Origin of the sequence: Brevibacillus sp. SIMBA_040 (genome assembly GCF_046535075.1) — a bacterium.
Taxonomy (GTDB): Bacteria; Bacillota; Bacilli; order Brevibacillales; family Brevibacillaceae; genus Brevibacillus.
Genome location: NZ_JAWRXI010000030.1, coordinates 1 through 51,117, shown reverse-complemented (window position 1 = coordinate 51,117; position 51,117 = coordinate 1). Strand labels below are relative to the sequence as shown.

Sequence of the window (51,117 nt, the reverse complement as noted above, 5' to 3'; positions counted from 1 at the left end):
TCTTTCCGAAGCGCATAACAACCTACCTCTAAAACGCGGTCGCTCTTCGGCGTCTTTACATCGATCAAGGTTGTTTTAAGATTTTGTCCAAGGCAGCGAAGTATTCCTTTGTCAGCTTTTCTCTTTCTTCCGCACTCAGGTTTTCGGAATCAGCCCATTGCTGCTTGAATTGTTCCAGCTGTTCTAGCATAGCCAGCTCGGCCGCAGCTTCTTCCTCTAGATCATAATTTTCGGAAGGGTCAAATGGAATCAGCCGATTATCGTTGCCGCTGCGCAAATAAGAGGTACGCCAATTTTCCGGGAAGCGATAGGCCTGCTCCCCAAACATATATCCGAGAACATCATCGGAGTCGATCGGCAAAAAATGATCGTAATCGTCTCTGCGGCCACCCTCCGATAAATTTATGTGAGAGAGGAAGTAACGGAGGTAGTGCTCGCCTGTTTCCGGATTTTTGACAATGGAATATGTTTCAAACTCGGATTTCTCCAGCTCCTTGAGTGTCTCCAAACAGGAGATAAATTCGTCTTTATCGCGAGAGAGTAATGAGTCCATAATCGTATCGTCCTTTCGATTTGCAATCAGCCCCATGATATCAAAAGCGGTTGGCTCTGACAATGAACGCTGTGCTGCCAGGTGTAATCATGGTTTAAAGCACCATAGGCAGAATTAGAAAAAAATGGGGAAGTGTTGTCACAAAAACGTTTTTGCTGGATCAAATGTATGTCGTTGTACGCAAGGAGGTGAAAAGTACGTGAATGCAAATGTAAATACCAGTACAAAAAAAGCGGATTGGACGCTGCAACCGACAAAGGATGCAATGCTTTCGGCACTAATGAGTGATTACGGCGATAACATCGTGCAGCTGGCGTATTTGATCGTCAAGGATAAAGGTATCGCGGAAGACATCACGCAAGAAGTGTTTCTAAAGGCTTATCGTGGACTGGACCAATTTCGCCAGGAAAGCAGTGTGAAAACATGGCTCTATCGGATCGCCATCAACGAATCGCGAAAATATTTGCGTTCGTGGTCATTTCGCCAAATCTTTTCCACTTATCTTTCGAAAAAAGAACTGGGTCCAGAAAAGGTGGCTGACACCAATGTTGAAGCAGCGGTCATGCAGCGGCTAAGTAAGGTGCAAATTGCTGAACGGGTTATGATGCTGTCTCCTTTGTATCGAAAAGTCATGATCCTACATTACTTTGAGGATTTGTCGATAAAAGAAATCGCACATGTGCTGAATATTTCCGAGGACGCGGTACGTACCCAGCTACATCGTGCGCGTAAAAATTTTAGGGCATTGTGTGAAAAGGAGGGATTGGAATGGATGTAGATAAAGAATTGCGTGAAGCGGTTCATGCCACAAGCAGGGAGGTGGCAGAACAGGTATCATTTTCGGCAGCATTGGAAGAGAGGATTCGAAAAGAAATGAAAAGACAAACGAAATCAAGACGAAAGACAATAGTGATGGGCGGTACGTTGGCGGCATGCTTGGCAGCTGGGGTATGGCTCGGACAACAGCAAGGCATGTTCACGATGGAAGGCACTCGTGCATCGCAGACACCTTCATCCGAACAAATCAACAGGCAAAAAGTCAACGTGTCAGCAAAAGAAGCATTTGCCCCCCTCCTATCGACAATGCCGGAGCTTGCTGGCTTTCGGTTGGAGGAACGAGGGAGTGTCAGTGATATCAAGCAGGTTGCCCTATTAAAAGGAGACCGCTATGAAGGAGAATTTGCCTACAATACGACGACTGGACAGATACAGTGGTATCGCTATGAGAAAGAGGAAGCGCGGGAAGGGGAGCTTCCGGACCTGGAGTCGGCAGAGCAAAAGGCGATAGCTTTTCTTGCGTCCGTACTTGGAGAAGAAAGCAAGCAGTATGCTCATATATCTTCGCATAAATTGACAGATGAAGGAATGCGCAACGGTACGTGGATGAACGTAACGTTCCAAAAAGAGCAGGAAGGTGCTCGAATTCCGTTTGACATCATATCTGTTCAAATTGACAGCGAGGGCCAGGTGGCATTTTTCGGTCGTACAAACAAAGAGGAACAGGAGCTGTTGGGGAAATTGACGAAGTCTCTTCCAGAGCTGAATCCATCGCCAGCACTGGATAACAAATCGATGTATTACGACGGTTTCGAAATAATGCTTGGAAATGCAGATGATGATGATTGGAATCAGGCGTTAATCAGCGTGTCTGGTAAAGCTGAGGATTTGCGGACCTATCGTCTAATTCAGGAAGTGGGGATTTGGAAGGAAGCCCCGGAAGCTCTGGCAAAGAAAACGGCAAACCATTTCCTGCAGGACATGCTTGGAGCGGACAGTAAAAATTACCGATACTCGTACAAAAACGACTCGATTGAATACCAGCGATATTACAATGAGCTGCCGGTCATGAATGATACGATCCGGATATCTGTTAATCAAGCGGGACGGATTGTCTATTATTCCAAAGAAGCGATGAAAAAGCATGAGCTTGCATCTTTTCCGGATGGAAAATCTGCCGTTTCTGTAGAGAAGGCAAAAAAGGAAATGGAGGCCAACATCAAATTAAACTACTTGCAGCACTTTCCCGTTAATCGAGATCGAGCATCAGGGAAGGTAACACAAACAAAGCCCCTGCTGGAATATACGATGTCTGTATCCACCTCCCAGCTCGGTCAACCTTCTTCACTGGGCTGGTACATTGAAGGAACGAGTGGAAAGATTGCCTATAGCACCGGAAACAATGGCCTTGACTACGATCGACGGAAGGAAGAACAAGCATTTGCGTTTCAACCCCCCGAAAGCTATAGCATCGTCACGTCAAAAGAAGAAGCGAAGAAATTGCTGCACAAAGAATTCGGTGTGAGTGTGGAGAGCTTCAAATATGCCGAATACGAAAACCGTGATCCACAATCGAAACATGCTCGAAAAAATTATGTATGGACTGACAACAGCGAAAAGCGTTATGTAGTAGAAACCGATGAACAATCAGGACGAGTCATGGCACTCGGAATACCTCGTCAGGGCAGCCAAGTGACGATCCAGCGCGCGGAGGCGGAAAAAGCGGCGTTGGAGATGCTTGAGAAATACATCGACCCGGCGGTAAAGGAAGTGCAGCTGGCAGAGGTTGTCGAGCCTGGCGCTGCAACACCTGTGGCATCAGGCAACTGGGGATTTGAATTCTTCATGAGCAAAGACGGTATTCCTGTTCTCGATAAGCAGCCAAATGAAGCGTATATCGTAACTGTCGATCCTTCCACTGGGAAGGCAAACGGGTTTGAAAACAGAAGAGAGACAGATGCGCATGTGGAGCTCCCGGACGCAGCCTCCGTCATTTCAAAGGAACAGGCTGTAGAACAGTATCTGCGCGCAATGCCATTGCAGCTTGTGTATCTTTTGAAGAATGAGGACAATGAATGGCTCGATCGTCCGATACTGGCCTATATCCCTTGGAGTCATGACGAGAATGCAGGCAAGCTTTTGCATATTGATGCACGAACCGGCGAAATCGTGAAGGAGCCTTACTAACAGAAAACAAAAAAGGGCTATGCCCAAGCCACGCAAATGGCTTTAGGCGATAGCCCCTTTTCTACAGGTTAACTAGCAGCCGCCGTCACACGAACACGCAACAATGACCAGCAGGATAAACAGTACGAGCACCAATGCGAAGCTGTCGCCAAAGAATCCGTTTCCGCAGTAAGATGTACTCATTTTTGTTTCCCCTCCTTTCCGTTATGCTCTAGTCTATACACGAACGCACAGGTTGGCGTGGGCGAATGACTAGTCATGATAAAAATGGGCGCAGGGGGAGCATACAGGAGTAAATAATAGACAAATTCTCAATTGACGAAGAGACAGGGGGGTGTTAAGATACTGTCAAACGTCAATCACTTTTGACAAAAAACGAATAACTCCATAAAATGTACGACTCTTATCCAGAGAGGCAGAGGGACTGGCCTGATGAAGCCTCGGCAACCGGTAAAAATCCGGTGCCAATTCCAGCAAAGCTACGCGCTTTGAAAGATAAGAGGATGGTTCAGGCGTTGCTGTATCCGCGGACAAATCCTCTTCTTTCTAAAGAAGAGGATTTTTTTCGTGCCATTAGGAATTTACAAAATTCCAAAGGCCAGTATCAGGGCAACCGCGACATTCGCCAGCTGGTATGGCGTAGTCAGGTTTTCTCATCTTCGATTAAAGAAATAAGCCATTGCAGTGGAGAGAAGGAGCAAGTTGATGAAACCTACTTTTCGTGAACAACTTTCCCGAAAAATTCTGATTTTGGATGGTGCGATGGGCACAATGCTGCAGCAGGCGAACCTTACTGCTGACGATTTCGGTGGCGATGAATACGACGGCTGTAACGAGCTGCTGAATTTGACCCGACCTGATGTCATCCGGTCTATTCATGAGAAATATTTGGAAGCTGGAGCAGATATTGTAGAAACCAATTCTTTTGGTGGGGCTTCTATCGTATTGGCTGAGTACGATGTGGCTGACAAGGACATGGAGATTAATATTGCAGCAGCACGCTTGGCGAAGGAAGCTGTCGACGCATACTCCACAAAGGAGTGGCCACGCTTTGTAGCGGGTGCCATGGGGCCAACCACCAAAACCCTCTCACTTACAGGTGGCGTTACGTTTGAAGAACTTGTCGAAGCTTACTACCGTCAGGCAAAAGGCTTGATCATTGGTGGCTCTGACGTGCTTCTCTTGGAGACATCTCAGGATACGCTCAACGTTAAAGCGGGCGGTATCGGTATCCGCAAAGCATTTGACGAGCTGGGAAAAGAAATTCCCGTGATGCTTTCAGGAACCATCGAGCCGATGGGAACGACATTGGCAGGTCAAAACATCGAAGCTTTTTATATCTCCCTGGAGCACTTAAAACCGGTAACGATTGGTTTGAACTGTGCGACAGGTCCAGAGTTTATGCGTGATCATCTCCGTACCTTGTCCGGACTTGCACAATGCGGAGTAAGCTGCTATCCCAATGCGGGTTTGCCCGATGAAAATGGTCACTACCATGAAACCCCTCAAGGCCTCGCTTCCAAAATGCTCGCGTTTGCTGAGCAAGGCTGGTTGAACGTCGCTGGTGGATGCTGTGGTACCACACCGGATCATATCCGGGCAATGGCTGAGGCGTTGAAGGACTGTAAGCCACGAAGCGGTGCTGCCGATTCCGTAAGTGCAGTCTCCGGGATTGAGGTTGTGTATGTGGAAGACGACAGTCGTCCTCTGCTTGTAGGGGAGCGTACAAACGTTATCGGTTCTAAAAAATTCCGCGATCTGATCGCAGCCGGTCAGTATGAGGAAGCATCCGATATTGCCCGTGCACAGGTAAAACGTGGAGCACACGTAATCGACATTTGTTTGGCTGACCCAGACCGTGAAGAATACGAAGATATGGAAAAATTCCTGCAATTCATCGCGAAAAAGGTAAAAGCCCCTCTCATGATCGATTCGACCGATGCCAAGGTGATGGAGCTGGGATTGCGTTATTCCCAAGGGAAAGCGATTCTGAACTCGATTAACCTGGAGGATGGATTGGAACGGTTTGAAGAGGTTGCTCCGCTGATCCACAAATATGGCGCAGCGGTTGTTGTTGGCACGATAGAAGAAGCAGGGATGGCGGTTACGCGCGAAAAGAAGCTGGAAGTAGCGCAGCGCTCCTACGATATCCTCGTCAAGCAATACGGCATGAATCCGCAAGATATTATCTTCGATCCACTAGTCTTCCCTGTGGGGACAGGTGATGAACAATATATTGGTTCTGCAAAAGAAACAGTCGAAGGCATTCGCTTAATCAAGCAAGCGATGCCAGAGTGCAAGACCATCTTAGGTGTAAGTAACGTTTCCTTTGGATTGCCGGCCGCAGGACGCGAGGTGCTGAATGCAGTGTTCCTGTACCACACGACACTAGCTGGGCTAGATTACGCAATCGTGAATACAGAGAAGCTGGAGCGTTACGCGTCGATTCCTGAGAGCGAAAGAAAGCTGGCCGAAGCGTTGTTGTTTGAGACCAATGATGAGACTCTCGCTGCCTTTACCGAATTTTATCGCCAAAAGAAAAGGGAAGTGAGTGTCGAGGTATCCTCATTGACTTTGGAAGAGCGTCTTGCTCGCTATGTCGTTGAAGGCTCCAAAGATGGATTGACTGAAGATCTGAAGCTGGCTCTGGAAAAATACGTGCCGCTTGAAATTATCAATGGTCCATTGATGACTGGTATGGAAGAGGTCGGCCGACTGTTTAACGGAAACCAGCTGATTGTAGCAGAGGTTTTGCAAAGTGCGGAAGTCATGAAAGCATCCGTATCCTACTTGGAGCCGTTTATGGAAAAATCCGACGCTGCCGCCAAAGGAAAGATTCTATTGGCAACGGTCAAAGGTGACGTTCACGACATCGGTAAAAACCTGGTCGAAATCATATTGGCTAACAATGGCTATGATGTCGTTAACTTGGGGATCAAGGTACCGCCTGAGCAGTTGATTGCAGCGTGCAGAGAACAAAAGCCGGATGCTATCGGTTTGTCAGGTCTGTTGGTGAAATCCGCACAGCAGATGGTAATCACCGCGCAGGATTTGCGTGAAGCAGGAATTGATGTTCCGATGATGGTGGGGGGCGCAGCGCTCACTCGCAAATTCACGTCGAATCGGATTGCACCGGAGTATAAAGGAATCGTTCTGTATGCAAAAGACGCAATGGACGGACTAGACCTCGTAAATCGTTTGCAAAATCCGCAAGAGCGAGAGCGACTCGTCGAAGAACAGAAAAATCTGATCGAGGCTGCGGCTACGGCACAACCAGTAGTCGAGGTGAAAAAGTCGACACTGCCAGCTCGTTCTGTGATCAGTCGCACGGTGCCGATTCATTTGCCACCAGATTGTGAGAGACATGTCCTGCGTTCGTATCCGATCAGCCATCTGCAGCCTTATCTGAATCTACGGATGCTTCTGGGAAAACACCTAGGTGTTCGTGGGAATGTCGACAAGCTGCTTGAAGCGGGCGACGAAAAAGTGGTGCAATTGTATGAACTGGTAGAGGAACTCTTGGCTGATGCCAAGCAAAACGGAACGATCACTGCACATGGTGTGTACCAGTTCTTCCCGGCGCAAGCAGACGGAAACGATGTTTTGGTCTTCGATCCAAAGGATCACACAAAGCTCTTAGAGCGCTTTTCGTTCCCTCGCCAGCCGGAAGAGCCGCATTTGTGCTTATCAGACTTCCTGCGTCCTGTAGAGAGTGGCGAAATGGATTATGTCGGGTTCTTGACCGTAACTGCTGGCGGTGGCATTCGCGAACAGTCTACCGAGCTCAAGGAGCGTGGCGACTATCTTCGCTCACACGTACTTCAGGCGCTTGCACTGGAGCTTGCAGAAGCATTTGCAGAACGTGTCCACCACATTATGCGTGATGGATGGGGGATTCCTGATCCGCCAGAAATGACGATGCTGGAGCGTTTCGGTGCTCGTTACCAAGGCATTCGCGTATCGTTTGGTTATCCTGCATGCCCGAGCCTGGAGGATCAAGCGCAGCTGTTCCGACTGCTGCAGCCTGAAAACATCGGTATCCACCTAACGGAAGGCTTCATGATGGAACCGGAGGCATCGGTATCTGCGATGGTTTTCGCTCACCCAGAAGCGCGTTACTTTAATGCTGGACCTTCCGTGTTTGAAGCATAGATGAAAATTGATAAACGAGAGAAGTGATTTCATTGACAACGAGTAAGGCAGGTTTGCGAGAGTTTTTGAATGACAACCTGCTGGTTGGAGATGGAGCTATGGCGACCCAACTGCACAGACTGGGCGTTCCGGTTGGTGTTAGCTTTGAAGAGCTATGCCTTTCCAACCCGCGATTGGTTCATGATGTGCATGCGTCCTACTACCAGGCTGGTGCACGGTTTTTAGAAACAAATACTTTCGCAGCGAATCGGGATGCTTTGGCAAGGTACGGCCTGGAGCATAAAGTGGCGCGGATCAATCGCTTGGCTGTAGCGATCGCTCGCGAAGCAGCCCAGGAGGATGCGTATGTAGCTGGTAGCATTGGGTCTATCCTAGCAGGCCGTGTACGCAAAAAAGTGCTGGATGAATATCGGGACCAATACGAGGAGCAGGCAATTGCTTTATTGCACGCCGGGGTTGACGGGATTATTTTAGAGACCTTTCTAGACCTGGAAGAGCTCTTGCTAGCACTGGAGGTCATTCGCCCGCTGACAGAAGCTCCGGTGATTGCTCAGCTGGCAACGCTTGAGGTAGGACGTACACGTGACGGTTATTCCCTTACGGAAGCCTTTTCACAGCTAAAAGCTGCGGGAGCCGATGTCATTGGCTTGAATTGCCGGTTAGGTCCAGCCGAAATTTTGCGATCCTTTGAACAAGTACAAATACCAACTGATGCGATTTTATCTGCATTTCCAAACGCGGGACGCTTGGGGATGACGGACGGAGAGTACGCATTTAAATCAACGCCAGACTATTTTGCCGAAAGCGCACTTCGTTTGCGAGAGCAAGGCGTTCGTTTGCTTGGCGGATGTTGTGGAACGACACCTGAGCATGTGCAGGCAATGGCAACTGCTCTGCAATCACTCGCTCCACATGAACGTGTTAATCCGACCAGCATACCAGGAGATGCACCATCGATTACGGTACAGAGTGCACGACTTCAAGATAAACCGAGCATCGTAGAACGGGTGAAAACGGGGACAACGATCATCGTCGAGTTTGATCCGCCGAGGGACCTGGATGCCGATCAGTTCCTTCAAGGGTGCTGCGAGCTGCACAAGGCGGGAGCAGATGCGATTACCTTGGCAGACAACTCGCTTGCAACTGTGAGAATGAGCAACATGGCTCTCGGGGCTTTGATGAAGAGCAGACATGGGATCGATCCACTGCTGCACCTCGCGTGTCGTGACCGCAATCTGATCGGTCAGCAGTCGCATCTGATGGGGCTGCATGCACTTGGTATCGACCAAATTCTGGTTATTACCGGAGATCCCGCGCGATTCGGTGACTTGCCAGGGTCTAGCTCAGTATTTGACGTCACTTCTTTTGACTTGATTCGCATGGTCAAGCAATTGAATGAGGGCGTTTCCTTCTCAGGACGACCTTTGAAGCAAAAGGCTCAGTTTATCGTTGGGGCTGCCTTCAATCCAAATGTGAGGCAGATCGATGCTGCAATCGCCAGACTCGAAAAGAAAGTAGAGGCAGGAGCCGACTATATCATGACGCAGCCTGTTTACGATGCAGAGTCGATCAAGCTGGTATATGAGTCGACCAAGCACATCGGTATTCCTGTTTTTATCGGAATCATGCCGCTGACGAGCCAAAGAAATGCGGAGTTCCTCCACAACGAAGTACCTGGAATCAAGCTGTCCGCAGAGGCGTTGGAGCGGATGAAGAAGGTGCAGGGAGCCGAAGCGCGCAAAGAAGGGATAGCGATCGCCAAGGAACTGCTTGACACGGCCATACGCTACTTCAATGGAATTTACTTGATTACGCCGTTCAATTATCATGAAATGGCGGCAGAATTAATCCAATACGTGCGGCAGCAAAGCGCATTGGTTAAGGCGGTTGCACAGCCTTAGACTCAGGTGATCGATTGAAATAGGCCCAAGCATGGAGAGCTTATGAAACAGTAGCTCCCTGTGCAAGGGCCTTTCTTTTGGTTGGAGAGTTTTGCTAAATGGATGGAACAGATACCGTCATTATACGAACCAAGGAACGAATGTGACACTACTTTTTACAATTCTGTCTCGGACAGCGGATGCCATCCCTTTTCGCGTAAAAAAGCGCTCAGCTCCCCAAATTTGGCGATTCGCTCTTCACGGGTAAACGAGGCGTTGGCACCACTGGTTGAAGGAATGACGAACAAGTAACTTCCGGACCAATCATCCGTACCAAAGGCTCGCTCAGGCTGGAGCCCTAGAGTGATAGCGGCTTTTTTTTGTCCAGTCGCATGGCGAAAGGCTGTAATGCCGTTAAAACAAATGACTCGTGGGCGATAGGTTTGAATCATCTGGATGAATTGCTGCGCCCCTGTTGCATAATCGTCATCGCGTAAATCAGTTGACGAGCGAGTAGGTCGGGACACGAGATCTGTGATGCCGTAGTCATAATCGAGTAACGAGGACGTTTCTTCAGGCAGCAGCCTTCGTGGTGTCAAACCGCCCTCGAATAATCCGCGCCAAAAGAGGTTGGCTGGATTGGCGTAATGGTAACCGGCAGTCGCAGAGATTCGTCCGGGGTTAATCCCGCAAAATAAAACCGCCAATTCACGGCGGATATATGTAGGCAGCCATTTTTCCGTAAAATCAACCATTCGTAAGCTCCTCCCTTTCAGCACATTGTAGCACATCAGTGAGCGCTTTCATGAAAACGCAAAAAAAGCTGCCGATTAGGGCAGCTCATAGCTCTTACAGCTGAGGATATGGCACGATTTGTTCAGGCTGATTCACCATGAACTGATCCATTTCATTTCGAACATACTTCTTTTCCTCAAACGACATGACTTCATGCTTTTCGTTGCCCCACAACCAGCGTGACAATGATTGCATCATTTGGAATCCCTCACTTAGTGGTAATGTTTTACATGCTCATCATACTCCTGTTTTGTGTGTTTGTGGTTGGTAAGGTGTGAAAAGAACGTGAAGAAACAGTGGATAGAACGTGAACAAAAAGGAAGCGATTTCAGGGGGGATGAATTTGTTTGTTGTTAAAAAAAGCGCCCCCTTCAAAAAAAGGAGCGCTCTTGCACGAATGATCAATTATAGTTTGTAAATCGCGGAGTATTTTTTCTCCAGGTAATTCATCAGGTACGTAGCGTTTGTACCTTCGCCTGTGATCGCAGAAACGAGTTCACGTGGGCTTTTCATTTTGCCATACTGATGAATCCTGTCTTTTAGCCATGCACGAATGGGAGCGAAATCTCCGTTTGCTATCAATTCCTCATAGCCGCTGATTTCTTGCTCCATAACGTGGGTAAACTGAGCAGCATACACGTTACCCAGCGAATACGTAGGGAAATATCCAAAGCTTCCGCCAGACCAGTGAACGTCCTGCAGAACTCCCAGCGTATCAGTAGGAGGCTCAACGCCGAGGTATTCTTTCATTTTTTCATTCCAAATGTTTGGCAGATCAGCAACCTCAATGGTGCGGTTGATCAGACCCTTTTCAATCTCGTAGCGAATCATGACATGCAGGTTGTAGGTCAATTCATCTGCTTCTGTACGAATGAAAGAAGGAGTTACCTCGTTAATCGCATGGTAGAAGTCTTCTACGCTAACGCCTTCGAACTGGGCTGGGAAAGCTTTTTGCAAGTCAGCAAAGAAGTGGTTCCAGAACGGCAGGCTGCGTCCGACCATATTTTCCCAATAGCGGGATTGCGATTCGTGGATTCCCATCGATGTGCCATCACACAACGTCGTAAAGAGCAGCTCTGGATTGATGTTTTGCTCGTACATGGCGTGTCCTGCTTCATGAATACAGCTGAACAGCGCTGAGTTGAAATCATTTTCATCAAAACGGGTTGTGATCCGTACATCGCCCGGGTTGAAGGTTGTGCAGAATGGATGTACGCTGCGATCCATGCGCCCTGCTGTGAAATCGTAACCGATGCGCTCAAGAATGAAGCGGCTGAATGCGTCTTGCTCAGAAATCGGGAAATTTTTGGTCAAGAAGGATGTGTCCGGCTTATTCGGAGAATCTGCGATGGCTGCTACTAGCTTGACGGTTTTTTCGCGCAGAGTAGCGAAGATCGGGTCCAGCTGATCGACGGTCATGCCTGGTTCATACAGGTCCAGCAATGTATTGTACTTGTTCTTATCGTCGTGACCCCAGTACTCAATAAATTCGAGCTGGAAGTTAACGATTTTCTCCAAATAAGGCTGGAACAGCGCGAAGTCGTTTTTCTCACGAGCTTCTTCCCAAACGGTCTCTGCTTTGGAGGTCAATAGGACGAATTCTTGATAGCGATCTGCCGGGATGCGCTTGTTTCGGTCAAATTCCTTTTTACATTCGAGTACAGTGTGTCGCGTAATTTCGTCGAGGGCTTCGAGCGCGGACGATTCACTTAGCTCTTCCAAAAATTGTTCCATTTCTTTGGAGGTTGCTAGTCTAAACTGTTCTCCCGCGAGTGTCCCAATGATTTCAGAACGTGCTTCCATCCCTTTGCGAGGCGCTTGCGTCGCTTTGTCCCAATGGAGAACGGCCAGTGCTTGATTGTAGCTAGTCATTTTTTTCACAAAGTCGCGGAAAGCGGCTGCACGTGTTTCGAGGCTTGTCGTCATGAGGTCCCTCCTATTTCTTTTGGTAATATGTAGGTAAAAAATCAGTCAAAAAATTTTTACTACTAATATTATAACTGTTTGAAGAAAAATTACTAGGTGGATGCAGCACGCATTTGTCTTGTATAATCGTAAAAGTAAAGAATGTGGCTACTTATTCGAATGACAGGAGAATGAAGATGAGTCAAACCAATCCCCAATGGGAAAATGAGATAGCAAAACGCCGTACCTTTGCGATCATCTCCCACCCGGACGCAGGTAAAACAACCATGACAGAAAAGCTGCTTTACTACGGCGGAGCGATCCGTGAAGCAGGGGTGGTCAAGGGCCGCAAAAATTCCAAGCATGCTACTTCCGACTGGATGGAGATTGAAAAAAAGCGCGGAATCTCCGTAACGTCCAGTGCGATGGATTTTGAATACGAAGGACATCATATCAACATTTTGGATACGCCTGGTCACCAAGACTTCAGTGAGGATACGTACCGGACACTGACTGCCGCAGACGCTGCCGTAATGATCATCGATGTGGCAAAAGGGGTAGAGGCGCAAACAATCAAGCTGTTCAAGGTTTGTCGGATGCGCGGTATTCCGATCTTTACGTTTGTAAACAAGCTGGATCGCCACGGAAAAGATCCGTTTGAGCTTTTGGAAGAGATTGAACGCGTACTGGGAATTCGCTCCTATCCGATGAACTGGCCAATCGGCATGGGCAGTTACTTCAGCGGTGTATACGATCGGATGAAATCGCGAGTCGAGCTTTACCAAACAGGTACACAGCATGAAGATATCTCCTTCTTCCCTGTAGAGGGCGCAGAAGATCCATTGATTGGAGACCGTGTCGGCCAGGAGCTCTGGCAACAGCTTCAGGATGAGGTGTCTTTGCTCGATGTGGCAGGAGACGAGTATGATCCAGAGCTGATTAACAAAGGTCAGCTGACCCCGGTGTTCTTCGGTAGTGCCATTAACAACTTTGGGGTCCAGACCTTCTTGGACAACTTTTTGCAGATGGCTCCGGCTCCTTCTGCCAAGAAGAGCAGCGCTGGCATGATTGATCCATATTCGAATGCATTTTCCGGTTTTATTTTCAAAATCCAGGCAAACATGAATCCGGCCCACCGCGACCGTATTGCGTTCCTGCGCATTTGTTCCGGTAAATTTGAGCGGGGCATGGCAGTGAAGCACGTTCGTTTGGGGAAAGACATCAAGCTGGCTCAGCCCGTGCAGTTTATGGCGCAAGACAGGGAGATTATTGAGGAGTCATTTGCTGGCGATGTGATCGGCTTATTCGACCCGGGCATTTTCCAAATTGGAGATACTCTCTGTGTCGGGCAATCGTTCGAGTACGAAGAGATGCCGCACTTTTCACCGGAGTTTTTCTCCAAAGTGATGGTAAAAGACGCAATGAAGCACAAGCAGTTCCAAAAAGGAATCATGCAATTGACAGAGGAAGGTACTGTGCAGCTATTCCGTACACATCCGATGGAAGAGTTAATCCTCGGTGTAGTAGGGGTACTCCAGTTTGAAGTATTGGAATACCGCTTGAAAGCAGAGTATGGCGTAGATATCATGCTGACTCGGATGCCATATCAAATCGCTCGCTGGCTCGAAGGGGATAAGGCAGAGCTGGATGTTCTCAAAAACAAGACCGTAACAGACCGCTATGGTCGTCCTGTGATGCTGTTTGAAAGTGAATATCAGCTGCGTGTGGCGATGGATAAATACTCCAACGTCAAGTTCCACGAAAGCTCTCTCGGGCTGAAAGCTATTCAGTCGTAATGATGGGTGAAAAGGGTCTCACATATCGTGAGGCTCTTTTTTTACTAAATCAGAAAGTATAAACGTTTCGTATCTGCACCCTGATTTAGCAAAAAATACCCTTCCGCTAAAACGCGGTCGCTCCTCCTTGAGGAGGCCTCGATACAGATTTTCTTATAACGTATCTAAAATTCCCAAGATTGAAACAATTTTGCTGTCCCTGAATGTTTTCTGAAATGGGCTATATGGTATAATTTGGATGTGATTCCTTTGGACAAAGAGGAGGGAAAGCATGGGGCAGATCAGAAATGCCAATGAGCAGGATTATGCGAAAATTATCACTGTCATAAACGACTGGTGGGGCGGCCGGCAAATGTCGGATATGCTTCCAAAGCTGTTTTTTGTTCATTTTCAGCCGACTAGCTTTGTAGTGGAAGCAGAAGGGGAAATCATCGCTTTTCTCATCGGGTTTCTATCTCAAACGAATCCTGAAGAGGCGTATATTCATTTCGTTGGTGTTCATCCCGACAGGCGAGGGGATGGAGTTGGCAATGAACTGTATCAGATGTTCTTCCAGGAGGTAAAGAAGCGCGGCTGCCATACCGTCCGATGTATTACATCACCTGTGAATAAAGGCTCAATCCATTTCCATGGCAAAATGGGCTTTGAGGTAGAGATGGGAGATAAAGTCGTTGACGGAGTTTGGGTCACGACCAATTACGACGGTCGTGGAAACGACCGGGTACAGTTCGTAAAAAGGATCTAAGAAGAGGAACGCGGAAAGGAAGCGATACTGAGGTGAAAGTGATATATTTGGTGCTTGCCATTGCTGGAGCAGTACTGCCATATAGTCATTTCATTCCGTTTTTACAAGCAAACGGATTAGATCTCAAGCTGTTATCGTCCCAGCTGTTCGTGAACGATATTTCCTCGTTTTTTGCCACTGATTTTCTGATCTGTTGTGTTGTCTTTTTCTGTTTTCTTTTTCAAGAGGCGAAAAAGGGTCATATCAAGCATGCGTGGATATATGTTGTCGCGACGCTCACGATCGGACTGTCATTTTCACTGCCACTGTTTCTGTTCTTCAGACAAAAGGAAATTGAGAGAGTACAGGCTGTTTAAGATTCATGAATGAAAAATACCCGAGGCCTATAACCTCGGGCTTTTGCATCAATGGATCTCCTATGAACAGTGATGCAGATTAAAAGTTGATGGCGAAAAGCTTCAGCTCCTCTGGATTATTCCCCAGTTGAATGGTTCCTTCTTCATGCAAGCCGATTTTTTCAAGGAGTCGTCCAGAAGCATGGTTGTCCTGATCAGTGATCGCTACGATGCGTTTTAAGCCGACAACATCTCTTGCATAATCGAGTACTGCTGAAGCAGCCTCATATGCATATCCCTTGCCACGATAATCGGGAAGAAAGGCAAAGCCGATATCGACATCCTCGAGTGTGTCCCGCTTAATCATGCCACAAATGCCGATTGGCACATTTCCTTCTTTCAACTCTGTCAAATAAAAACCAAATCCGTCTCGCAGGTAATAAGCTATGGCGCTATTTTCGATGTAACGGCGTGCGTCTTCTTCTGTATGAACGCCGCGATCGCCGATAAATTGCAGCCAGGAGGGGTCGTTGACAAGAGTGAGGATGAATGGTGCGTCCTCAAGCGTTTGCCAGCGAAGTACGAGTCGATCTGTTTCAATTACCTTCACAGTGATGACACCACCCTTTCGCAATGTGCGATTGTGACAAGTTTTAATAATATAAAAAATAGTACGTCAAGATAAGGTTGAAAGCCAGCTTTTTTACCTGCTTTTCCCAAATCTTTTCCTATCCTACTTGGACGACTCCCCTCATATACTGGGACAAAGACTGGCAGGTTTTCAGAGAGGAAGGGAATGCAGTGAGGGTTCTCCTGTTCGTTGTCTTGTTTTTGGTGGCGTTTGATATGCATGCTCAAACACCTTTACTTGCTCCGTACTTGAATATTTTGGGTGTGTCCGCAGCTATGATCGGATTTGTTTTAGGCGGGTATGCGATTAGTAATTTGACAGGAAATCTGATTGCAGGCCCTTTTTTAGATCGCTATCCGAAAAAATGGTTTATTGCTGGAGGACTGATCCTCGCTGGATTCATGTTGATTGGGCAAGGCGTGGTGCAGAATATCGCAGGGTTTTTTGCTTTTCGCCTCAGTCTTGGCTTCTTGATGGCTTTTGTTTCGCCCGCCTGTGCCGCGATGCTGGGAGAGACGGGAAGAACAGCAGTCGAACAAGGCGAAATCATGGGTAAAAAAGGGCTTGTCCTCACGACAGCAGGAATTGTGTCACCTGCTGTGGGGAGCTTTTTGGCTGTCCAATTCGGATATGGTCAGTCCTTTATCATCCTCGGCTATATGATGATTGCAGCAGGTGTTTTTGCTTGGATGATGCTCCCGCTTCGGGTAGAGGGGGGGAGTTCATCTACTTTCCATGCAAAGCTCTCTGCCAAGAACAGTCTCGTGCACGTATTGGAAAATCGCTTGCTTTATCCGGCTTTTTTAGGCGGATTTGCGATTATTTACGCACAGGGGACCATTATTTATGAAGTCCCACTGCTCATTCAAAAGCAAGGGTTATCACCAGCCGTAACAGGAGTGCTGTTTAGCTTAAAAGGCTTGGGGGCACTAGCGATTCTCAGCCAGTTTTGGCTTTATCGGGTTCCAGTTGAAACGCGATCTTTTGCAGGTCTCGGGGTACTAAGCCTGCTTTTATATGTACTGGCAATTGGCTGGCATGTTCCGATTCAAGTCATGATGTTTTTATTGGGCGCTTGTTTTGGGATGTTGTTCCCTGCCTTCGCGACCATATTGACTGTCCATTCACCTCGTGAGCAGTACGGAAGCGTGTTTAGCATTTATTCTGCGATCCTATCTGTGGGGGCTGTGCTTAGTCCGATTGTGGCAGGCTTACTGGAAAACTGGCATCATTCCTACTTTATCGCTTTTTTCGTGACGGCAGGAGTGTGCTTGATTGGCGGTTTGCATCGCTTTCTATTAAGTGGAGTCACGAGGTAGATGGACAAAGCTTACAAGCAGGAGTAAGACCTTCGTACAACGTGCTAGAAGGTCTTTTTGCTGTGGAAGTGTGAAAAGCCAAGATAGTCATTGCCCGTCTGTTCTTTTTCACCTATAATACATAAATGATTATGATAATTATTATCAATCGATCCTGGAGGTAACTTACGCATGAAAAAAAGGTCAACCCTGCAAATAGCTTCTTTACTGCTGGTATGTGCCGCACTTCTCGTTAGCGCCTGCTCTGGCAATGCAGGTACAACAGAGCCCGAAAAGGCTGCTCCAGAGCAAGCTGCGGCTACGCAACGCGTTGTAACAGATGCAATGGGAAATAAAGTAACACTACCAGTCCATGCCCAGAAGGTGATTGCTACGTATTTAGAAGACCATCTCGTAGCATTGGGAGTAAAGCCAGTTGCCCAATGGTCTGTAGGAGAAGGCTCTGTCCAAGGCTATTTACAAAAGGAGCTGGCAGGAATTCCAGCGATCCCGTACGATTTGCCGCCAGAGGTCGTCATGAGCTATAGCCCAGATTTGATTATTTTGGAAAGCGCCGACCTGGCTGCCGGTGATAAGTACAATCAATATTCCAAAATCGCACCTACCTATACAGTTGGAATTGAAAAAAATACGGACTGGCGAAAAGAGCTGCTAGCGGTAGGAGAGGTTCTGAATAAAAGTGATCAAGCCAAAGTCGTCCTGGCAGCCTATGAAAAGAAAGCACAGGAAGCCAAGGAAAAGCTGCAGCAAGGGATAGGGACTAAATCTGCCGCCGCGCTATGGGTTCTACCGAAAAGCACTTTTGTTGTAAAAGAGACCATGTCTAGCGGCGATGTTCTCTACAAGGATTTAGGATTTACGGTTCCAGAAATCGTGAAGGAAGTGACCCAAGCCAGCGATGCAAACTGGAGCGAAATTTCATTGGAAAAATTGGCAGTTCTAAATACTGACTACTTGTTCATCGTGAACAGCAAAGGTGTGCCTTTGAAAGAGCTGGTAAGCGATCCGGTGTACGCTAATATACCAGCGGTGAAAAATGGACACGTCTACGAGTTTTCAAAAGCCTCGAGCTGGCTCTATTCCGGAACGATTGCAAATGGGCAGATCATCGATGATGTGATGAAAAGCGTTTTGAAGTAGGCAGGAGCAGGGAACCATAGCTTCGCACGGTATAACCATGCAGCGATCTTTTCTCGGTAGGAACTCGGGAAGGGGTCGCTATTTTTATAGAGCTGCTGAAAAGAGAGGACCAACGCTCGAAGGGGAGAGGAGTGTGGGAGAAAGATGAATGTAGGAGATTATATCTTACTATGGAATCACGCAACGATTCGTGTGGTAGATATCCGTCATATGGTTATGGAGGCAGACGATCAACTGGATTCATATCGATTGCCTGCAAATGCATTTTTATTTACGGTACGTGGACATGCTCAAATCTGGATGGATGGCACTGTGAGCGTTGTACAGGGGTATACATTGTTGCACGGAGGCAAAGGCTCGTGCCTGAAAGTTACTGCGGGCGATCTTTTGGAGTACTATCTCCTATTTTATAAAGCAACATTACCCAAACTGGTGGGCGCGGATACACGGCTTCTTTTGACTCAGGAACAAATGCTGTCGCAGCCATACTGCTTTATCCCTTTATATCCGGTGAATCTCTTGGACAAGATGAGAGCGATGTACGAAGAATGGAGACGAGAAGACGCACTGGAGAAGCTGCATGTCAAATCACTGTTTTATCAATTTGTTTATGAGCTGATGTGGCAGCTGGAGAAACAAGGCGTTGAGCCGAACAGTCCGAATCTGTCCGAGCAGGTTATCCGTTATATGAATGCGCATTTTCATGAGCCGATCATGTTAGAAACGATGGCTAAGCTGCTGAATTACAGTCCACAGTACCTATCTAGAAAATTCAAGGAGCAGATGGGCAAGAGTCCAATCGACTACTTGATTCGTCTGCGAATGGAAAAAGCACAGGAGCTGCTGTTAACAACTGATGCGGGTATGCTAGAGATCGCCACCAAGGTCGGCTATCCGGATTTGTTTTATTTCAACCGTATTTTTAAAAAGGTTGTGGGTGTTGCGCCTGGTTCTTTTAAAGGGAGTAAGGCGGGAGGCAAGCATATACCGCATCGTGCAAAAATGGCGATAAAATCGTCCATTGTAGACAAGCATGTACAGCGTTATAGTGATGATGAAAATCATTATCACTATAAAAAGGGGGAAACTTCACGATGTACAGAAGGTCTAGTCTATCGATAGCAGCTAGTTTGTTGCTTTGCTTTATGCTGCTGCTCAGTGCCTGCACGTCAGGCGGCACCCATACCAATTCATCCAATGGAAATACAGCTCAATCACTGAATGTACAAGGCACTAAGGAAAATGTAGCGAGAACTGTAGACCATCAAAAAGAAAGCACACAACCAAGCAAGGGAACGAAGACAGTATCCACGATATTCGGAGATGTAGAAATACCGGTACAGGCGAAACGAATCGTGGCAATCGATTATTTGGGGAGTATGATTGCCCTCGGAGTGAAGCCAGTAGGATCATCGGAATGGCTGATGCAAAATCCTTATCTAAAAAACAAGATTACAGGTGTTGAAGATATTGGGGAATCGATCGAAAAGTTGATGGATTTGGAGCCAGACCTGATTCTTACGTTAACAAATAAAGCGGACCAATATGAAAAGTACAGCCGCGTAGCACCGACAGTCAGTATTCCTTCCGATAGGTTCAGCAGTATCCATGAGGAAATAACCTTTTTCGGACAGCTGCTTGGCAGAGAGGACGAGGCAACAGCATGGCTGGAGGAGTACGATGCGAAAATCGCAGCAGCAAAAGAAAAAGTGAACAAAGCTCTACCCAAAGAAACAACTATTAGTGTATTGGAGGATCAGGAAAAAAACATCTATGCGTTTGGACGGATTTCTGGAAGGGGAGGAAGAGCACTGTATGAGGCGCTTGGTCTCCCTGCTCCGGAAAAAGTAGCCAAGGAGCTTACCCGCACCAAATTCTATCCAATCTCCAAGGAAGTATTGGGCGACTACACAGGAGATTACATCGTGCTGACCACAAGCTTCAAGAAGCTGGAGGACTATCAGACTGATCCAGTATGGGGCAAGCTTGAAGTCGTCAAAACAGGACGAGTTTATATATGGGGGGAGGAAACCTCCTGGTTCCAGGACCCGATTGCCGTGCTCTCGCAGGCAGAGATGTTCGCAGAATGGCTAGTTGAACAGTCCAAGCTGTAAGGATAGACAAAAAAGGCAACGAAAGTTCGTTGCCTTTTTGCTATGCGGAAACGAGCCGACATTTTTTGTTACGGGACTTGCTTACTGTCAATTGCCCCTGTTCTTCTGGCTTTCACATGCTTCAGCTCAGCGACAATGATGAAGCTGACGATTACAAGCAAAAACCACGAGCTGATTTTACTGAGGTGAACGAGCTCCCAGCCCGACCGTTGATTCGGGTAATACCAGGCACCCAGGAAGGTAGCAATATTTTCTGCAATCCAGATGAAAAAGCCAATCAAAAAGTAGGCGAGAGGAAGCGGCATGAAAAACCGCTCATGCGTGACACGAAAATAAACGCGCGTTTTCCAGAACACGATAAAGATTTCTGCCATCAATACCCACCGTATATCCCAAAGGAAGTGATGGGTAAAAAAGTTGAGATAAATGGCCGCACCGAGTGTAATGGCAAAGAGCGGGTTTGGCCAGCCTGTGATGCTTACGTCTAGTCTGCGCCACGCTTGACATAGGTAGCTCGCAACACTTGCGTACATAAATCCACTGTAAAGCGGTACTCCAAAAACCTTGCTGAGCGCTTCCTCTGGATATCCCCATGAGCCCATGTGTACCTTGAATAGCTCAAGCGCCAGACCGACTAGGTGAAAAACGGAGATGACCTTCAACTCATCCACGCTTTCCAGTCCACTTTTTACCATATAAATTTGAAAGAGCAGACAAAGCACAAGCAGCAAATCGTAGCGAGCCAGACCAGGGACGGTAACGAATTTGGACAAAGCGAGCGAAGCAAAAATAAAGACTGGAAAGATGCAGGACATTGCCTCCTGATAACCAAAATGAAGCAGGAGGCGTATAAACCGGATCACTCTTCGATCACTTCAGCTGGAGTTGGACCTTTGGCTACAGGCAAATCATAGGAGCTCCAATCGCTCCAGCTACCCGCATACAGTTTTACATCTGTCCGTCCCGCTGCATGAAAGGCAAGCAGGTTCGTGCAAGCAGTCACGCCAGAGCCGCAGTAGACGATAATGTCCTGCTTCGCAAAATCAGCAATACGCTCTTGCAATTTTTCTACCGGGAGCATCGTCATGTCTGCTGCGAGATTCTCTTTATAAAAGAAGCTAAGCGCACCAGGAATGTGGCCTGCTTTAGGGTCCAGTGGTTCTACTTCCCCGCGATACCGTTCTGCTGCACGGGAGTCCAACAGTACCGTTTGCTCGCTGCGCTCACGCACTCCCTGAATATCTACCAGCATATCCGGGCGCACGTGAGGGGTGAAGGTACGGGGCTTTGGTGTTGGCACGTCTGCTGTTGTCGCGTACCCAGCCTGCTTCCAGGCAGCATAGCCGCCGTCCAGCACAGCTACCTTGTCATGACCGAGGTAGCGCAAAAGCCACCACAGACGTCCAGCCATCGCCATCTCCTGATCGTCATAAGCGATGACGGTGACATTTTCATCTATGCCAGCCTGTGAAAATAGGGATGCGAGTTTAGCGGGATCAGGCAACGGATGACGTCCGCCATGTTCACTTTTGGGTCCAGAGAGATCGCGGTTCAAATCAAAGTAATGGGCACCAGGAATATGATTAATCCGATAATCTTCGGCACCGGCTTCCGCAGCGCTCAGCGCAAATCGGCAATCGGCGATGACCACGTTTTCATCATACAGATGATCCTTGAGCCATTGAGGGGTGACGAGTGGTTGCATGTATCTCCCTACTTTCCCTTTTTTCCTCCATCATAGCAGATGCCCTGGGAATCAGGTACAATATTTCTGGTAGAGGAATGTGACCACCGTTTTTGTATAGGCTTTGGTAAGAGGGGGAAGGAGAAGAATAATGAAGCGCATCGTACGTTATTTTCTGGAGGGCTTGCTTTATGTGATCCCGCTTGCGGTCACCATTTACATCCTGTATTACATTTTCACGACGGTAGACAGCTGGTTGAATCTCCAGATACCCGGAGTAGGGTTTCTCCTGACGATTCTGGGCATCACAATCATTGGCTTTCTGGCATCGAATGTGCTGACACGTGGGGTTTTATCGCTAGTGTCCAAAGTATTTGAAAAAGTACCCTTTATCAAATTGATTTATTCGTCCCTCAAGGATTTGATTGGAGCATTCGTAGGGGACAAAAAGAGCTTCGACAAGCCTGTACTGGTAACGCTGTTTAAAGACGGAAACGCAAAGGTCATTGGCTTTATTACAAAGGAAAGCCTGGAAGCATACGGACTTACTGACCATGTAGCCGTTTACGTTCCGCAATCGTATAACTTCGCTGGAAACCTACTGCTGTTTCCAAGTGAGCAGGTGCAGCCATTAGAAGTGGAAAGCGCCGAAGCAATGGCTTTTCTCGTATCCGGTGGAGTCTCAGGAAAAAAATCAGATAAGAGTGAGGAGAAACAGTAAGAGAAGGCTGCCATGAGCAGCTTTTTTTGTTTCTAAGCGGTCAAATGTAGTGAAGCAAGGTACCTTGCAATGTATAGTACCATGTGATAGGATATTACTGGAAGGTTCATCAAAAGCAGATACAAAGAGGAGAGGAACAAGTATGAGTCCAATGGTGAAAGCATACCTGGACACATTGTACGAGCAATTGAGAATCCTGCCAGAACAGGATCGCTTGGAGTCCGTTCGCGAAATCGAGAGTCATATAATAGATGGGATCAGGAACGGTAAAAAAGAAGCTGATATAGTAGAGAAGCTGGGAGATCCCAAGCTGCTCGCAAAAGCGTATCGCAGTGAGCACATCATGCAGAGGGGTGGAACGCGTTCTATCCGTGATGTCCTGACGATGATTGGATTTTATTGTATCACAGGTTTACTCAGTGTCATCATTGTCCCGGTTTTAGCAACAATTGCTTATGGCTTCGGTTTTAGTGCCGTTCTCGTTTTTGTAGCAGGGATCGTTCGCAGCTTCGGAGTAACATGGATTCAGATGGATCTCGGGCCAAAATACACCGTTCCGATAGAATGGAGCATGGCATACGCGATCATGGTTGGCGGCATTATTGGGTGGATTGCTTATATCAGTAATAAATATTTGAAAAAGTACATAATGTTCGTGCAGAAGCACTATCGCACCTTACTACCTAAAATGAACGTGAATAACCTACGTTAAAAAGTAGAAGAAAATAAAAACGAGCTGCCAAAAACGGGCAGCTTGTTTGATTCTGCAAGAGTTGTATTAACTACTGAAAAACCCGCTACGACTGGAATGTCTGCGTCGATAGTGGCGGTGACCGTATGTTTTATGACCCTGCTTCCAAAATGGGTTGTGGTGTCTGTAATCGCTACTGCTGTACCTTCGATAACCGTGTCTGCCGCTTTTCCAGAGAAAGCTGGCACCTTTTTTCAATAGGGCTACCACAATAATAATAGCGATAATGAACAGGACCAAACCGATGCCCAAGATGGTAAGTATAACTGACATCCACATCGCTCCTCAATAAAAGGTCTACCAATGTTTACGGATATCCCTTCTAGAAGTTTCGAGAAAGATGTCACCCTCGCAATTAGCCCTCGGCATTCAAATATTTCTCGTATGGCGTATAATCGATTTGCTTCGTTTTCAAATGGGCAATGAGCCACTTATGATCACGCTTGGGAGTAGCTACGATATAACCCTTGACGATCAGGTCCGTCGTGATCGTAGTCGCTTTTTCTTCAAGCGCAATTTGACCGATTCTCGCTGCGATTGAGCGTCTGGCCACGTCGCGGAACAGCTGGGGAACAGGGTCTACAAGCTCGTTCAGAAGGGTGAGTCCCTCATCCGTCCAGAGAGAACGGGTCTGGTCGATGTAATGATCCTGCCAGTCAAGATCGGATTTACCGTCCTTTTTCGGCATGGATTTTAAAAACTTGCGAAACATAAAATACCCACCAATGCCCATTAGGCCGACCAGTATAAAAGTCCAGGAAACGATGAAAAGGGAAAACCCCGTGGACATTTCAGCCATCTGCGTACACCTCTTTTACCGTAACGTTTTCATGAAAAAAGGAATAGATAGTAAAAGTGTACCGTATTTTGGTTCTGGCAACAAACTTTTTGTGCTTTTGGCTATCCTTGGGGTTTACTCTTCCCAAGAACACATACAATTTAGTATGATTAGAATTAATCTTTATAGGGAGTTGACGCTCATGTTCAAGCTTGGACAACGCGTCGTCATCGTTGCCGACTCCTTTGAGCAAGGTTTGCCACTCGGTGAGTACGGTTATTTAATCGCTCGTGACCGTAATCCGGACAGCGCGTTTGCTTGGGTAATCCGCATCCCCAAAATAGATAAGCAGTTTCCTATTGTAGAAGATGATATTGATCTAGAGGAACGTCTGCTGGAGGAGGAAGCAGCGCGTGTATCAAATGAAGCTTTGCTCGACTTTGCTTTGGCCACGCGCAACGAGGCTCTGTTCCGACAACTGATGGGTATGCAGGAGGTCGAGGAGACGAATGACGAACCCGCGAAGGAATCAATGGAGGATTTTATTCGTAAAGTAAACATGAAAGCCTGGATTTGAGGCACGAACTAGTCCGGTACCTTGAAACTATTGCGAAGGAAATGAAAGTGAGGCTGTTTCATGTCTGATTTTGTGACGTTTACCAATGAATTTGGTCATTCCATCGAAATGTCCCGAGAGGATTATCAGAAGAAGGTGATCCCACACAACCTGGATATGTATTGGGATGAGAAGGAAAAGCTTCGCGATTTCGCGATGGAGTTGGTGAAGGATCAATTTCATGAGCAAGCTGCCGTTGCGGCGGACAGGCTTCTCGAATTATATGGTCCGATTGAGTCTGCCCTGATTTTCCGTGCAGTCGTACATATGCAAGCAAAAGAATTCGACCGTGCCAAATCGATCTTGACGGATTGCCTGGAACGATTCCCGTCGTCTGGTACTGCCTGCACAAATCTCGCCAAGATTTATGCGTACGAAGGGGACGAGGCAAAAGCGTTTGAGACGCTGAATACGGGATTACATAAAGACCCGAACCAAGAAAATGGACTAAACATGTATGTAGAAAGCTTTCTGCACAATGGGAAAAAGGAAGAACTGCGTGCACAGCTGGAGGCGCTTTCAGGCAAAGAAGGGGCATGGCGCCCACAACTGCACCTGGCACGCCTCGCGTTGACGGAGGAAAATCTGCTCAAAGCCATGCATTGGTATATGCTTGCGATTGAAGGGTCAAAAGACCGCTTCGAGGTTGTCATGACGGTAACCGGTGAATTGGGACAAGCAGGCTATGTATACCAGCTCATCCAGATTTGTGAAAAGTTCTGGACCCCTGAATTCCCTCTTCCGTATGCCGGTTTTAACTATGCCAATGCGCTGCTCGCAACCGATCAAAAGGAAAAAGCAATCGCGATTTTGCGAAACATGCAGGAGCATTTGCCAGACAACTACAAGCCCATGATCGATCACTTCCTCGCACGTGTACCAGGTGCACAGGAAGCAGAGGCTGCTGCACAGCAAAAAGTCGCAGATAGTCAATCCGCTGACCCAGCAAGCAAAAAGAGCTGGTGGAAGTTCTGGAAGCAATGATAGGAAGCAAAAGTACGCCCGGCCAATTGCGTCGGGCGTTTTTACTTTGGCGAGAATGTAGCGCCCTGAGTCGTCTGCTGCGAAATCACGGTCGCATCGGAGCCTCGGACATAAGCAAACGGTACTAGCCACCCCGGGTAGCGTTCCAGTACCGTTTGGTCAAACCATCTATTTAAACTGGCTGGTGAGCCGCCTTTCTAAGAAAGCGACGCCTTGGTACATCAGGGTCGCGACGACTGCGATGATAGCGAGGCTCATCATGACCATGGTAAAATTAAAGACCTGGAATCCGTAAATAATCAGGTAGCCAAGACCTTGCTGGGATACGAGGAACTCTCCTACGATGACGCCTACCCAGGAAAGGCCGACATTTACTTTCAATGTGGCAAGAATGGTGGGGATGGTAGCGGGCAGAATCACCAAGGAAAAGATTTGCCGCTTGTTGCCACCGAGTGTTTGCACGACTTTGATGTAGTTTTGATTGACTTCTTTAAAGCTGGTGTAGATGTTGATCGTGGTGATGATGACCGAGATGGCACAGCCCATGGCGATGACGGAAAACAAACCGGGTCCAAAGCTGACGATAAACACCGGACCAAGCGCCACCTTGGGCATGCTGTTGGCGATGACTAAATAGGGCTCAAGTACACGGGAAAGAAAAGGGGACCACCAGATGATGGCTGCGAGCACGGTCCCAAGAATCGTTCCGAGTAAAAAACCTATGATTGTCTCCCAAACGGTCATTCCAATATGGGGGAGAAGACTACCATCTAGTAACTGCGTCCAGAATTGAGCCCAAACTTTTGAGGGGTAACTGAAAATTAGCGTGTTGATCGTATTCGTACGGGCTAAAAGCTCCCAAAGTCCGAGAAACAAGAGGAACAAAATGACCTGGGTCGTAAACACCCATGTACGTGTTTTGCGTACATCTTTCAAATAGCGTCGATGGACGGATTCAAGTTCCTTTGGCTGCATCAGATACTACCTCCATCTCTTTCCACACGCGATGGAACAGGTCTTGAAAACCTTCTTGATTCCGTGCGTCAAATGGAAGGGTATCTCGAATCGTGGGGGGAACAATGATTTCGCGATTGATCCGACCAGGATTGCGAGAAAGGATGTAGATACGATCACCCATCGCTATCGATTCAGAGAGGTCATGAGTGACCAGAATGGCGGTTTTCTTATGACGGCGTAAAGCTGAGAATATCAAGTCCTCCAGCTTTAGCTTGGTTTGATAATCCAAAGCGGAGAATGGTTCATCCAAGAGGAGTACATCAGGCTGGCAGGCAAGGGTTCGAACGAGGGCAACTCGCTGCCTCATACCGCCTGAGAGCTGCATCGGAGAGGATTTGCGAACATCCGCCAGCTCCATTTCATCAAGCAGGTGTAGAGCGTACTCTTCTGTTTCCTTGCTCCTGATGCCTTGTATATCTAAACCGAGGAAGACATTGTCCTCGATCGTACGCCAGTTGAACAAATAGTCTTGCTGCAGCATGTAACCGACTTGACGAGATGTACCAGAGACGACATGACCATCAATCATGACTTTGCCAGCTGTTGGCTTCTCAAGGCCGGCTATCAGGGAGAGCAACGTCGTCTTTCCGCAACCACTGGGACCGACCAAACAGATGAACTCGCCTTCCTCCACACGCAGGTTAATGTCTTTGACCGCCATGAATGCCCTGGTCGTGGATAAGTAGAGATGGGTCACGTGGCCGAGCTCGATCTTGGCCGGCGCAGAAGGAATCTGGTTCATAGTCTATTTCCCTTCCTTGGCTGTTTTGGCAAAGGTGGTATTGACCAGTTTGGCATAATCCGCGCGCTGTTTGAGCTCTCCGGCGGCGTCCATGATCTCCTGCAGCTGGTTCCATTCTGCTTCGTCCAAAATCGGATCTGTTGCGTAGGAGCCTTGTTCCAAATAGCGTTTTACGGAGCTCTCCAAAATTTCGGGCTTGATCTGATCAAAGTATTTGCTGATGACTTCAGCCGTTTCCTTTGGACTGTGGCTCGCAACCCACTGTTGCCCTTTGTAGACCGCATTGGTAAACTTTTGTATAGCGGCGGAATTGCTGTCCAAATAGCTTTGCTTCGTCATGAATACGGTGTATGGCACCGTACCGCTTTCTTTTCCGAAAGAAGCGACGACGTGACCGATTCCTTCTTGTTCAAAACGTGATGCCTCTGGCTCGAACAATTGGACGTATTCACCTGTTCCGGAGGCAAACGAGGCAGCAATATTTTTGAACTCGATATTTTGAATCAGGGTAAGGTCGCTTTGCGGATTGATATTGTGCTGTTTCAGTACGTATTCTCCAACCATCTGCGGCATGCCGCCTTTTCGCTGACCAAGGAATACGCTGCCTTTCACTTGATCGAACGAAAAATTGTCTACTTTATTTCGCGCAACGAGAAAAGTACCGTCTGTCTGAGTCAACTGGGCGAAGTTGATCACGGGGTCTGCTGCCCCTTGCTGAGATACATATATACTGGTTTCAGAGCCGACCAGTGCTACCTCAATCCCCCCGGATAATAGCGCAGACATTACCTTGTCGCCACCGGGAATGGTAGATAGCTCGACATCCAGACCCTCTTCTTTAAAGAATCCCTTTTCAAGTGCGACATACTGCGGCGCATAAAAAAGAGAGCGGGTAACTTCGCCAATTCTTATTTTTTCAGGTGTGCTGGAGCATCCGGCCAAGAAAGTCATAACAGCAAGGCCGGTGGCTAGCCCCAGCGAGAAAAGTCGTTTCATATCCAATGTCCCTCCTCCATGACTGATGTTTGTTGTAGGCTATGCGCCCAGACAAAAAAGGGTGAATGCCCAGTGACGCGAACAGGCACCAGATTGCCAACTGCGGAGGAAGTAATGAGTAATGAAGGAGATGTATCCGTTGTGATCGTTACATTTTTAGGAACAGGATCAGGAGCACCTACCACCAGACGCAACGTTAGCGGGATGGGGCTTCGATTTTTACAGGCAGGAAAGTGGTGGCTTTTTGATTGTGGAGAAGGCACACAGCATCAGTTGCTGCGTGCTCCGATGAAGATCAGTCAGCTGGAGAAAATTTTTATTACTCATCTTCACGGGGATCATCTCTATGGCTTGATTGGTTTACTGGCAAGCAGGTCGCTACGAAATGGGGAAGCGTCGACTTTGGAGCTGTACGGACCACCTGGATTGGATCGTTATTTTAAAGCGGTCATGGAAACGAGCCCCGTGCATCTGCAATATCCCTTGCAGCTGCGGGTCGTCAGTGAAGGTGTCGTCTATGAGGATGAGGATGTCATTGTGACGTGCCGTTTGGCTAATCACCGAGTGGCTTCCTATGCTTATTCTGTCGTGGAAAAAGAAAAGCCAGGTGCCTTCCAAGTGGATTTGGCAAAGGCAGCGGGTGTACCGTTTGGTCCTCTGTACGGTGCCCTCAAGAGAGGCGAGCAGATTACGCTTGAGGATGGCCGTGTCCTCGATGGCAAGGATTTTGTAGGAGAGCCGCAGCCAGGGCGCAAGATCGTATTCAGTGGAGATACGATGCCGTGTCAGTCTGTTTTGGAGCTGGCGGAAGGTGCTGACTTGTTGGTGCATGAAGCGACTTATGCCGATAAGGATAAGGAACTAGCGGTGCGAAGCGGTCATTCGACTGCCAAGGAAGCAGCAGAAATCGGGAAAAAAGCGGGAATTAAAATGCTCTGTCTGACTCACTTTAGTCCTCGTTATGAAGATGAGGAAGGGGATTTCACGATGGAGAACCTGCTCGCAGAGGCCCAAGAGATTTTTCCATGTACCTTGCTTGCGGAGGATTTAGGCAGCGTTCCTGTAAAACGAGTGCGAAAATCGTGGGAGAAGCAACTGAACCCTGTTATAATGAATGATCATCAACAAGGAAAGAGGGGGAACATGAAACGAGTTACCTTTTTGACACCAGAAGAGCTGGTGGCTCATTGTGAAAATGAAGAAGTTAGCTTGGTAATTGAATACCGGGACGATGATAATAAGCAACGCCAGGTCACTTTGGCGGGTGAGCGCTTGAAAGAAGCAGCTGAATATTTACGTCGCCCTAAGCTTGAGGCTTATTACCGTAAGGACGGCATATTTTTTGAAGTAGTAGTGGGCTGGAAGTAATCGGATTTATACAAAGAGAGCTTTTACTGGAGAGGAAAGGTGAAAGGCAGTGTCCGGTATACGGATTCGCAGGTCAATCGTGGTTCGCTACTTCATGTTTATTTTGGGGCTGTTCATTGGTGCCTTTGGCTGTGTTCTCGCCATCAAAGCAAATCTGGGTGTAGCGCCGTGGGATACATTCCATATTGGTCTGCAAAAAACGTTTGGACTTACGATCGGGATTTGGTCGCAAATCGTGGGAGTTATTGTTATTTTATCTTCTTATGTCGTTGCGAAAATCAAACCGACGTTTGGCATGTTTTTAAATATGATTTGTTTTGGCAGCTTTCTCGATTTGATTCTTTGGTGGAATCTGGTCCCTGAGCCAGAATCAATCTGGACGCGCCTGGTGATGTTTTTGATCGGGGTTGTGGTGATGACGATCGGAATCGGTATGTATTTGTCGCCACGCCTCGGAGCAGGCCCACGAGACAGCTTTATGCTTGCGATGAATGAGCGCTTGGGATGGAGCATCCAAAAAGTGCGCTTGATCATTGAGATCACCGTCTTGCTAGCTGGCGCGGCTCTTGGCGGGCCAGTGTCGATAGGCACGGTCCTCATTGCTGTTCTGACGGGTCCGCTGATCCAACGAACCATTCCTTTTTGGCAAATGGTTATGAAAAAACAATACGACTTGATTGAACCGGTAGAACGGCAGGCTGGATAAGGCTTTCCTCGGTCAGCAATACAACGAATATCACGATTTGGGTGCTTGTATGGGCAATGGTCCAATCATGATTGGTTATGCGCACATACAGTATGACTAGTTGCTGACAAAGGAGGGAAAGCGAATGAGTAGCCTGTTTAACGGTGGCTTTGACGATTTTGCTTTGATACTGGTATTGTTCGTATTGCTGACAATTGTTGCATGTGCTTGCGACTAAACTTGTATCGTTCTTAGTTTGGCAATAGCAAAAGGGAGAGCATTCTGCTCTCCCTTTTGTATTTTTTTCACCCTAATTTCTCATGTACTTGTTTTTTAACACTGGAAATTTGCTTGTCGGATAATTTGATTCCAACAGCCTTGCTCACTTTTTTAATCAGGCTTTTCAATTTTTTATCATCCTTCAGGTCTTTTTTCGAGTAGCCTTTGGCCAGTGACTTGATATCCTTCATATTCCATTTCTTTTTGCTTTTTTTATTAATTTTCTTCAACAGATCACTTGTCTTGCCTTTGCTTTTTTTCTTTGCCATAGTAGATCGCTCCCATCCTGTAAAATACGCCTGCCCTATGCAGTTATATGGGAGCGTGTCGTTATTTGCTTGGACATATGGCTACGGTAATTCGCCTATTTTGGAAGACGTGTGTATTTGCCCAAACCCACCAAGGCAGTGCGAACATAGGATGAGGCAGAGCATTGCATGACAGGAGGCTAGAGAATTGAAAATAATCAGCTTTCAAAAAAATATGCCGTTTCAAGAGATTGTCGCCGAAATAAAAGCAAATGTCATGGGGAAAGCAGAGAAGCTTCCTTGGCGCTGCTTCCATGATTTATCCTGTATGTGTGTCAATCAAAATGTGTACGAACGCCATCACAAGCACTTCAGCAAATATGAGGCAACGGTCGAGGAAAATGTAACCATCAGTGTCCATGCCGAAGGAGAAGATGAAGTGCCATGGGGTGTGAAATATGTCGGTGCACAAAAGCTATGGCGCAAAGGCCGTGGGGCAGGTGTGAAGGTGGCAGTCATTGATACAGGTATCTCCCGGGAGCATTTTGATTTGAAGGATCAGATAAGAGGCGGAGTCGATCTTGTACGCGGCAGGCAAAACGGGCATGGCACACATGTGGCAGGGATCATCGTCGCTGAATTAAATCAGAGGGGCATCGTTGGTGTTTCCCCGGAAGCTGAGATCTACGATGTGCGAGCGTTTGGAGAAGCTGGAAAATCGTCCTTGTCCACGATTTTGCGCGCGATTGATTGGTCAGTGGAAAACCAAATGGACATTATCAACATGAGCTTCGGGATGCCACAATACAGCGAGTCATTGGCAAGGGCGGTCGACAGGGCGAGCGGGCGTGGAATCATGATGGTTGCGTCTGCTGGCAACAATGGAGGAGAAGTAGAGTATCCGGCCCGATACAATAATGTTGTGGGTGTAAGTGCTATCGATCAAAAGGGAAAGCTGGCGTCGTTCAGTGCACGCGGGGCGGGGGCAAATACCAAGGCTCCTGGAGTTGAAATTTTGTCTACGTGGCCAGGGAATCAGTTTAAACAACTAAATGGCACATCGATGGCGGCTCCGCATGTGACTGGGCTGATGGCGCTTGAATTATCGCGAAAACGAAAAACAACTGCGTCGTAACGATCGTCTGCTAATCCGTCCATACACGAAAGCCCCAGGATTGCTCTTGCTCCGGGGGCTTTTTTGCATACACATTCGTATAGGGTGGTCACTTTGTCATTGATGCATTTTGGCTTCGTGGTCTTGCTGGACACGGAACCATATATTAAGATCATTAATGACACTGGCCAATTCGTGAATTTCACTGTTCAATTCGCACGAACGAGCAAAATTCTCCTCTTCAGACATTTGCTTGGTTTTATCGATAATCACGGTTTCCACTCGAATGATTCGGTCAGGGATGGTGGCACGGATTTCTTCCCATTCCAGCAAAATGTCATCTTTCTCTGAGGAAGTATATTCTTCCCACTCCAGGCCAAGCGCAGGAAGGCGAATGCCCAGTCGTTCATCAAGTATAAACTGATAGCGCAAAGGTAATCTCACTCCTCTCCACATCCATCATACCAAAAATGGGGCTTGACGGGGAGAGAAAAAAGCGCGTGGAAGGTGGAAAACAATGCAGGAAAAACGCGTGCTCATTGATGCAGATGCGTGTCCGCGACAAGCACTTATCATTGCACAAACGCTATGCAGAGGGCTTGGCTGGAAATGTGTGACGTTTGCCAGCTACAACCATCAAATTGGCTCTGATAACCACGTCACGGTGGACGCTGGTCCGCAAGCGGTCGATATGAAGCTGGCGAATGAAACCCGCGCTGGGGATATAGTGGTCACGCAGGATATCGGTCTTGCTGCTTTGATTCTTGGAAAAAAAGGATTATCGCTCACGCCGCATGGAATGATTTTCGACCCGGAACGAATCACCTTTCATTTAGAGGAACGAAACGAAAAAGCTCGTTACCGGCGTGGGGGTGGGCGCACGAGAGGACCTGCCGCTAGGACGAGAGAGGATGATGAACGATTTGCTCATTCGCTCCAATCATTGATGAGTAGAGGAGAGTAATATGAGAGCGAGAAAAAGCGAGACTGGCTTGTACGCTTGGGCTTTTTTGTTTGCGATTTTTTCAGCGGTCATGCTCATTTTGTACACAAGAAATGCCGTATCGAAAATGGATGAAGTGGCCTTTGCGATGGTGGCGGAAATTCGTTCGGATGGCTTAACTGCGGTTTTTCATTTTCTAACGCATTTTGGTGGTGGCACCGTATTGGCTCCATTGGGTGTAGTGCTTGTCATTGCTTTTTTCATAAAAGGACATCGGGATAAAGCGATGCTGGTCATACTTACACTCGGGATATGCGAGTTAGTGAATGAAGTGATGAAGCTGATGTTTGCTCGGACTCGCCCAGACGGATTTCATCTGATCGATTTGCCAACCTCGTTCTCCTTCCCCAGCGGTCATGCAATGGTCGGTTCAGCCTTTTATCTGATGCTCGCCTATTTGGTAAGTCGCTGGGGGCAGGAAAAGCGCTGGTCTCACTATGTGCAGCCTGTTGCCCTGATTTTTATCGTGATGGTAGCTGGCAGCCGTGTGTATTTAGGCGTCCATTATTTAAGCGATATATTGACGGGCTTTGCGCTCTCGATGTTTTGGTACTTTGTCGTGCGTATCGGACATGCAAGGTGGGAGGGTAGACGCCATACGCTCACCAATCCATTGCAGCAATCTCAGTAGAACCTAAGTCGAATATCCCCATTCTTTCATCAGACCCAGCCATTTTTCTACGCTGGGTTTGTTCTTTTTGTCTTTGGGCAGAACGATATACGCAGACCGTTTCGGTGGCTTATTTCCGGTAATGATTAATTCCTTTAAGGTTCCAGCAGCTAAATCAGCTTTGACAGCTGAGCGGGTCAAAAGGCTTACGCCAACGCCTTCCTTGATCAAATCAATCGCAAGCTCGGCTTTGTCAACTGTCAGTTTAGGCACATAGTTGCGCGGCAGCGTCTGTCTGATCCATTCGTTGAACGGGGGACCCCAATTCATATAGAGAAGAGGCATATTGCGCAGCTCGCGGGAATCTACATGAGTCGCGGAGGTGATCGAATTGTCCGGAGCACAGACTAATACAACCTCGTCCTCCCAGGTAGGGATTACATCAAATGTGGGGAGAGATGGTGGTACATAGACAATCCCGATTTGTATGACGTTGTCCAGCAAGTATTGGATAACATCTGAGGAATGTCCGGTTTTTGTGCTAATTGCAATCTGTGGGTAACGGTAGTGGTATTCCTTTAAGATCGGCTCTAGGGTGGAGGTCCAGATGGCATTCAGGCTGCCGATAGACAAATAATCTTCATAAGGCTGTAGGGATGCTACCTCATTGAGTGCTTCGTGGGAAAGCTTGAGGATTCTCTCAGCGTAGGGCAACAGCGTCAACCCGGCTTGAGTGATCTCCACACTTCGCTTGTCCCGAATGAAGAGAGGCTTACCTACTTTTTCTTCCAGTTGTTTTATGCGCATAGTCACAGTAGACTGAACCAAATGGAGCATTTCCGCCGCTTTGGTAAAATTCTTCGTCTGGGCCAACGTGTAAAAAGCGCGCAATTGTTCGAAGTCCATAAGGTGAGAATCCCTCTTATCTAAATATTTGATTACAATATACAAAATTGTTCGTTTCTCAAATTATACCCTGTTATTTAAGCTGGGGATATCCCTATTTCATGTAGGGTATCGGGAGAGCGAGGGGTATTTACGATGAAACGGGAAATATGGAGAGAAACGCCGTTTTCAGTAAAATTGCTGTTAACGACATCCTTTTTAATGAATTTAGGATTTTATGCGTTAATCCCATATCTCACTCTATATTTAACTGGCAGTATCGGCTGGACACTTGCCATGGCTGGATTTGTGTTGAGTGTGAGACAATTTTCCCAGCAGGGCTTTGCTTTTTTGGGCGGAGTGATGGCAGATGTTTTTGGATACAAAGGCGCAATGGTTCTCGGTATGGGGATTCGTGCCGTCGGATTTGCCATGTTTGCTTTCTGTACAGAAACATGGCAATTTTTTGTCGCTGCTATCTTGTCAGGGTTGGGCGGAGCGCTTTTTGATCCAGCGGGATCGGCGGCTTTTGCGGTTTTGACTCCAGATTCCATTCGCAAAGAGGTATTTGCGTTTCGGAATGTATTAATGAATATAGCAGTCGTCGGCTCCCAAATTGTAGGGACTGCCTTGTCTGCCGTTGATTTTACGTACTTATCGTTATTTGCAGGCGGAATGTTTGCCGTTAATGCCATCCTCTCTTTTGTGCTACTGCCGCCGATCGCAGCAACAAATACGCGGCATAGTGTGTGGGAGAGCATGTCTATCGTACTGAAAGATCGGCGCTTTGTGCGCTTTACGATAATATTGATGGGCTATTACTACCTGAATATGCAGGTTTTCTTAACGATTCCGATGCTGGTAGAGGATGTGACCCATAACAAAGCGTACGTCGGGATTGTACTGTCTGCCCTATCACTGTTTGTCATCCTGTTCCAAATGAAAGTGACACAGTGGCTTGAGGGCTACCAGCAAAGACTGACGTTAATCGGTATAGGTACACTGGTGATGAGCATGGGACTGTTCCTCTTTACCTTTGCTGACTCGCTCTGGATGCTTTTGGTTGACGTATTCCTCTACGCACTGGGTACGATGATTGCAGTGCCGAATTTAGTTGATGTTGTTCCGCGCTTTGCTCCCAAAGAGCTCGTAGGAGCGTACTACGGGTTTAACGGCTATTCGATTGCGATCGGAGGTTCACTCGGGCAGGTTGCTGGCGGCTGGGTATACGACATTGGCTTTAGGCTCCAGACTCCATGGCTTCCATGGACAATCTGTCTCGTTGTCGGGTTAGTGGTGGCGTGGATGATGTATCAGATGCAGCGCGATACTGGGCAGATCGGAAATGACTATCCAAAGATTGCGCGTTCATAAAAATGACACCGAAAAAAATCGGGCGGAATTGAAACATTTTCCATCGGAAGTACGTATATAACGGTAGAGATGACTGGCGTATGAAAGAGAGGGAATCAGATATGGAAGATATGAAGAAGTTAAAAAGGATGTTACTGGTAACAAGTTCCCTTGGATTCGCTGTATTTGCAATGGTAGTGATTACAGAGATTGTACGGATTTCCGTGTAACACGAGCGACGAGCATTGCATAGAATACAAAAAGCTTGCAGCTTCTACAAAGAGCTGCAAGCTTTTCTTTTGGTTCCAAAGAATCATGTTCGAAAGCGCGAATTAGCTCGTAGGCTCCAGCTTTTTCTTATAGTGAAGCTGGTAAACGATGATCGCGATAATCATAAACGGAATACCGCAGTAGAGGGCAATACGCTGCTCCGGATCGAAAGCAAGGCTGACCAAAACTGTCAGGTTCAACACCAAAGAAACAATAGGGACGATCGGATAGAGCGGAGTACGGAACTTGAGATCCTCAAGCTTCCCACCATTTTTCAAGTAGTGGCGACGGAAGGCGAGCTGGGATGCTGAAATCGAAATCCAGCCTACCTGTGCACCTAGGCCCGCGATCGACAGCAGAACCATGAACACCGTGTTTTCAGCAAAAAAACCGGACAACAGGGACAAAAGCGCAATGACAAACGTAATCGAAAGCGCATTCATTGGAATGCCTTTTTTGGTTACTGCAGCGAGTTTTTTGGAAGCCATTCCTTCATTTGAAAGGGCATAAAGCATCCGGGTAGCTGCGTACAGTCCGGAGTTTGCTACGGACAACAGAGCAGTGAGAACGACAAAGTTCATAATATCAGCGGCATACGGAATACCGATACTGTCGAATACGACAACAAAAGGACTTTCAATCACACCAGCCTGCTCGTGTGGAATCATACCAGCCAAAATGAAAATCGCAAGAATAAAGAATACGAGTGTACGCCAAACCGTATTTCGGATCGATTGTGGAATCGTCTTCTCAGGCTCCTTGCTTTCCCCAGCAGCGATACCGATGAGCTCCGTTCCTTGAAAGGAGAAGTTCACTGTAATCATGGTCATCAACAGACCTGTAATCCCGTGGGGCAGCAAAGGTGAATTCGTGAAATTCGAGAACATCGGTGCCGGCTGTCCGTTTTTTAAATCAATCAGACCAAACATCGCGGCTCCGCCTAAAATGATAAACAAGATGATAGCGCTTACTTTAATGCTGGAAAACCAAAATTCTGATTCACCAAAAGCTCGCGCTGATAACGCATTCAACAGGAAAAGAACACCACCAAAAAGAGCACACCACATCCAGACGGGAGAGTCAGGGAACCAGCGCTGCATCAACAGTCCAGAGGACAACAGCTCAAGAGCGACCGTTACCGCCCAGCCTAACCAATACAGCCAGCCTACACCAAAACCGAGGGAAGGACTGACGAAGCGAGTCATGTAGGTCTGAAACGAACCGGACACGGGCATCGCCACGGTCAATTCGCCCAGGCAAAGCATCGTCAAATACATGATAAAGCCACCAACTAGAAAGGAAAGAATGGTCCCAATAGGTCCAGCCTGACTGATTGTATAGCCAGAACCGAGGAACAATCCGGTTCCTATAACCCCTCCGAGAGAAATCATGAAGAGATGTCTACTACTCATGCTGCGTTTTAGTTCATTTTGTTGTTCATAGCTCGTGTTCATTTAACCCTCTCCTAACGCAAAAAATATAGCATGAATGAATACGTTTTCAAGCGTGATATATGCATAGCAAGAATGATACCAAAAGAAAGACGCAGATGAAATCAAGCGTGGGGTGGAAGTTTATGGATAAAGTGCAAAAAAAATTTTCGTTTTTGTGCAAAATAATTAAAAAAACGCCAAATTATTTGGCGTTTAGTGAAGAAACCTTGAATTTTAACTCTTCATACCTAATTTCCGCAAACGGTATTGAAGACTTTGCCGACTAATTTGTAGTTCTTTGGCAGCGCGTGAAATATTTCCATTATAGCGGTCCACGACATGGTGAATGTAGGCAGTTTCAAATTCCTGCATCGTTTCTTTTAACGAGCGGCCGTCCTCGGTGAACGAAAGGATTGGTGGCTGCTGCTGTGGAGTGACGACTGAATTGGCAGGAGCGCGGCGCAAAAAATGGAGCGGCAAGTGATCGTAGCGTATCGTAGTTTCATCGATCATTAAATTCATTGCGCCTTCGATCAAATGCTGCAGCTCGCGCACATTCCCAGGCCAATCATGCTCTCGGAAAAAGTGCAGAACATCATCACTTACACCAGTCACTTCCATTTGAAACAGCTCATTATACTTTTCAATAAAGTGCGAAGTCAGCGCAGAAATATCTTCTTTTCTCTCCCGTAGAGGAGGCAAAAACAATGTGACAACTCCCAGGCGATAATATAGGTCTTTTCGCAAATGCTGATTGGCAATTGCTTCTACGGGGTCTTCGTTGATCGCGGCAACGATGCGAACATCGATGGAACGGTCTTTTGTGTCGCCAATCCGGCGAATGGACTTCTCCTGCAAGGCACGTAACAATTTTGCTTGCAGTGGCATACTAAGCGAGTTGATTTCATCGAGAAAAAGCGTCCCGCCCTCAGCCTGCTCGAACAAGCCTGGTCTCTCAACCGCGCCAGTAAACGCACCACGAGCGGTCCCGAACAAGAGACCCTCAATCAGACTGTCAGGAAGTGCTGCACAGTTTTGGGAAATGAGCGGCCCGGATGCCCGCAAGCTAGCGTTGTGTATGCTTTGCACAAACAGTTCCTTGCCCGCGCCCGTTTCACCTACAACCAATACGGAGGATGAGGTTCGCGCAGCCCGTTTGGCATTTTCAATTACATCGAGAATGGGGGTACTTTTCCCGATGATTTGATCGAACGTGTACCTGGAGCCATTTTTTTGCAACAGGTTTTCACGAATGAGACGTTCCATTTTGGTTACGTCATTGGCTATTTCCATAGCGCCGACGATTTGTCCGTTTTCCACGATGGGATACGTATTGTTGATGGTCGTAATTTCTTTTTGCTTGTCATTAAAATACGTTTGTCTTGTATTGCGAATACTATTTCCAGTTCGTAAGCAGGTGAGCAGCGTGCTTTCTTGACCGTTTGGGAACTGAAATACTTCAGATAAAGGCTTGTGCAGAACATCCTGTCTCGCCATGGATTCTAATTCCGTCATTTTCTGATTGTAAACAATCGTAGTGCCCAGAGCGTCAATGACATGCACGCCTTCATTCATTCTGTCCAATATATGTTCGTAGATGCTCAAAAACGTGTCGAGTGTAGAATAGGGCATCGAAGACGACACAGTAATTCACCAGCCTTTCTTCATAAAAATATCATAACACGAAACAAAGGTGGTGCAAAATGTTTATGCATAGCTCTAATAAGAAAATGTTGCATGCAAAAATATTTTGCGTTCAATTCGCTGAATCAGCGTGATTCCTAGTGGTCTTTTTGTTGGCATCGATCTTGCAAAGTTAAATAAAAGCAAGTGACATTGAAGGAGGACATTCACATGGGAAAAACACAAGTTGTAATTGATCAAACAGAAAAATTCGGTGCGCGCAACTATAATCCGCTCCCAATTGTTATCTCCAAAGCTGAAGGCGTATGGGTTGAAGATCCAGAGGGCAATAAATACCTCGATATGCTCAGTGCTTACTCCGCACTGAACCAAGGTCACCGTCACCCACGCATCATCCAAGCGTTGAAAGATCAAGCAGACAAAGTTACCTTGACTTCTCGTGCTTTCTATAACGATCAATTGGGAGAATTCTACGAAAAACTGTCTGCCCTGACTGGAAAAGAAATGATCCTGCCAATGAATACAGGTGCTGAAGCCGTTGAGACAGCACTGAAAGCCGTTCGCCGATGGGCATATGATGTGAAAAAAGTACCTGAAAACCAAGCAGAAATCATCGTTTGTGAAGGTAACTTCCATGGCCGTACCGTTACTGTAACATCTTTCTCTTCTGATGAAGGCTATAGACGTGGCTTTGGTCCTTTCACACCTGGCTTCAAAATCATTCCTTATGGTGATATCGAAGCGTTGAAACAAGCGATCACTCCAAATACAGCAGCATTCATGCTGGAACCAATTCAAGGGGAAGCAGGTATCCTCATTCCTCAAGAAGGTTTCTTGAAACAAGCACAAGAGTTGTGTAAAGCAAATAACGTTCTCTTGGTATGCGATGAAATCCAAACTGGATTTGGCCGGACAGGTAAAATGTTCGCAAGCGATTGGGAAGATGTTAAACCAGATATGTACATTATGGGTAAAGCTCTTGGCGGTGGTGTGTTCCCAATCTCTGCAATCGCAGCTGACAAAGAAATCCTCAGTGTATTCGAGCCAGGCTCCCACGGTTCTACTTTCGGTGGAAACCCACTCGGTTGTGCTGTAGCAATCGCTGCTATGGATGTATTGGCTGATGAAGGATTGGTTCAACGCTCCCTGGAAATGGGTGAGTACTTCATCGGTAAACTCAGAGAAATCAATAACCCAGCGATCAAAGAAATCCGCGGTCGCGGTCTGTTCATCGGTGTGGAGCTGACAACAGCAGCTCGTCCTTATTGCGAGCAGCTGAAAGAGCTGGGACTGCTTTGCAAAGAAACACATGAAACAACGATCCGTTTCGCACCACCACTCGTGATCAGCAAAGAAGATCTCGATTGGGCAATTGAACGCATCAAAAAAGTGTTGAGCTAATCAATGAAGATGAAAAAAGCCGTTCCTATTATGGGAATGGCTTTTTTTATGACTAAAATATGACTAAAAGTTTTCGAAAATCGTTCGACAAAAACTGACATCATGTGGATAAGGCTGGAAGAAAAATCCACATCGTCCCCTCTCGCTTTTGATCAGTTACACACAAATTGCCCACAAGTTACTAACAAGATGTCCACATGTGTTGTGGATATCAGAACGATTGTTCGTTTTCTATGCATCTGTTACAATGGGCTCATAAACAAGATGGAGGTGAGCAAAGGTGAAATACTTGAGCGACCAAATGTTGATAGAAGTATATCATCGAGCTATCGACCTTCAACTAGATTCTGCTTTTATTGACTTGCTCAAAGCAGAATTAAAGCATCGAGAGATTCGAATTGGTCAGGTTAGTGCTTAACTCCAAAAAATATTCGATTTGAAATTTAACATGAAAGCCATCCCTATTCGTAGCGGATGGCTTTTTCTTTTTCTTTCTTAAAAAAGAAAGCAGCTATGGAGCTGTTATGAATTCAAGTGCAGTGATTCCAGTCAACGGTTCTTCCTTTGCGAGCAGTGTCTCAGGGAGATAGAAGTATACGGGTCCGTTTTCTTTAATCGGCCTGCCGTCCTTGGAAAATTGCAAGATGGCACGTCTCGCTTCTTCTAGCGGAAGGACGACGGACTCTTGATTCTCGCGGTGAAGACGAACATGTGTCGCTTCTGGCAGTGGCTGCGCATTTGTAATAAAAGGGTCCAAATGGATGCCGTACTCGCCCTCCAGCACTTTACGCTCTTCTGCCAGCGTGCGCCGCTCCTGTGGCAAGGTTGCGCCCTCACGAAGCTCCTTGTCCCATTGTGTACCGGTTCCTTGCAGGTATTTGGCTTGCTTGGACAAATCTGTATCAGTTTCACCCGTATAGGAGGAAAGATCAAATTTTCTCTCATCAAAAACCCAGACAGTCGGATCTAAGGTAATAGGGAAAGAGACGGCCCCTTTAAACACGATTACATCAGACATGAGGCAAACCTCCAATATGTAGTAGCGTACCTGATTTATTGTACCGCAGGGGTAGAAAGGAGGCAAACAGCGATTACACTTGTCCATGGAATGAAAAAAAGTATATTCTGAATAGTAGAAACGATAAAGAGGTGAAAGTGAGTGAGATACAGCTTTGATGAGCGAATCGATCGAACAGGAACCAATAGTGTAAAGTGGGAGACAAACCACCCGGATTACAATGCAGAGGGGATGCTGCCATTGTGGGTGGCAGACATGGATTTTGCCTGCCCGCCAGAAGTGACGGAAGCGCTGATTAAAAGAGCTTCCCACCCGATCTATGGCTATCCGATGAAGCAGGCAGCCTTTTATCAGAGCTTGCAGGAATGGATCCAGAAGCGTTTTGGCGTCACGGTAGAACAGAGCTGGATGACGGGGATAACGGGAGTGGTGCCAGGCTTGCATGTCGCGATCGAGGCCTTTACGCAAGTGGGTGAAAAGGTATTGATTCAGTCACCGGTCTATCACCCCTTCTTTCATGCAGTCACAAACCGTGGGCGTCAGGTAGTTGCCAGCTCTCTCGTTCAGAACGAGGGGCGCTACGAAATGGATTGGGACGATCTGGTGAAAAAATTAAGTGATCCTGCTGTAAAGCTGATGCTCTTGTGCAGTCCGCATAATCCGGTTGGACGTGTGTGGACCAAAGAAGAGCTGGAAAGGCTAGGGGCGCTGTGTACGCAGCAGGGAGTGATTGTTGTGACCGATGAGATTCATGCAGACCTGATACTCAAAGAAGGCAGCCACACGCCGTATTACTCCCTGTCACCTGAGCTTTCCAGAAACAGCGTTACTTTTTTGTCAGCGAGCAAGACCTTCAATCTAGCTGGATTGTTCACCTCCTATTTGTTGACAGAGAACAGCCAGCTGCTGCGAGATTTTTCACGAACTGCTTCCAAAATGGGCTACGAAAATTTGAATTTGTTCGGAATGGAAGCTACGATTGCGGCGTATCGACATGGTGAGGTGTGGCTGGAGGAGCTGCTTGTCTATCTGAGGGAGAATGCAAATTACCTGAATCGATTCTTGGCAGACAGACTTCCGGAGGTTTCGATGGCGGTTCCGGAGGCTACCTATCTCGGGTGGATGGATTTTCGCTCATTGGGCCTGTCCCAGGCAGAGTTAAACAAGCTGCTTCGTCAGGAAGCCAAGCTCGGTTTGCATGACGGAGTTACGTTTGGCCCAGAGGGTGAGGGCTTCCAACGCATTAATTTTGGCTGCCCCAGATTGATTCTGATCGAAGCCATGGAGCGGCTCGCGAGCGTAATTCGTAAGTAGGGTGCCAGCATTTGACAGTGACCCTTTTGATATCTACAATTTACATATGACAACTGTGAGTGGCAAGAGGGGAGAGTATATGGACAAAGCTTTGGCAACAAAGCAATTGGAAGATGTTTTGAATCAGGCTTCGGCTTATACGAATAAAGGCAGTGTCGCATCGTATATTCCAGAGTTAGCAAAAGAGGACCCGAAGCAATTGGGTATTAGTGTCTGTTTTTCGGATGGAACGCTATTATCAGTCGGGGATGTAGATGTTCGCTTTACGCTGCAAAGCATCTCCAAAATTTTTTCGCTCATCATTGCGCTCTGCCAAAATGGCCAAAAGCATGTATTCGAGCGGGTGGGAAAAGAGCCAACGGGAGATCCCTTCAACTCTATTATCAAACTAGAGACGATCAAGCCGCACAAGCCGTTAAATCCGATGATCAATGCAGGAGCTATCGCGGTTGCAGGTATGATCCAAGGAAATAATATAGACGAGCGGTTGAATAGTGTCTTGGACATGCTTCGCAAAATGACGGGAAATCCGAGCATTTGTGTGAATGAAGCAGTCTACTGTTCGGAGAAAAGGACAGCTGACCGCAATCGAGCACTCGCCTGGTTCCTGAAGGATAGCGGCATTTTGACCACGGATGTAGAGGAGACCTTGGATCTATACTTTCGTTACTGTTCGATAGAGGTAACGGCCAAGGATGTTGCCAGGATGGGGATGGTCCTTGCCGCAGACGGAATGGATATGCAAACAGGGGAGCGGCACTTCCCAGAGGAGGTTGCGCGTATTTGCAAGACATTCATGGTAACTTGTGGCATGTACAACGCTTCGGGAGAGTTTGCCATTGATGTTGGAATACCAGCAAAAAGCGGCGTCGCTGGCGGGATTATGGCGACGGTGCCTCAGAAAATGGGCATTGGGGTTTTCGGACCTACTTTAGATGAAAAAGGAAACTCGGTTGCTGGAGTCGAGCTGCTCAGGCTACTCTCAAAAGAGTGGAAACTTGGTATCTTTTAGCTTCTTGCAGTTGTTCGTTCTTCGCCCCTTTTCAAATGGCCCAGAATAACGTACTATGTATGTTAAGGATGGAGGCAAACGGAGGGATAGGTTTTGACAGAAATTAAGGTTCCCGATCTGGAACAAAAAGCGCTAGCGTTGCTTCAAGCAGACGCAGACAAGATTTATAAACTGATCGACGTACAGATGGAGAACCTGACTATGCCGCAGTGCCCACTGTATGAAGAGGTACTAGATACTCAGATGTTCGGGCTTTCCCGTGAGGTAGAGTATGCGGTACGCCTAGGACTTATTGGTGAAGAGATCGGCCGGGAAATTATGGGGTCCCTGGAACGCAAATTGGCTCATCTCCATGAATTGTATAATCAGAAGTAAAAGCGAGGAGAGCAAGCGATATTCCTCGCTTTTCATTTTGTCTAAAAAAAGAACTTGCTTATTTTATGTGTGTATATTAAATTTGTAACTATGTTTTTTATCGTGGAAAATGCGATGATGGAGACCAGTACACGGATCGTCCGCTTGACAGGGAGAGGCTGCCAGAGACTGTAAGCAGCTTTGAAGTGTGAGCCGTGGAATTCCCTCCAGAGCAATTCTCTGAAAGTATATAACCAGTAGGAGAAAATCGGGTCATTCCGTTATCGATGATCAAGTGAGGTATGGAAATAAGTGTAATTCCATGCTTAATCAGGGTGGTACCGCGAAAAAACTCGTCCCTTTTGTGGACGGGTTTTTTTTGTTTTCTACAAACAACATGATGGACACACAGAGGAGTGAAAATGGTTATGAAACAAACCGAGCAATGGACGAGCAGGCTAGGCTTTATTCTAGCGGCAGCAGGTTCAGCAATCGGTCTGGGAGCAATCTGGAAGTTTCCTTATATCGTAGGAACGAGCGGAGGAGGGGCATTTTTTCTTTTATTTTTGCTGTTTACTGTGGTAATTGGACTTCCGCTGCTACTCGGTGAGTTCACGATTGGACGGAGTACCCAAAAAGAGGCCATTTCCGCTTATCGAACGATTGCCCCAGGTACTTTGTGGCATTGGGTAGGGCGTCTGGGTGTGATCACCTGCTTTCTACTGCTTTCGTTCTATAGCGTGGTAGGGGGCTGGATTTTGTCCTATTTGCTGCGAGGTCTAACTGGTCAAATTACAGGTCCTCATTATGACACGCTATTCGGAGAGGTTATTGCTGACCCGATTGGCGCTGTGGCTGCACAATTGGTGTTCATGCTAATCACAGCCTGGGTAGTAGCTCGTGGGGTGCAAAGCGGAATTGAATCAGCCAACAAGTACATGATGCCTGCACTGTTTATTTTATTTGTGGTGCTGATGGTTCGTTCTCTTACGCTAGAAGGAGCAATGGAAGGGGTGTCCTTCTTTTTGCGTCCTGATTTTTCGAAGCTGGATGCCCAATCGATCTTGTATGCCATGGGACAGTCCTTCTTTTCCTTGAGTGTTGGGGTATCTGTGATGGTAACATACAGCTCTTATTTGGCAAAAAATGAGAGTCTTGTGCGCTCGGCTGGCTCCATTGTCAGCTTGAATGTATTTGTTTCCTTGTTTGCAGGACTTGCAATTTTTCCGGCTGTTTTTTCACTCGGAGTTGAGCCGACTGCAGGGCCAGGACTACTTTTTATCGTTCTGCCATCTGTGTTTGAAAAGCTTGCATTCGGTAGCTTCTTCCTGCTGATTTTCCTGGCATTGTTCCTGTTTGCAACCTTGACCTCAGCCTTTTCCATGCTCGAGATCATTGTGGCGTCTTTGGCAAAAGGAGATGAGGCCAAGCGAAAGCGTCTATCCTGGTTGATCGGCTTGCTCATTTTTGCTGCCGGAGTCCCTTCTGCGCTTTCCTTTGGTATTTGGAGCGAGTTTACTCTGTTCGGCAAGTCAATCTTTGATGCGGTTGATTTTTTGGTAAGCAATTTGTTGATGCCGCTCGGAGCTTTACTGATTGCGATCTTCGTTCCGTTTAAAATGAAACGTGAGGTCTTGATCGCGGAATTACAGGCGGATTCCCGATTGGGCAAAAAGCTGTTTGTTGTTTGGCTGCTCTTGCTCAAATACGTAGCACCGCTGGCAATTATTTTCGTCTTTTTGAATACATTGGGGATTCTGTAGTGAAATATACACGAACAAGGACTGCTGGGCTTGATCTAAGCCACCTGCAGTCCTTTTTTCGTACGTACCTGACCAATTTCCTAGGCAAAGAAAAAAGCGGTCCCTAGGATGATGTAGACGGTGAGGAGAAGGACACCCTCAAACCAGTTTGTTGCTCCGTCTCGGGTAATGGAAATCGTGATAAAGGTTGCGACCCCAATTGCAGCGAGTTCAAACGGAGAAAAAACGATGTCCATGGGCTTGCCAATCAGCAGGCTGACTAACACGAGGGTAGGAGCCACAAAGAGAGCAATTTGCAAGCTGGAGCCAATCGCAATTTCAACGGCTGCGCCAATCCGGCCCTTCAAAGCCAAAAGCATCGCTGCGCTATGTTCAGCTGCGTTTCCGATGATGGCAATTACAAAAGCACCGACGAACAGCTCTGACCACCCCAGTGACTGTGAAACGTGCTGGACCCCATGTACGAGCCATTCGGAAACAATTGCAACGAACACGGTAGAGACGGCTAGCATGATGATGGAAACGCCTTTGGACCAAACAGCTTCACTGCTATGCGGCTCGATGTCTGATAAAAAATCACTGTGAGTGACCATCGAAAATACGAGCCACAGAACATAGGCGATGATGAGTAGAACGGCAATGACGATGCTCAAGGTCTCAATCTTGACTGGTGGCAGCTCCTGCATGAAGACAGCAGGGATGAACAAGGCAACAATCGCCAGTGTCATCAGCGATGCATTGTGTCCCGCCAGTCTGCTGTTAAATGTCTGCTCCTTGTATTTAAGACCACCCAAAAATACGCTAAGCCCAAGCACGAGCAGCATATTCCCGATAATCGCCCCTGTGATAGAGGCTTTAACCATGTCAAAAAGCCCTTCTTTCACGAGAAAAAAAGCGATGATCAGCTCAGCTGCGTTGCCAAAGGTCGCATTGAGAAAGCCACCGATGCGATCTCCCGCGTAGTGAGCCACGCTCTCTGTTGATTTGCCTAACCACGCGGCCAAAAAGATGATGGCGAGCGAGGAGGTTGCAAATTGAAACATCTCATTTTCGGTGAAATAATGGGCGAATGCAGCCAAAAGGAGAGAGGCACCCACCAGTGAAAAAAAGAGCCGCAAGTTCATTCCGATCACCTCGTCTGTGTGAATGGTTGATTGGATAAGTGCAGAGTAGATAGTTTACCCTATGCGCAAAAAATCACCATATCCTTCTGGATTTTTGTCCACGTAGGTATAGCGTTCCTCTCGTGGAAGAAACTAAACAGTGAATGAAAAATTGGGAGGTGGCTCGTATGACAAAGCCTTTACTGTGCCCGACGTGCAAGTCAAATCGGATGAGATTTACCGTCATCGAACAGACACCACGCTATATGCGGCTCGATCCGCAATCGGGCGAAGTGGTAGCGGAGCTAAGCTCGGAACAGCTGGACATGTTTCATCAGCCGTACAAAGGTGAATCCTATATGGTTCAATGTGGGGTATGCGGGACGACAGAGCCAGAAGAGCGCTTTGTAAAAATGGCTCAGCACGTGCAGAATCAACGATCTTAACATGGGAAAGACACAAAAAGAAAACAGGCACGTGGTCAATGACGACCGTGCCTGTTTTTGTTTGATCCTAGCGGCAGAAAATATGTCTGCCGATCTTTTTGATTTGTGGACGGCTCCAAATCCAGCCAGAGGTAGCGGTATCCGGGTTGAAGTAGTATATGGCGCCTCCGGTAGGGTCCCAGCCTTTCAGGGCATCGTTCACGGCCTTTTTGGACTGCTCGTTTGGCGTCAGCCAGATTTGACCATCTGCTACTGCTGTAAAGGCACGCGGTTCAAAAATGACACCGGCAGGCGTGTTTGGAAACGCCGCATTCTTGGTTCGGTTCAAGATAACAGCGGCAACGGCCACCTGACCAATGTACGGTTCGCCACGCGATTCACCGTAGACAGCATTGGCCATCAAGCGTAAATCATTCGCAGAGATTCCCGCGGCACGATACGTTTCTTTTTTGGGAGCACTTGGTGCGCTTGGTGCACTCGGTGCTGCCTGCGAGGTTTCCGGCACACCCAGTTCAGCGGCAGTAGGCTTGTATTGCGTTGTTGCATTGTATAGCTTTACTTTTGTTTTCGGACCAAGCACTCCGTCAACCTTCAACCCAAACTCGTATTGAAAGTTGCGCAACGCCCAGTAAGAGCGCCAACCAAAAATGCCATCCACACCTCCGGTATAGAAGCCCAAAAATTTCAGTCGTCCTTGCATTTCACGGACGTCCTTCCCTTCCGCTCCTACCTTGACGATTTGTTGACTAAAGGCACCAGAGGGCATGGGCAAAACCACTACAGCAGTCGTGACTAAAATTGCAACTACCACAACAGCCATTAGCCATTTGAAAGGCTGCTTCATGGCAAATCCTCCTTCTTTAGGGTGCAACAACACCCAGATGATAATTGTTAGGTTACCCAAATTCCGTCAACCAGCCTTAGTAAAAAGTTGGGGATTGCGTAGACTAGCGGATGACAAACTCACTTAAATAACAGGGAGGCAGACGGATGAAGGTAGCCCAGTTTATCACCGAGCAGTTGGTTCAGTGGGGAGTAACGCGGGTATACGGTGTAGCGGGTGATGCCATATTTGCATGGCTGGATGCTTTGGGGCGCCAGGACAAGCTGGAGTACATAGCGTGCAAGCATGAGGCTGCTGCCGCGATGATGGCAAGCGCGGAGGCAAAATTGACGGGCAGACCAGCCGTTTGTACGGCTACGATGGGGCCAGGTGCCATTAACTTGTTGAACGGGCTGGCAGATGCTTACTCCGATCGCGTACCGGTCATTGCCATAACTGGACACGTAGAGACGCAAAAGCTGGGGGGAGGCTACAAGCAATACATCCCGCTAGAAGATGTGATAAGACCCATTGCGCGTTACTCGACTACCGTCGTCCATCCGCAGGCGATAGGGGAAGTCATGCACAAAGCCTTTGTTTGTGCCATGCACCAAAAAGGGGTAGCACATGTGGCCATATGCAAGGATGTCTTTGAACGGATGACAGATGCTCCTCTTGTTCCAGAGCTGCCACGTGTAACTGCGGCTGTACGCCCAGACCGATTAGAAATGGAATATGCACAAGAGCAGCTTATGAATGCGAAAAGACCTCTCGTCCTGCTTGGGATCGGGGCAAGGGACACAGCACAAGGCTGCCGCCAACTGGCTGAACAACTGGGTGCTGGTATTTTGCTGACGCTCGGGGCAAAAGGGGTTCTGGAGGATTCTCATCCACTCGTTTTGGGTGGCTTGGGAGAAGGGGGCAGTGAGACAGCTCTACTTGCTTTGGCAGAGGCTGATGTTCTGCTGATTTTAGGGGCGAGCTGGTTCCCGCGAGCTTTTTTGCCAAAGGAGCTGGCGATTGTTCATGTAGATACAAATCCTGAATCGATTCACGCCCACCCCAAGCTGCAATCGGTGACGGCAGATTTGGATGATGTGCTGCCTTTATGGCTGAGGCGTTTAGAATCTCGTCGAATAGACCAAGCTTGGGAAGAACAGGTAGAGCGATGGCATGCCCGTTTTTGGGAGGAGACACTTAGGATTACACAGCAAAAGCCGGATGAATTGGTAAAACCAGAAACATTGTTCCATACACTCGGAAAAGTGGTGGAGGAGGATGCGATCATCGTCCTTGATACTGGGGAGCATACAATCTGGTTTAACCGGGCATTTCGGGGGACACAGCAGGTTCCTTTATTCTCTGGTAAATGGCGCACGATGGGATTTGGCCTGCCCGCTGCCATTGCCGCCAAGCTGACGCATCCAGAAAAACAGGTGGTTTGCGTGACTGGCGATGGTGGATTCCAGATGAATCTTGCCGAGCTGATGACAGCGGTGGAACAGCAAACGGCCTTTGTACTCATCGTGGTGAATAACGGGACTCTAGGTCTAGAACAAATGAAAATGGTACAGGCAGGCTATCAGCCATTTGGTGTAAGCCTGCACAACCCCGATTTTGTGTTGTGGGCAGAGGCTTGCGGTGCCCAAGGGCAGGTCGTGGAGGGTGTGTCGTCCCTAGAACAGCAATTGAAGCAGGCGCTTTCCAGCGAGCGGTTGACGCTGCTTGATGTTCGCTGCAGCGCACCGACATTGACCGAGAGAAAAAAACAAATTCCCTTCCAAGCCCAAGCTTGATTTGTTTATAATGAATAAAAAGGTAAATGGACCCAGATAGGGAAAGCGAACTATTCGGGCGAAGAGGAGGACGTCCAGATGGCTGACAGGCTCGGTGATATCAGAGTGGCAGATCAAGTGATTGCAGTCATTGCTGGAGTGGCGGTTGAAGAAGTGCTTGAGGTATCTGTTCGATCCGGTGGGCTGTATCAGGATTTGGCTAAAAAAATCAATGGAGGGGCAAAAGGGATCACGGTGTTTGTCACAGACGACAGAGTCACCATCGATATGCGAGTATCTGTGCAATACGGAGCGCCGATTCACCAAGTGTGCCACACGCTGCAGGAGAAGGTTAAGGAATCTGTAGAAGCATTGACAGGCCTTTTCGTGGAAGCGGTGAACGTCCGCGTCGAGACCATAGAAATCAAAAATCCATAAGCTAGATCGAGTCAATGGAAATGGATTCGCCTTCGCTTTCTAACGATATAATAAAACGACCTGCGTGGCTGGCAGGTCGTTTTTCATGTGCGCCCAGCATGGGCGTTATCTCTAGGGTTAAAGTCCCGAATGGTGAAGGCAGTAGTAGCCATTAGCCTAA

53 protein-coding genes, 1 pseudogene, 1 riboswitch and 1 other annotated feature are annotated in these 51,117 nt (G+C 47.5%); of the genes and pseudogenes, 32 read left to right on the top strand and 22 right to left on the bottom strand.

Annotated features, from left to right (window positions below; translation table 11 throughout):
* Positions 1-64: 64 nt before the first annotated feature.
* On the bottom strand, positions 65-616 hold the full coding sequence (locus SB752_RS30605) for a hypothetical protein (RefSeq protein WP_410719191.1): 552 nt from the start codon (positions 614-616) through the stop codon (positions 65-67).
* Between the two features lie 202 nt (positions 617-818).
* Here SB752_RS30605 and SB752_RS30600 point away from each other — a divergent pair, with 202 nt between their 5' ends.
* Both SB752_RS30600 and SB752_RS30595 read left to right on the top strand, forming a co-directional pair.
* Positions 819-1,331 carry a sigma-70 family RNA polymerase sigma factor gene (locus SB752_RS30600; protein WP_410719193.1) on the top strand — a complete coding sequence of 171 codons (513 nt, stop codon included), beginning with the start codon at positions 819-821 and terminating at the stop codon, positions 1,329-1,331.
* On the top strand, positions 1,322-3,517 hold the full coding sequence (locus tag SB752_RS30595) for a YcdB/YcdC domain-containing protein (protein ID WP_410719190.1): 2,196 nt from the start codon (positions 1,322-1,324) through the stop codon (positions 3,515-3,517). Before SB752_RS30600 ends, SB752_RS30595 begins: the two co-directional genes overlap by 10 nt.
* Before the next feature lie 72 nt (positions 3,518-3,589).
* Here the strand turns inward: SB752_RS30595 and SB752_RS30590 are convergent, their stop codons facing one another.
* Entirely contained in the window at positions 3,590-3,700 is a 111-nt protein-coding gene (locus tag SB752_RS30590; RefSeq protein WP_103108627.1) for a YjcZ family sporulation protein, read from the bottom strand.
* Positions 3,701-3,917: 217 nt separating this feature from the next.
* A riboswitch (SAM riboswitch) is annotated at positions 3,918-4,019 on the top strand.
* 1 nt (position 4,020) lies between these two features.
* Here SB752_RS30590 and SB752_RS30585 point away from each other — a divergent pair.
* The 3 genes from SB752_RS30585 to SB752_RS30575 are packed head-to-tail and all read left to right on the top strand — an operon-like array spanning position 4,021 to position 9,570.
* Entirely contained in the window at positions 4,021-4,242 is a 222-nt protein-coding gene (locus SB752_RS30585) for a hypothetical protein (protein WP_410719189.1), read from the top strand.
* On the top strand, positions 4,223-7,669 hold the full coding sequence (metH, locus tag SB752_RS30580) for a methionine synthase (protein ID WP_410719188.1): 3,447 nt from the start codon (positions 4,223-4,225) through the stop codon (positions 7,667-7,669). Before SB752_RS30585 ends, metH begins: the two co-directional genes overlap by 20 nt.
* Positions 7,670-7,701: 32 nt before the next feature.
* Positions 7,702-9,570 (top strand): bifunctional homocysteine S-methyltransferase/methylenetetrahydrofolate reductase, encoded by a 1,869-nt coding sequence (locus SB752_RS30575; RefSeq protein ID WP_410719187.1) that lies wholly within the window; start codon positions 7,702-7,704, stop codon positions 9,568-9,570.
* 155 nt (positions 9,571-9,725) lie between these two features.
* Here the strand turns inward: SB752_RS30575 and SB752_RS30570 are convergent, their stop codons facing one another.
* The 3 genes from SB752_RS30570 to SB752_RS30560 form a co-directional block, all read right to left on the bottom strand.
* Positions 9,726-10,304 (bottom strand): mismatch-specific DNA-glycosylase, encoded by a 579-nt coding sequence (locus SB752_RS30570; protein ID WP_410719186.1) that lies wholly within the window; start codon positions 10,302-10,304, stop codon positions 9,726-9,728.
* A gap of 94 nt (positions 10,305-10,398) precedes the next feature.
* Positions 10,399-10,542 (bottom strand): hypothetical protein, encoded by a 144-nt coding sequence (locus SB752_RS30565; protein ID WP_410719185.1) that lies wholly within the window; start codon positions 10,540-10,542, stop codon positions 10,399-10,401.
* Positions 10,543-10,749: 207 nt separating this feature from the next.
* Complete coding sequence (locus SB752_RS30560; RefSeq protein WP_410719184.1) at positions 10,750-12,270, bottom strand: carboxypeptidase M32; 1,521 nt, start codon at positions 12,268-12,270, stop codon at positions 10,750-10,752.
* Positions 12,271-12,446: 176 nt separating this feature from the next.
* Here SB752_RS30560 and SB752_RS30555 point away from each other — a divergent pair, with 176 nt between their 5' ends.
* The 3 genes from SB752_RS30555 (at position 12,447) to SB752_RS30545 (ending at position 15,146) form a co-directional block, all read left to right on the top strand.
* The gene (locus SB752_RS30555; protein ID WP_410719183.1) at positions 12,447-14,045 is read left to right on the top strand and encodes a peptide chain release factor 3; all 1,599 of its coding nucleotides are present in this window, start codon (positions 12,447-12,449) and stop codon (positions 14,043-14,045) included.
* Between the two features lie 271 nt (positions 14,046-14,316).
* The gene (locus SB752_RS30550; RefSeq protein WP_410719182.1) at positions 14,317-14,790 is read left to right on the top strand and encodes a GNAT family N-acetyltransferase; all 474 of its coding nucleotides are present in this window, start codon (positions 14,317-14,319) and stop codon (positions 14,788-14,790) included.
* A gap of 32 nt (positions 14,791-14,822) precedes the next feature.
* The gene (locus SB752_RS30545) at positions 14,823-15,146 is read left to right on the top strand and encodes a DUF2834 domain-containing protein (RefSeq protein WP_410719181.1); all 324 of its coding nucleotides are present in this window, start codon (positions 14,823-14,825) and stop codon (positions 15,144-15,146) included.
* Positions 15,147-15,225: 79 nt separating this feature from the next.
* Here SB752_RS30545 and SB752_RS30540 read toward each other — a convergent pair whose 3' ends face one another.
* Entirely contained in the window at positions 15,226-15,735 is a 510-nt protein-coding gene (locus tag SB752_RS30540; protein WP_410719180.1) for a GNAT family N-acetyltransferase, read from the bottom strand.
* Entirely contained in the window at positions 15,732-15,977 is a 246-nt protein-coding gene (locus SB752_RS30535; protein WP_410719194.1) for a hypothetical protein, read from the bottom strand. The genes SB752_RS30540 and SB752_RS30535 overlap by 4 nt, the downstream gene beginning before the upstream one ends.
* Here SB752_RS30535 and SB752_RS30530 point away from each other — a divergent pair.
* From SB752_RS30530 to SB752_RS30515, 4 genes are all read left to right on the top strand, one after another.
* The gene (locus tag SB752_RS30530; RefSeq protein ID WP_410719179.1) at positions 15,927-17,075 is read left to right on the top strand and encodes an MFS transporter; all 1,149 of its coding nucleotides are present in this window, start codon (positions 15,927-15,929) and stop codon (positions 17,073-17,075) included. The genes SB752_RS30535 and SB752_RS30530 overlap by 51 nt on opposite strands.
* 171 nt (positions 17,076-17,246) lie before the next feature.
* Positions 17,247-18,215: an ABC transporter substrate-binding protein gene (locus SB752_RS30525; protein WP_410719178.1), complete on the top strand. Its 969-nt coding sequence runs from the start codon at positions 17,247-17,249 to the stop codon at positions 18,213-18,215.
* Between the two features lie 144 nt (positions 18,216-18,359).
* Positions 18,360-19,337 carry a helix-turn-helix domain-containing protein gene (locus tag SB752_RS30520; RefSeq protein ID WP_410719177.1) on the top strand — a complete coding sequence of 326 codons (978 nt, stop codon included), beginning with the start codon at positions 18,360-18,362 and terminating at the stop codon, positions 19,335-19,337.
* Positions 19,310-20,329 (top strand): ABC transporter substrate-binding protein, encoded by a 1,020-nt coding sequence (locus SB752_RS30515; protein ID WP_410719176.1) that lies wholly within the window; start codon positions 19,310-19,312, stop codon positions 20,327-20,329. Before SB752_RS30520 ends, SB752_RS30515 begins: the two co-directional genes overlap by 28 nt.
* Before the next feature lie 68 nt (positions 20,330-20,397).
* Here SB752_RS30515 and SB752_RS30510 read toward each other — a convergent pair whose 3' ends face one another.
* A complete protein-coding gene (locus tag SB752_RS30510) occupies positions 20,398-21,192 on the bottom strand; it encodes a DUF817 domain-containing protein (protein ID WP_410719175.1) in 795 nt (264 codons plus the stop codon).
* Positions 21,189-22,034, bottom strand: a complete 846-nt coding sequence (locus SB752_RS30505) for a sulfurtransferase (RefSeq protein ID WP_410719174.1) — start codon at positions 22,032-22,034, stop codon at positions 21,189-21,191. The genes SB752_RS30510 and SB752_RS30505 overlap by 4 nt, the downstream gene beginning before the upstream one ends.
* Positions 22,035-22,164: 130 nt before the next feature.
* Here SB752_RS30505 and SB752_RS30500 point away from each other — a divergent pair, with 130 nt between their 5' ends.
* Together SB752_RS30500 and SB752_RS30495 are read left to right on the top strand one after the other, a co-directional pair.
* Positions 22,165-22,734: a DUF502 domain-containing protein gene (locus SB752_RS30500; protein WP_410719173.1), complete on the top strand. Its 570-nt coding sequence runs from the start codon at positions 22,165-22,167 to the stop codon at positions 22,732-22,734.
* Positions 22,735-22,876: 142 nt separating this feature from the next.
* On the top strand, positions 22,877-23,446 hold the full coding sequence (locus tag SB752_RS30495; RefSeq protein ID WP_410719172.1) for a DUF1700 domain-containing protein: 570 nt from the start codon (positions 22,877-22,879) through the stop codon (positions 23,444-23,446).
* A gap of 66 nt (positions 23,447-23,512) precedes the next feature.
* Here SB752_RS30495 and SB752_RS30490 read toward each other — a convergent pair whose 3' ends face one another.
* Together SB752_RS30490 and SB752_RS30485 are read right to left on the bottom strand one after the other, a co-directional pair.
* On the bottom strand, positions 23,513-23,758 hold the full coding sequence (locus SB752_RS30490; RefSeq protein WP_410719171.1) for a hypothetical protein: 246 nt from the start codon (positions 23,756-23,758) through the stop codon (positions 23,513-23,515).
* Positions 23,759-23,840: 82 nt separating this feature from the next.
* Complete coding sequence (locus SB752_RS30485) at positions 23,841-24,284, bottom strand: DUF2621 domain-containing protein (RefSeq protein WP_103105465.1); 444 nt, start codon at positions 24,282-24,284, stop codon at positions 23,841-23,843.
* A gap of 181 nt (positions 24,285-24,465) precedes the next feature.
* Here SB752_RS30485 and SB752_RS30480 point away from each other — a divergent pair, with 181 nt between their 5' ends.
* Positions 24,466-24,840, top strand: coding sequence for an ATPase (locus SB752_RS30480; RefSeq protein WP_410719170.1), 375 nt, complete (start codon positions 24,466-24,468; stop codon positions 24,838-24,840).
* A 60-nt stretch (positions 24,841-24,900) separates the two neighbouring features.
* A complete protein-coding gene (locus SB752_RS30475; RefSeq protein ID WP_410719169.1) occupies positions 24,901-25,863 on the top strand; it encodes a tetratricopeptide repeat protein in 963 nt (320 codons plus the stop codon).
* Positions 25,864-26,031: 168 nt separating this feature from the next.
* Here SB752_RS30475 and SB752_RS30470 read toward each other — a convergent pair whose 3' ends face one another.
* Genes SB752_RS30470 through SB752_RS30460 form a run of 3 tightly spaced genes read right to left on the bottom strand, consistent with a single transcriptional unit; the run spans position 26,032 to position 28,618 of the window.
* On the bottom strand, positions 26,032-26,838 hold the full coding sequence (locus SB752_RS30470) for an ABC transporter permease (protein ID WP_410719168.1): 807 nt from the start codon (positions 26,836-26,838) through the stop codon (positions 26,032-26,034).
* Entirely contained in the window at positions 26,819-27,622 is an 804-nt protein-coding gene (locus SB752_RS30465) for an ABC transporter ATP-binding protein (RefSeq protein WP_410719167.1), read from the bottom strand. Before SB752_RS30465 ends, SB752_RS30470 begins: the two co-directional genes overlap by 20 nt.
* A gap of 3 nt (positions 27,623-27,625) precedes the next feature.
* A complete protein-coding gene (locus tag SB752_RS30460; protein ID WP_410719166.1) occupies positions 27,626-28,618 on the bottom strand; it encodes an ABC transporter substrate-binding protein in 993 nt (330 codons plus the stop codon).
* Positions 28,619-28,759: 141 nt separating this feature from the next.
* Here SB752_RS30460 and rnz point away from each other — a divergent pair.
* The 3 genes and pseudogenes from rnz to SB752_RS30445 form a co-directional block, all read left to right on the top strand.
* A pseudogene (gene rnz / locus SB752_RS30455) lies at positions 28,760-29,710 on the top strand (ribonuclease Z); the annotation flags it as partial.
* 370 nt (positions 29,711-30,080) lie between these two features.
* Positions 30,081-30,692, top strand: a complete 612-nt coding sequence (locus SB752_RS30450) for a YczE/YyaS/YitT family protein (protein ID WP_103105498.1) — start codon at positions 30,081-30,083, stop codon at positions 30,690-30,692.
* A 124-nt stretch (positions 30,693-30,816) separates the two neighbouring features.
* Entirely contained in the window at positions 30,817-30,909 is a 93-nt protein-coding gene (locus SB752_RS30445) for a YjcZ family sporulation protein (RefSeq protein ID WP_410719165.1), read from the top strand.
* 67 nt (positions 30,910-30,976) lie between these two features.
* On the opposite strand, the gene SB752_RS30440 is transcribed toward SB752_RS30445, so the two are convergent.
* Positions 30,977-31,219, bottom strand: a complete 243-nt coding sequence (locus tag SB752_RS30440) for a stage VI sporulation protein F (protein WP_410719164.1) — start codon at positions 31,217-31,219, stop codon at positions 30,977-30,979.
* Between the two features lie 187 nt (positions 31,220-31,406).
* Here SB752_RS30440 and SB752_RS30435 point away from each other — a divergent pair, with 187 nt between their 5' ends.
* A complete protein-coding gene (locus tag SB752_RS30435) occupies positions 31,407-32,333 on the top strand; it encodes a S8 family peptidase (protein ID WP_410719163.1) in 927 nt (308 codons plus the stop codon).
* A 96-nt stretch (positions 32,334-32,429) separates the two neighbouring features.
* Here SB752_RS30435 and SB752_RS30430 read toward each other — a convergent pair whose 3' ends face one another.
* Positions 32,430-32,768, bottom strand: a complete 339-nt coding sequence (locus tag SB752_RS30430) for a hypothetical protein (protein WP_410719162.1) — start codon at positions 32,766-32,768, stop codon at positions 32,430-32,432.
* 61 nt (positions 32,769-32,829) lie between these two features.
* Here SB752_RS30430 and SB752_RS30425 point away from each other — a divergent pair, with 61 nt between their 5' ends.
* Positions 32,830-33,276: a DUF188 domain-containing protein gene (locus SB752_RS30425; RefSeq protein WP_410719161.1), complete on the top strand. Its 447-nt coding sequence runs from the start codon at positions 32,830-32,832 to the stop codon at positions 33,274-33,276.
* Between the two features lies 1 nt (position 33,277).
* The gene (locus tag SB752_RS30420) at positions 33,278-33,946 is read left to right on the top strand and encodes a phosphatase PAP2 family protein (protein ID WP_410719160.1); all 669 of its coding nucleotides are present in this window, start codon (positions 33,278-33,280) and stop codon (positions 33,944-33,946) included.
* Between the two features lie 3 nt (positions 33,947-33,949).
* Here SB752_RS30420 and SB752_RS30415 read toward each other — a convergent pair whose 3' ends face one another.
* Positions 33,950-34,831: a LysR family transcriptional regulator gene (locus tag SB752_RS30415; RefSeq protein ID WP_103105449.1), complete on the bottom strand. Its 882-nt coding sequence runs from the start codon at positions 34,829-34,831 to the stop codon at positions 33,950-33,952.
* Between the two features lie 135 nt (positions 34,832-34,966).
* On the opposite strand from SB752_RS30415, the gene SB752_RS30410 reads away from it, so the two are divergent.
* On the top strand, positions 34,967-36,184 hold the full coding sequence (locus SB752_RS30410) for an MDR family MFS transporter (protein ID WP_410719159.1): 1,218 nt from the start codon (positions 34,967-34,969) through the stop codon (positions 36,182-36,184).
* Positions 36,185-36,495: 311 nt separating this feature from the next.
* Here SB752_RS30410 and SB752_RS30405 read toward each other — a convergent pair whose 3' ends face one another.
* Entirely contained in the window at positions 36,496-37,887 is a 1,392-nt protein-coding gene (locus SB752_RS30405) for an amino acid permease (protein ID WP_410719158.1), read from the bottom strand.
* A 213-nt stretch (positions 37,888-38,100) separates the two neighbouring features.
* On the bottom strand, positions 38,101-39,498 hold the full coding sequence (locus SB752_RS30400) for a sigma-54 interaction domain-containing protein (protein WP_410719192.1): 1,398 nt from the start codon (positions 39,496-39,498) through the stop codon (positions 38,101-38,103).
* A gap of 222 nt (positions 39,499-39,720) precedes the next feature.
* Here SB752_RS30400 and SB752_RS30395 point away from each other — a divergent pair, with 222 nt between their 5' ends.
* Together SB752_RS30395 and sda are read left to right on the top strand one after the other, a co-directional pair.
* The gene (locus tag SB752_RS30395) at positions 39,721-40,911 is read left to right on the top strand and encodes an ornithine--oxo-acid transaminase (RefSeq protein ID WP_410719157.1); all 1,191 of its coding nucleotides are present in this window, start codon (positions 39,721-39,723) and stop codon (positions 40,909-40,911) included.
* A 280-nt stretch (positions 40,912-41,191) separates the two neighbouring features.
* Positions 41,192-41,329: a sporulation histidine kinase inhibitor Sda gene (gene sda / locus SB752_RS30390; RefSeq protein WP_103105445.1), complete on the top strand. Its 138-nt coding sequence runs from the start codon at positions 41,192-41,194 to the stop codon at positions 41,327-41,329.
* 93 nt (positions 41,330-41,422) lie between these two features.
* Here sda and SB752_RS30385 read toward each other — a convergent pair whose 3' ends face one another.
* Positions 41,423-41,929 carry a molybdopterin-binding protein gene (locus SB752_RS30385; protein WP_410719156.1) on the bottom strand — a complete coding sequence of 169 codons (507 nt, stop codon included), beginning with the start codon at positions 41,927-41,929 and terminating at the stop codon, positions 41,423-41,425.
* A gap of 141 nt (positions 41,930-42,070) precedes the next feature.
* On the opposite strand from SB752_RS30385, the gene SB752_RS30380 reads away from it, so the two are divergent.
* The 4 genes from SB752_RS30380 to SB752_RS30365 all read left to right on the top strand — a co-directional run bounded on the left by SB752_RS30380 (position 42,071) and on the right by SB752_RS30365 (position 46,372).
* Positions 42,071-43,243, top strand: coding sequence for a MalY/PatB family protein (locus SB752_RS30380; protein WP_410719155.1), 1,173 nt, complete (start codon positions 42,071-42,073; stop codon positions 43,241-43,243).
* A gap of 79 nt (positions 43,244-43,322) precedes the next feature.
* The gene (gene glsA, locus SB752_RS30375; protein WP_410719154.1) at positions 43,323-44,255 is read left to right on the top strand and encodes a glutaminase A; all 933 of its coding nucleotides are present in this window, start codon (positions 43,323-43,325) and stop codon (positions 44,253-44,255) included.
* A gap of 93 nt (positions 44,256-44,348) precedes the next feature.
* Complete coding sequence (locus SB752_RS30370) at positions 44,349-44,630, top strand: Fpa/YlaN family protein (protein WP_049740307.1); 282 nt, start codon at positions 44,349-44,351, stop codon at positions 44,628-44,630.
* 105 nt (positions 44,631-44,735) lie between these two features.
* Positions 44,736-44,973: a binding site (T-box leader), on the top strand.
* 64 nt (positions 44,974-45,037) lie between these two features.
* The gene (locus SB752_RS30365) at positions 45,038-46,372 is read left to right on the top strand and encodes a sodium-dependent transporter (RefSeq protein ID WP_410719153.1); all 1,335 of its coding nucleotides are present in this window, start codon (positions 45,038-45,040) and stop codon (positions 46,370-46,372) included.
* Between the two features lie 80 nt (positions 46,373-46,452).
* On the opposite strand, the gene cax is transcribed toward SB752_RS30365, so the two are convergent.
* Positions 46,453-47,496 (bottom strand): calcium/proton exchanger, encoded by a 1,044-nt coding sequence (cax, locus tag SB752_RS30360; protein ID WP_410719152.1) that lies wholly within the window; start codon positions 47,494-47,496, stop codon positions 46,453-46,455.
* Positions 47,497-47,663: 167 nt separating this feature from the next.
* Between cax and SB752_RS30355 the strand changes: the two genes are divergently transcribed.
* Positions 47,664-47,921, top strand: coding sequence for a hypothetical protein (locus tag SB752_RS30355; protein ID WP_103105439.1), 258 nt, complete (start codon positions 47,664-47,666; stop codon positions 47,919-47,921).
* A gap of 67 nt (positions 47,922-47,988) precedes the next feature.
* On the opposite strand, the gene sleB is transcribed toward SB752_RS30355, so the two are convergent.
* The gene (sleB, locus tag SB752_RS30350; RefSeq protein ID WP_410719151.1) at positions 47,989-48,765 is read right to left on the bottom strand and encodes a spore cortex-lytic enzyme; all 777 of its coding nucleotides are present in this window, start codon (positions 48,763-48,765) and stop codon (positions 47,989-47,991) included.
* Positions 48,766-48,911: 146 nt separating this feature from the next.
* Between sleB and SB752_RS30345 the strand changes: the two genes are divergently transcribed.
* Positions 48,912-50,540, top strand: coding sequence for a thiamine pyrophosphate-binding protein (locus tag SB752_RS30345; RefSeq protein ID WP_410719150.1), 1,629 nt, complete (start codon positions 48,912-48,914; stop codon positions 50,538-50,540).
* Positions 50,541-50,618: 78 nt separating this feature from the next.
* Positions 50,619-50,957 (top strand): Asp23/Gls24 family envelope stress response protein, encoded by a 339-nt coding sequence (locus tag SB752_RS30340; RefSeq protein ID WP_410719149.1) that lies wholly within the window; start codon positions 50,619-50,621, stop codon positions 50,955-50,957.
* Positions 50,958-51,117: the final 160 nt, after the last annotated feature.

Bases quoted from the DNA above. Each gene is read 5' to 3' on its own strand.
- SB752_RS30535 (WP_410719194.1), bottom strand. From the start codon at position 15,977: ATGCATATCAAACGCCACCAAAAACAAGACAACGAACAGGAGAACCCT.
- SB752_RS30405 (WP_410719158.1), bottom strand. From the start codon at position 37,887: ATGAACACGAGCTATGAACAACAAAATGAACTAAAACGCAGCATGAGT.
- SB752_RS30515 (WP_410719176.1), top strand. From the start codon at position 19,310: ATGTACAGAAGGTCTAGTCTATCGATAGCAGCTAGTTTGTTGCTTTGC.
- SB752_RS30500 (WP_410719173.1), top strand. From the start codon at position 22,165: ATGAAGCGCATCGTACGTTATTTTCTGGAGGGCTTGCTTTATGTGATC.
- SB752_RS30475 (WP_410719169.1), top strand. From the start codon at position 24,901: ATGTCTGATTTTGTGACGTTTACCAATGAATTTGGTCATTCCATCGAA.
- SB752_RS30415 (WP_103105449.1), bottom strand. From the start codon at position 34,831: ATGGACTTCGAACAATTGCGCGCTTTTTACACGTTGGCCCAGACGAAG.
- SB752_RS30590 (WP_103108627.1), bottom strand. From the start codon at position 3,700: ATGAGTACATCTTACTGCGGAAACGGATTCTTTGGCGACAGCTTCGCA.
- SB752_RS30365 (WP_410719153.1), top strand. From the start codon at position 45,038: ATGAAACAAACCGAGCAATGGACGAGCAGGCTAGGCTTTATTCTAGCG.
- SB752_RS30585 (WP_410719189.1), top strand. From the start codon at position 4,021: ATGGTTCAGGCGTTGCTGTATCCGCGGACAAATCCTCTTCTTTCTAAA.
- SB752_RS30430 (WP_410719162.1), bottom strand. From the start codon at position 32,768: ATGTGGAGAGGAGTGAGATTACCTTTGCGCTATCAGTTTATACTTGAT.
- metH (WP_410719188.1), top strand. From the start codon at position 4,223: ATGAAACCTACTTTTCGTGAACAACTTTCCCGAAAAATTCTGATTTTG.
- SB752_RS30565 (WP_410719185.1), bottom strand. From the start codon at position 10,542: ATGATGCAATCATTGTCACGCTGGTTGTGGGGCAACGAAAAGCATGAA.
- SB752_RS30555 (WP_410719183.1), top strand. From the start codon at position 12,447: ATGAGTCAAACCAATCCCCAATGGGAAAATGAGATAGCAAAACGCCGT.
- SB752_RS30460 (WP_410719166.1), bottom strand. From the start codon at position 28,618: ATGAAACGACTTTTCTCGCTGGGGCTAGCCACCGGCCTTGCTGTTATG.
- SB752_RS30420 (WP_410719160.1), top strand. From the start codon at position 33,278: ATGAGAGCGAGAAAAAGCGAGACTGGCTTGTACGCTTGGGCTTTTTTG.
- SB752_RS30595 (WP_410719190.1), top strand. From the start codon at position 1,322: ATGGATGTAGATAAAGAATTGCGTGAAGCGGTTCATGCCACAAGCAGG.
- sleB (WP_410719151.1), bottom strand. From the start codon at position 48,765: ATGAAGCAGCCTTTCAAATGGCTAATGGCTGTTGTGGTAGTTGCAATT.
- SB752_RS30400 (WP_410719192.1), bottom strand. From the start codon at position 39,498: ATGCCCTATTCTACACTCGACACGTTTTTGAGCATCTACGAACATATA.
- SB752_RS30600 (WP_410719193.1), top strand. From the start codon at position 819: ATGCTTTCGGCACTAATGAGTGATTACGGCGATAACATCGTGCAGCTG.
- SB752_RS30395 (WP_410719157.1), top strand. From the start codon at position 39,721: ATGGGAAAAACACAAGTTGTAATTGATCAAACAGAAAAATTCGGTGCG.
- SB752_RS30485 (WP_103105465.1), bottom strand. From the start codon at position 24,284: ATGGCTGAAATGTCCACGGGGTTTTCCCTTTTCATCGTTTCCTGGACT.
- SB752_RS30340 (WP_410719149.1), top strand. From the start codon at position 50,619: ATGGCTGACAGGCTCGGTGATATCAGAGTGGCAGATCAAGTGATTGCA.
- SB752_RS30465 (WP_410719167.1), bottom strand. From the start codon at position 27,622: ATGAACCAGATTCCTTCTGCGCCGGCCAAGATCGAGCTCGGCCACGTG.
- SB752_RS30525 (WP_410719178.1), top strand. From the start codon at position 17,247: ATGAAAAAAAGGTCAACCCTGCAAATAGCTTCTTTACTGCTGGTATGT.
- SB752_RS30355 (WP_103105439.1), top strand. From the start codon at position 47,664: ATGACAAAGCCTTTACTGTGCCCGACGTGCAAGTCAAATCGGATGAGA.
- SB752_RS30445 (WP_410719165.1), top strand. From the start codon at position 30,817: ATGAGTAGCCTGTTTAACGGTGGCTTTGACGATTTTGCTTTGATACTG.
- SB752_RS30495 (WP_410719172.1), top strand. From the start codon at position 22,877: ATGAGTCCAATGGTGAAAGCATACCTGGACACATTGTACGAGCAATTG.
- SB752_RS30425 (WP_410719161.1), top strand. From the start codon at position 32,830: ATGCAGGAAAAACGCGTGCTCATTGATGCAGATGCGTGTCCGCGACAA.
- SB752_RS30385 (WP_410719156.1), bottom strand. From the start codon at position 41,929: ATGTCTGATGTAATCGTGTTTAAAGGGGCCGTCTCTTTCCCTATTACC.
- SB752_RS30450 (WP_103105498.1), top strand. From the start codon at position 30,081: ATGTTTATTTTGGGGCTGTTCATTGGTGCCTTTGGCTGTGTTCTCGCC.
- SB752_RS30520 (WP_410719177.1), top strand. From the start codon at position 18,360: ATGAATGTAGGAGATTATATCTTACTATGGAATCACGCAACGATTCGT.
- SB752_RS30470 (WP_410719168.1), bottom strand. From the start codon at position 26,838: ATGCAGCCAAAGGAACTTGAATCCGTCCATCGACGCTATTTGAAAGAT.
- SB752_RS30505 (WP_410719174.1), bottom strand. From the start codon at position 22,034: ATGCAACCACTCGTCACCCCTCAATGGCTCAAGGATCATCTGTATGAT.
- SB752_RS30550 (WP_410719182.1), top strand. From the start codon at position 14,317: ATGGGGCAGATCAGAAATGCCAATGAGCAGGATTATGCGAAAATTATC.
- SB752_RS30490 (WP_410719171.1), bottom strand. From the start codon at position 23,758: ATGTCAGTTATACTTACCATCTTGGGCATCGGTTTGGTCCTGTTCATT.
- glsA (WP_410719154.1), top strand. From the start codon at position 43,323: ATGGACAAAGCTTTGGCAACAAAGCAATTGGAAGATGTTTTGAATCAG.
- SB752_RS30440 (WP_410719164.1), bottom strand. From the start codon at position 31,219: ATGGCAAAGAAAAAAAGCAAAGGCAAGACAAGTGATCTGTTGAAGAAA.
- cax (WP_410719152.1), bottom strand. From the start codon at position 47,496: ATGAACTTGCGGCTCTTTTTTTCACTGGTGGGTGCCTCTCTCCTTTTG.
- SB752_RS30345 (WP_410719150.1), top strand. From the start codon at position 48,912: ATGAAGGTAGCCCAGTTTATCACCGAGCAGTTGGTTCAGTGGGGAGTA.
- SB752_RS30570 (WP_410719186.1), bottom strand. From the start codon at position 10,304: ATGGTTGATTTTACGGAAAAATGGCTGCCTACATATATCCGCCGTGAA.
- SB752_RS30560 (WP_410719184.1), bottom strand. From the start codon at position 12,270: ATGACGACAAGCCTCGAAACACGTGCAGCCGCTTTCCGCGACTTTGTG.
- SB752_RS30410 (WP_410719159.1), top strand. From the start codon at position 34,967: ATGAAACGGGAAATATGGAGAGAAACGCCGTTTTCAGTAAAATTGCTG.
- SB752_RS30480 (WP_410719170.1), top strand. From the start codon at position 24,466: ATGTTCAAGCTTGGACAACGCGTCGTCATCGTTGCCGACTCCTTTGAG.